This window comes from Streptomyces sp. NPDC096310 (assembly GCF_044763125.1).
Classification (GTDB): Bacteria; Actinomycetota; Actinomycetes; order Streptomycetales; family Streptomycetaceae; genus Streptomyces.
The window spans coordinates 1-56,951 of sequence record NZ_JBIWFO010000026.1; the positions used below are offsets into that span (position 1 = coordinate 1).

52 protein-coding genes and 1 riboswitch (1 of these 53 running past the window's edge) are annotated in these 56,951 nt (G+C 72.8%); of the genes, 35 read left to right on the forward strand and 17 right to left on the reverse strand.

Annotated elements, in window-relative coordinates; all coding sequences use genetic code 11:
• Positions 1–516: 516 nt before the first annotated feature.
• From ACIQ7D_RS31870 to ACIQ7D_RS31880, 3 genes are all read left to right on the forward strand, one after another.
• Positions 517–1,566: an NlpC/P60 family protein gene (locus ACIQ7D_RS31870; protein ID WP_403943619.1), complete on the forward strand. Its 1,050-nt coding sequence runs from the start codon at positions 517–519 to the stop codon at positions 1,564–1,566.
• Between the two features lie 289 nt (positions 1,567–1,855).
• Positions 1,856–2,908: an NlpC/P60 family protein gene (locus ACIQ7D_RS31875; RefSeq protein WP_403943621.1), complete on the forward strand. Its 1,053-nt coding sequence runs from the start codon at positions 1,856–1,858 to the stop codon at positions 2,906–2,908.
• Positions 2,909–2,939: 31 nt separating this feature from the next.
• Positions 2,940–4,202 carry a hypothetical protein gene (locus ACIQ7D_RS31880; RefSeq protein ID WP_403943623.1) on the forward strand — a complete coding sequence of 421 codons (1,263 nt, stop codon included), beginning with the start codon at positions 2,940–2,942 and terminating at the stop codon, positions 4,200–4,202.
• On the opposite strand, the gene ACIQ7D_RS31885 is transcribed toward ACIQ7D_RS31880, so the two are convergent.
• Entirely contained in the window at positions 4,159–5,406 is a 1,248-nt protein-coding gene (locus tag ACIQ7D_RS31885; protein WP_403943625.1) for a glycosyltransferase 87 family protein, read from the reverse strand. The two genes, ACIQ7D_RS31880 and ACIQ7D_RS31885, sit on opposite strands and share 44 nt — an antisense overlap.
• Before the next feature lie 145 nt (positions 5,407–5,551).
• Between ACIQ7D_RS31885 and ACIQ7D_RS31890 the strand changes: the two genes are divergently transcribed.
• Positions 5,552–6,706: a glycosyltransferase family 4 protein gene (locus ACIQ7D_RS31890; protein WP_403943627.1), complete on the forward strand. Its 1,155-nt coding sequence runs from the start codon at positions 5,552–5,554 to the stop codon at positions 6,704–6,706.
• A 124-nt stretch (positions 6,707–6,830) separates the two neighbouring features.
• Here ACIQ7D_RS31890 and ACIQ7D_RS31895 read toward each other — a convergent pair whose 3' ends face one another.
• A complete protein-coding gene (locus ACIQ7D_RS31895; RefSeq protein WP_403943630.1) occupies positions 6,831–8,642 on the reverse strand; it encodes an AMP-dependent synthetase/ligase in 1,812 nt (603 codons plus the stop codon).
• Between the two features lie 307 nt (positions 8,643–8,949).
• Here ACIQ7D_RS31895 and ACIQ7D_RS31900 point away from each other — a divergent pair, with 307 nt between their 5' ends.
• From ACIQ7D_RS31900 to ACIQ7D_RS31925, 6 genes are all read left to right on the forward strand, one after another.
• Positions 8,950–9,732: a metallophosphoesterase gene (locus ACIQ7D_RS31900; RefSeq protein ID WP_403943792.1), complete on the forward strand. Its 783-nt coding sequence runs from the start codon at positions 8,950–8,952 to the stop codon at positions 9,730–9,732.
• A gap of 73 nt (positions 9,733–9,805) precedes the next feature.
• On the forward strand, positions 9,806–10,252 hold the full coding sequence (locus ACIQ7D_RS31905; RefSeq protein ID WP_385005360.1) for an SRPBCC family protein: 447 nt from the start codon (positions 9,806–9,808) through the stop codon (positions 10,250–10,252).
• A gap of 6 nt (positions 10,253–10,258) precedes the next feature.
• Positions 10,259–11,470 carry an ArsA-related P-loop ATPase gene (locus tag ACIQ7D_RS31910; RefSeq protein ID WP_403943633.1) on the forward strand — a complete coding sequence of 404 codons (1,212 nt, stop codon included), beginning with the start codon at positions 10,259–10,261 and terminating at the stop codon, positions 11,468–11,470.
• Positions 11,471–11,559: 89 nt separating this feature from the next.
• Positions 11,560–12,057 (forward strand): DUF5304 domain-containing protein, encoded by a 498-nt coding sequence (locus tag ACIQ7D_RS31915; protein ID WP_403943635.1) that lies wholly within the window; start codon positions 11,560–11,562, stop codon positions 12,055–12,057.
• A 66-nt stretch (positions 12,058–12,123) separates the two neighbouring features.
• Positions 12,124–13,065, forward strand: a complete 942-nt coding sequence (locus tag ACIQ7D_RS31920; protein WP_385005367.1) for an ROK family glucokinase — start codon at positions 12,124–12,126, stop codon at positions 13,063–13,065.
• A 176-nt stretch (positions 13,066–13,241) separates the two neighbouring features.
• Positions 13,242–14,000: an endonuclease/exonuclease/phosphatase family protein gene (locus ACIQ7D_RS31925; RefSeq protein WP_403943637.1), complete on the forward strand. Its 759-nt coding sequence runs from the start codon at positions 13,242–13,244 to the stop codon at positions 13,998–14,000.
• Between the two features lie 67 nt (positions 14,001–14,067).
• On the opposite strand, the gene ACIQ7D_RS31930 is transcribed toward ACIQ7D_RS31925, so the two are convergent.
• Both ACIQ7D_RS31930 and ACIQ7D_RS31935 read right to left on the reverse strand, forming a co-directional pair.
• The gene (locus tag ACIQ7D_RS31930; protein WP_403943639.1) at positions 14,068–14,847 is read right to left on the reverse strand and encodes a hypothetical protein; all 780 of its coding nucleotides are present in this window, start codon (positions 14,845–14,847) and stop codon (positions 14,068–14,070) included.
• Positions 14,840–15,619, reverse strand: coding sequence for an alpha/beta hydrolase (locus tag ACIQ7D_RS31935; protein WP_403943641.1), 780 nt, complete (start codon positions 15,617–15,619; stop codon positions 14,840–14,842). The genes ACIQ7D_RS31930 and ACIQ7D_RS31935 overlap by 8 nt, the downstream gene beginning before the upstream one ends.
• Positions 15,620–15,816: 197 nt before the next feature.
• Between ACIQ7D_RS31935 and ACIQ7D_RS31940 the strand changes: the two genes are divergently transcribed.
• The 4 genes from ACIQ7D_RS31940 (at position 15,817) to ACIQ7D_RS31955 (ending at position 19,711) form a co-directional block, all read left to right on the forward strand.
• On the forward strand, positions 15,817–16,530 hold the full coding sequence (locus ACIQ7D_RS31940; protein ID WP_403943643.1) for a lysophospholipid acyltransferase family protein: 714 nt from the start codon (positions 15,817–15,819) through the stop codon (positions 16,528–16,530).
• A 55-nt stretch (positions 16,531–16,585) separates the two neighbouring features.
• Positions 16,586–17,833 carry a MacS family sensor histidine kinase gene (gene macS / locus ACIQ7D_RS31945; protein ID WP_403943645.1) on the forward strand — a complete coding sequence of 416 codons (1,248 nt, stop codon included), beginning with the start codon at positions 16,586–16,588 and terminating at the stop codon, positions 17,831–17,833.
• 101 nt (positions 17,834–17,934) lie between these two features.
• The gene (locus tag ACIQ7D_RS31950; RefSeq protein WP_403943794.1) at positions 17,935–18,579 is read left to right on the forward strand and encodes a response regulator; all 645 of its coding nucleotides are present in this window, start codon (positions 17,935–17,937) and stop codon (positions 18,577–18,579) included.
• A 103-nt stretch (positions 18,580–18,682) separates the two neighbouring features.
• Positions 18,683–19,711 (forward strand): 6-phosphofructokinase, encoded by a 1,029-nt coding sequence (locus tag ACIQ7D_RS31955; RefSeq protein WP_403943648.1) that lies wholly within the window; start codon positions 18,683–18,685, stop codon positions 19,709–19,711.
• Positions 19,712–19,790: 79 nt separating this feature from the next.
• On the opposite strand, the gene ACIQ7D_RS31960 is transcribed toward ACIQ7D_RS31955, so the two are convergent.
• Positions 19,791–21,743 (reverse strand): anthranilate synthase family protein, encoded by a 1,953-nt coding sequence (locus tag ACIQ7D_RS31960; protein WP_403943650.1) that lies wholly within the window; start codon positions 21,741–21,743, stop codon positions 19,791–19,793.
• Between the two features lie 277 nt (positions 21,744–22,020).
• Here ACIQ7D_RS31960 and ACIQ7D_RS31965 point away from each other — a divergent pair, with 277 nt between their 5' ends.
• Complete coding sequence (locus ACIQ7D_RS31965) at positions 22,021–23,373, forward strand: class II 3-deoxy-7-phosphoheptulonate synthase (protein WP_403943652.1); 1,353 nt, start codon at positions 22,021–22,023, stop codon at positions 23,371–23,373.
• Positions 23,374–23,540: 167 nt separating this feature from the next.
• The gene (locus ACIQ7D_RS31970) at positions 23,541–23,822 is read left to right on the forward strand and encodes a bacterioferritin-associated ferredoxin (protein ID WP_403943655.1); all 282 of its coding nucleotides are present in this window, start codon (positions 23,541–23,543) and stop codon (positions 23,820–23,822) included.
• Positions 23,823–23,895: 73 nt separating this feature from the next.
• On the opposite strand, the gene bfr is transcribed toward ACIQ7D_RS31970, so the two are convergent.
• Positions 23,896–24,375 carry a bacterioferritin gene (gene bfr / locus ACIQ7D_RS31975; RefSeq protein WP_382888602.1) on the reverse strand — a complete coding sequence of 160 codons (480 nt, stop codon included), beginning with the start codon at positions 24,373–24,375 and terminating at the stop codon, positions 23,896–23,898.
• Between the two features lie 156 nt (positions 24,376–24,531).
• On the opposite strand from bfr, the gene ACIQ7D_RS31980 reads away from it, so the two are divergent.
• Positions 24,532–25,164: a sulfite oxidase-like oxidoreductase gene (locus tag ACIQ7D_RS31980; RefSeq protein WP_403943657.1), complete on the forward strand. Its 633-nt coding sequence runs from the start codon at positions 24,532–24,534 to the stop codon at positions 25,162–25,164.
• Positions 25,165–25,278: 114 nt separating this feature from the next.
• Here the strand turns inward: ACIQ7D_RS31980 and ACIQ7D_RS31985 are convergent, their stop codons facing one another.
• From ACIQ7D_RS31985 to thiO, 5 genes are all read right to left on the reverse strand, one after another.
• Positions 25,279–26,133: a deoxyribonuclease IV gene (locus tag ACIQ7D_RS31985; RefSeq protein ID WP_403943659.1), complete on the reverse strand. Its 855-nt coding sequence runs from the start codon at positions 26,131–26,133 to the stop codon at positions 25,279–25,281.
• A gap of 6 nt (positions 26,134–26,139) precedes the next feature.
• Positions 26,140–28,080, reverse strand: a complete 1,941-nt coding sequence (gene pknB, locus ACIQ7D_RS31990) for a Stk1 family PASTA domain-containing Ser/Thr kinase (protein WP_403943661.1) — start codon at positions 28,078–28,080, stop codon at positions 26,140–26,142.
• Positions 28,081–28,227: 147 nt separating this feature from the next.
• Entirely contained in the window at positions 28,228–29,022 is a 795-nt protein-coding gene (locus ACIQ7D_RS31995) for a thiazole synthase (RefSeq protein ID WP_403943663.1), read from the reverse strand.
• 4 nt (positions 29,023–29,026) lie between these two features.
• Positions 29,027–29,227, reverse strand: coding sequence for a sulfur carrier protein ThiS (gene thiS / locus ACIQ7D_RS32000; RefSeq protein WP_384920952.1), 201 nt, complete (start codon positions 29,225–29,227; stop codon positions 29,027–29,029).
• A gap of 11 nt (positions 29,228–29,238) precedes the next feature.
• Positions 29,239–30,564 (reverse strand): glycine oxidase ThiO, encoded by a 1,326-nt coding sequence (thiO, locus tag ACIQ7D_RS32005; RefSeq protein ID WP_403943665.1) that lies wholly within the window; start codon positions 30,562–30,564, stop codon positions 29,239–29,241.
• A riboswitch (TPP riboswitch) is annotated at positions 30,562–30,675 on the reverse strand. It overlaps the preceding gene by 3 nt.
• Before the next feature lie 164 nt (positions 30,676–30,839).
• Here thiO and ACIQ7D_RS32010 point away from each other — a divergent pair.
• The 7 genes from ACIQ7D_RS32010 (at position 30,840) to ACIQ7D_RS32040 (ending at position 36,361) form a co-directional block, all read left to right on the forward strand.
• A complete protein-coding gene (locus ACIQ7D_RS32010) occupies positions 30,840–32,078 on the forward strand; it encodes an NAD(P)/FAD-dependent oxidoreductase (protein WP_403943667.1) in 1,239 nt (412 codons plus the stop codon).
• A gap of 108 nt (positions 32,079–32,186) precedes the next feature.
• Positions 32,187–32,552 carry an Rv2175c family DNA-binding protein gene (locus ACIQ7D_RS32015; protein ID WP_403943669.1) on the forward strand — a complete coding sequence of 122 codons (366 nt, stop codon included), beginning with the start codon at positions 32,187–32,189 and terminating at the stop codon, positions 32,550–32,552.
• A 174-nt stretch (positions 32,553–32,726) separates the two neighbouring features.
• The gene (thiE, locus tag ACIQ7D_RS32020) at positions 32,727–33,377 is read left to right on the forward strand and encodes a thiamine phosphate synthase (protein ID WP_403943672.1); all 651 of its coding nucleotides are present in this window, start codon (positions 32,727–32,729) and stop codon (positions 33,375–33,377) included.
• Positions 33,378–33,568: 191 nt separating this feature from the next.
• Positions 33,569–34,135: a hypothetical protein gene (locus ACIQ7D_RS32025; RefSeq protein WP_403943674.1), complete on the forward strand. Its 567-nt coding sequence runs from the start codon at positions 33,569–33,571 to the stop codon at positions 34,133–34,135.
• A gap of 14 nt (positions 34,136–34,149) precedes the next feature.
• On the forward strand, positions 34,150–34,317 hold the full coding sequence (locus ACIQ7D_RS32030; RefSeq protein ID WP_403943675.1) for a hypothetical protein: 168 nt from the start codon (positions 34,150–34,152) through the stop codon (positions 34,315–34,317).
• Positions 34,318–34,450: 133 nt separating this feature from the next.
• A complete protein-coding gene (metF, locus tag ACIQ7D_RS32035) occupies positions 34,451–35,368 on the forward strand; it encodes a methylenetetrahydrofolate reductase [NAD(P)H] (RefSeq protein ID WP_403943677.1) in 918 nt (305 codons plus the stop codon).
• A gap of 12 nt (positions 35,369–35,380) precedes the next feature.
• Positions 35,381–36,361, forward strand: coding sequence for a hypothetical protein (locus ACIQ7D_RS32040; protein ID WP_403943679.1), 981 nt, complete (start codon positions 35,381–35,383; stop codon positions 36,359–36,361).
• Between the two features lie 98 nt (positions 36,362–36,459).
• Here the strand turns inward: ACIQ7D_RS32040 and ACIQ7D_RS32045 are convergent, their stop codons facing one another.
• Positions 36,460–37,953: a phytoene desaturase family protein gene (locus ACIQ7D_RS32045; RefSeq protein ID WP_403943797.1), complete on the reverse strand. Its 1,494-nt coding sequence runs from the start codon at positions 37,951–37,953 to the stop codon at positions 36,460–36,462.
• A gap of 25 nt (positions 37,954–37,978) precedes the next feature.
• Positions 37,979–38,569, reverse strand: a complete 591-nt coding sequence (locus ACIQ7D_RS32050; RefSeq protein WP_403943681.1) for a DUF4126 domain-containing protein — start codon at positions 38,567–38,569, stop codon at positions 37,979–37,981.
• A gap of 679 nt (positions 38,570–39,248) precedes the next feature.
• On the opposite strand from ACIQ7D_RS32050, the gene ACIQ7D_RS32055 reads away from it, so the two are divergent.
• From ACIQ7D_RS32055 to ACIQ7D_RS32065, 3 genes are all read left to right on the forward strand, one after another.
• Complete coding sequence (locus ACIQ7D_RS32055; protein WP_403943682.1) at positions 39,249–39,788, forward strand: SAV_6107 family HEPN domain-containing protein; 540 nt, start codon at positions 39,249–39,251, stop codon at positions 39,786–39,788.
• A 94-nt stretch (positions 39,789–39,882) separates the two neighbouring features.
• Positions 39,883–40,668, forward strand: coding sequence for a methyltransferase (locus ACIQ7D_RS32060; RefSeq protein WP_403943684.1), 786 nt, complete (start codon positions 39,883–39,885; stop codon positions 40,666–40,668).
• 309 nt (positions 40,669–40,977) lie between these two features.
• Positions 40,978–41,373: a DUF3040 domain-containing protein gene (locus tag ACIQ7D_RS32065; RefSeq protein WP_403943686.1), complete on the forward strand. Its 396-nt coding sequence runs from the start codon at positions 40,978–40,980 to the stop codon at positions 41,371–41,373.
• A gap of 186 nt (positions 41,374–41,559) precedes the next feature.
• Here ACIQ7D_RS32065 and ACIQ7D_RS32070 read toward each other — a convergent pair whose 3' ends face one another.
• The 4 genes from ACIQ7D_RS32070 to ACIQ7D_RS32085 form a co-directional block, all read right to left on the reverse strand.
• Positions 41,560–43,986 (reverse strand): DUF3488 and DUF4129 domain-containing transglutaminase family protein, encoded by a 2,427-nt coding sequence (locus ACIQ7D_RS32070; RefSeq protein WP_403943688.1) that lies wholly within the window; start codon positions 43,984–43,986, stop codon positions 41,560–41,562.
• Positions 43,983–45,341 (reverse strand): DUF58 domain-containing protein, encoded by a 1,359-nt coding sequence (locus ACIQ7D_RS32075; RefSeq protein ID WP_403943691.1) that lies wholly within the window; start codon positions 45,339–45,341, stop codon positions 43,983–43,985. Before ACIQ7D_RS32075 ends, ACIQ7D_RS32070 begins: the two co-directional genes overlap by 4 nt.
• Entirely contained in the window at positions 45,341–46,402 is a 1,062-nt protein-coding gene (locus ACIQ7D_RS32080) for an AAA family ATPase (protein WP_403943693.1), read from the reverse strand. The genes ACIQ7D_RS32075 and ACIQ7D_RS32080 overlap by 1 nt, the downstream gene beginning before the upstream one ends.
• Positions 46,403–46,639: 237 nt before the next feature.
• Entirely contained in the window at positions 46,640–47,266 is a 627-nt protein-coding gene (locus ACIQ7D_RS32085; RefSeq protein WP_403943696.1) for a beta-class carbonic anhydrase, read from the reverse strand.
• 281 nt (positions 47,267–47,547) lie between these two features.
• Between ACIQ7D_RS32085 and rsmH the strand changes: the two genes are divergently transcribed.
• From rsmH to ftsW, 8 genes are all read left to right on the forward strand, one after another.
• Positions 47,548–48,504 (forward strand): 16S rRNA (cytosine(1402)-N(4))-methyltransferase RsmH, encoded by a 957-nt coding sequence (rsmH, locus tag ACIQ7D_RS32090; RefSeq protein WP_403943799.1) that lies wholly within the window; start codon positions 47,548–47,550, stop codon positions 48,502–48,504.
• Positions 48,501–48,986 carry a cell division protein FtsL gene (locus ACIQ7D_RS32095; RefSeq protein ID WP_403943698.1) on the forward strand — a complete coding sequence of 162 codons (486 nt, stop codon included), beginning with the start codon at positions 48,501–48,503 and terminating at the stop codon, positions 48,984–48,986. The genes rsmH and ACIQ7D_RS32095 overlap by 4 nt, the downstream gene beginning before the upstream one ends.
• Positions 48,987–48,990: 4 nt before the next feature.
• Positions 48,991–50,961 (forward strand): peptidoglycan D,D-transpeptidase FtsI family protein, encoded by a 1,971-nt coding sequence (locus ACIQ7D_RS32100; RefSeq protein WP_403943700.1) that lies wholly within the window; start codon positions 48,991–48,993, stop codon positions 50,959–50,961.
• Positions 50,962–50,978: 17 nt separating this feature from the next.
• Positions 50,979–52,736 (forward strand): UDP-N-acetylmuramoyl-L-alanyl-D-glutamate--2,6-diaminopimelate ligase, encoded by a 1,758-nt coding sequence (locus ACIQ7D_RS32105; protein ID WP_403943702.1) that lies wholly within the window; start codon positions 50,979–50,981, stop codon positions 52,734–52,736.
• Entirely contained in the window at positions 52,733–54,163 is a 1,431-nt protein-coding gene (gene murF / locus ACIQ7D_RS32110; RefSeq protein WP_403943704.1) for a UDP-N-acetylmuramoyl-tripeptide--D-alanyl-D-alanine ligase, read from the forward strand. The genes ACIQ7D_RS32105 and murF overlap by 4 nt, the downstream gene beginning before the upstream one ends.
• Positions 54,160–55,230, forward strand: coding sequence for a phospho-N-acetylmuramoyl-pentapeptide-transferase (gene mraY, locus ACIQ7D_RS32115; protein WP_403943705.1), 1,071 nt, complete (start codon positions 54,160–54,162; stop codon positions 55,228–55,230). Before murF ends, mraY begins: the two co-directional genes overlap by 4 nt.
• Positions 55,227–56,633, forward strand: coding sequence for a UDP-N-acetylmuramoyl-L-alanine--D-glutamate ligase (murD, locus tag ACIQ7D_RS32120; protein WP_403943708.1), 1,407 nt, complete (start codon positions 55,227–55,229; stop codon positions 56,631–56,633). The genes mraY and murD overlap by 4 nt, the downstream gene beginning before the upstream one ends.
• Positions 56,634–56,778: 145 nt before the next feature.
• On the forward strand, positions 56,779–56,951 hold the 5' portion of the coding sequence (gene ftsW, locus ACIQ7D_RS32125; RefSeq protein ID WP_403943710.1) for a putative lipid II flippase FtsW. Its footprint extends 1,264 nt past the window's final position; the window shows 173 of its 1,437 coding nt (coding positions 1–173); the start codon lies at positions 56,779–56,781; its stop codon lies off the right edge, out of view.

A 56,951-nucleotide genomic window follows, 5' to 3' on the forward strand; every position in this document is an offset into this window, starting at 1 on the left:
GCCGAGACGGAGCGAGCGCAGCGAGTGCAGTGCACCTGACACCTCCCCGCCCGCCCCAAGGGGCGGACGACGCTACTTCGGAATGACTCGTCTAGCCGATGCCCCGCCGGATCCGACCCGGTCCGGTCGGTTCCGTTCGGTTCCAGTCGGTTCTGCTCGACTCTGCTCAGCTCTTGTGAACTAACGGCGGCAATGACCGAATTGGCCACGGCTTATGGCGGCGTGGCGTCAAATGTCCGCTACTGCATGTGTATTGCCGGTCTGCTGTCAGTCGGCGTCTGTAAATAATGTGCTTCGTGACTGAGTTTTTTCTTGCGAGGATTTGAACTGATCACAAGAAGGTCACTAGGGTCAGGCCTCGAACCTTCGCGCGGTTGATCACCCATCCGGGGTGACAGTGAAGGAACCGCCGTTTTCGCGCAGTTCGGCCCAGTTCGCGGGGGAGCCGTCCGTGCGAAGCCGGGACTGACGTCCCCAAGGACCGGCAGGCGGCTGAGGAAGAAGGAGCTCGCCTCCGTGGCGTCCCACCGTCGTCCCAAGCCCCCGAGCCGCACCAGGGTGACCGTGCTCACGGCGACCGCCGCCGCTGCCGTCGCGCTGACCTCCCAGGCCGCCAACGCCGCGCCGACGCCGAGCAAGGCCGACGTCAAGGAGAAGGTCGACAAGCTCTACGAGGACGCCGAGAAGGCCACCGAGAAGGCCAACGGGGCCGAAGAGGCGCAGGACAAGCTGGAGAAGCAGGTCGGCGCCCTTCAGGACAAGGTCGCCCGCGGCCAGGAAGAGCTCAACGAGATGCGGGACGGGCTCGGCCTGATGGCCAGCAGCCAGTACCGCACCGGCGGTATCGACCCCGCGCTCCAGCTCTTCCTCTCCTCCGACCCGGACAGCTACCTGGAGAAGGCGTCCACGCTCGACCAGGTCAGCGGCAAGCAGGCCGAGTCCCTCAAGCGGATCCAGGACAAGCAGCGGACCCTCGCGCAGCAGCGCCAGGAGGCCCAGGGCAAGGTCAAGGACCTCGCGGACACCCGCAAGGTGCTCACCGAGAAGAAGAAGGAAGTCCAGGGCAAGCTCAGCGCCGCCCAGAAGCTCCTCAACTCGCTCACCGAGAAGGAGCGCGCCGACCTCGCCAAGGCCGAGGAGGAGCGCGCCAGCCGGGGCAGCGGCAGCGGCGGCGGCTCGTCCTCCCGCGCCGACCTCGGGGACGCCCCGGCCTCCTCGTCCCGCGCCGGCGCCGCGTTCGCCGCCGCGCAGGGCAAGATCGGCACACCGTACGTCTACGGCGCCTCCGGCCCCAGCTCCTTCGACTGCTCCGGGCTCACCTCCTGGGCGTACGCGCAGGCCGGTGTCTCCATCCCCCGGACCTCCGAGGCCCAGGCCAACGCCGGTTCGCGGCTCTCGCAGGGCCAGCTCCAGAAGGGTGACCTGGTCATCTTCTACGGCGACCTGCACCACGTCGGCTTCTACGCGGGCAACGGCCAGGTGCTGCACGCGCCCAAGCCGGGCGCCAGCGTCCGCTACGAGGCCATCGGGAACATGCCGTTCCAGTTCGGTGTGCGCATCGCCTGACCACCGGGCGGGCAACGACCGGCCCGACGTCCCGGCGAAGACGCCCTGACCGTCATCTCCGGCCCGACACCCGCCCATTCGGGGGAATTCCCACCCCATACGCTGACACCCGCGCCCCGCCGATGACCTTGAGGTCTACGGCGGGGCGCCACTTTGTGTGCGCGGGGCGGTCGTTGGCCGCTCCGTGATCGCCCGGCTACTGTCTGCTCCGCGCAGCACCGGCCAGCGGTCCGCCCACCGGGCGGCAGGGCTGCGCCTGCGCGTACAGCGGAAGGGAGTTCGGCTTCCCGTGGTGTCCCATCGCCGACCCTCACAGTCCGGCCATGCTGCTCTGCGTTCCGGCACCCGTGGCAGCGCCGTCGCCGCCGTGTCCCTCGCGGCGGCCACGACGGCGGTGGCGCTCGGCGCCGCCCCGGCGGGCGCCGACCCGCAGGCGACGCCCGACGCGACCCGGGCCCAGGTCGACCGGCTCTTCGAGCAGGCCGAGCGGGCCACCGAGCGGTACAACAAGGCGGGCGAACGCGTCACAGAGCTGCGGACGCTGCTGGAGAGAGCGCAGGACAGCGCGGCGCGCGGCCAGGAGCGCGTCAACGCCATGCGCGGCGCGCTCGGTTCGCTCGCCGGCGCCCAGTACCGCTCGGGGGGCGTCGACCCCACGCTCGCGCTGCTGCTCTCCTCCGACCCGGACGGCTATCTGGAGAAGGCCGCCGTCCTCGACCGGGTCGGCGCCCGCCAGTCCGGCGCCCTGAAGGAACTCGGCCTGGCCCAGCGCAGCCTCGGGCAGGTACGCGGCGAGGCCGCCCGCGACCTCGCCGAACTGGAGCGCAGCCGGGCCGCCGTCGCCCGCCACAAGCGCACCGTCGAGGGCAGGCTCGCCGAGGCACGCCGCCTGCTCAACACCCTGACCGAGGCCGACCGGGTCTCCTACGACCGGGCCTCCCGCTCCGACCGGGGCGAGCTGCCCGGCGCGCTCTCCGGACCCGGGTCGCCCGCCACCGGGCGGGCCGCCGCGGCCGTCCAGGCCGCCCAGCGCGCCGTCGGGCGGCCCTATGTGTGGGGCGCCAACGGGCCCTCGGGCTTCGACTGTTCGGGGCTCACCCAGTGGGCGTACGGGCAGGCCGGCGTAGGCCTGCCGCGCACCTCCCAGGCGCAGCGGTACGCGGGGGCACGGGTGCCGCTCTCCCAGGCGCGCCCCGGCGACCTGGTGGCGTACCGCGACGACGCCAGCCACATCGGGATGTACGTGGGCAACGGCCAGGTGATCCACGCCCCGTACCCCGGCGCCTCCGTGCGCTACGACCCGGTCGGCATGCTGCCGGTCTCCTCCGTCACACGCGTCTGAGGCGCGGCGCGGGCCCCGTACGATCGGCGGCGTGGCAGGTCGGGAGCGTGACGACAGCGCCGGTACCGGCGGCGGGGTGCGGCGGCGCGCCGTGCTGCCGCTGCTGGCCGGGGCGCTCCTGGCGCCCGGCTGCACCGCGCCCGCCCGCACGCCGGCGCCCGCCCCCGGCGCGACGGCCGCGGACGGGATCCGCCGGGCCCTGGACCGCCGGGCCGCCGCCGCCCTGGACCGGGACGAGGCCGCTTACCTGGCCGCCGTCGACCCCGCCGCGCCCGCCCTGCGCGCCACCGCGCGCGCCGAGTTCAGGAACCTCGCCGAGGTGCCCCTCGACGCGTGGGCGTACCACCTCACCGGGGTACGGCGCTCCGGCGCGCGGGCGACCGTACGCGCCGAGTTGCGCTACCGGCTCGCCGGCCACGACAGCGTGCCCCTCGCCGCGCCCCGCGCACTGGAGCTGACCGAGCGCGCGGGGCGCTGGTACGTGAGCGCCGACCGGGCCGCCGAGGGCGGCGCCGCCCAGCTCTGGGAACAGGGCGCGGTACGGGCCGTGCGCGGCACGCACGCCCTCGTCCTGGGCGTCGGGCAGGACGAGGCGCGGCTGCGCGCGATCGCCGCCACCGCCGACCGCGCCGTACCCGCCGTGGACGCCGCCTGGCCGGGCCGCTGGGCGCGCCGGGTGGTGGTGCTGGTGCCCGAGGACCTGACGGCCTTGGGAGGGCTCCTGGGGGCGCCCGCCGCCGCTTACCGGTCCATCGCCGCGGTCACCACGGGCAAGACCGGCGGCTCCGGCGCCCCGCCGGCCGACCGGGTCGTCGTCAACCCGGAGGCGTACGGGGAACTCGCCGCCCACGGCCGGGAGATCGTACTGACCCACGAGACCACCCATGTGGCGACCCGGACGGCCACCTCGGCCGCCACCCCGTCCTGGCTCTCCGAGGGCTTCGCCGACTGGGTCGCGTACCGGGGGAGCGCGCTGACCGCCGGGCAGATCGCCCCCGAACTCCAAGGCGCCGTACGCCGGGGCGAGGCGCCCGCCGCGCTCCCCTCCGACGAGGACTTCGCGTTCGGCGGCGACCCGGACCGGCTGGCCCGCGCGTACGAGAGCGCCTGGCTGGCGTGCGAGCTGATCGCCGCGGAGTGGGGCGAGGAGATGCTGACCGCCTTCTACCGCGCGGTGGGCGGCCACCCGGGCCGCGCGGGCGCCGTCGAGAAGGCCGCGCGCGACGTCCTGTCGACCACCCCGGAACGGCTCACGGAGCGGTGGCGCGATCGGGTGCGGCGGCGTCTGGGCTGACGTCCGCCGCCGCGGCGGCGCGCCGGGGCCCGGAGACCGTCTCCCGCCACAGCCGCCCGCAGGCCAGCAGCGTGGCGGCGGCCAGCAGTCCGTTGCGTACGAACAGCAGCAGCACACCGAGCGGGTCCCCGGCGACCACATGGGCGAAGCCGAGCGGGAATTCGAGCAGGGTCACCCCCGTCGCGGCCACGACCAGCAGCACGGACGGCACCGTCCGGCTCGCCCGCAGCGTCGCGCAGACCGCGCCGAGCCCGACCAGCCAGAGCAGGTACTGCGGGCTGATCACCCGGCTCGTGGTGGTGAACAGCAGCACCGCCGCGAACGCCGCGTCGCACACGGTGTGGGCCGGATACGTACGGGCCCGCAGCCGCCACACCAGCAGCCAGCCCAAGGCGAGCAGGGAAAGCGCCAGCGCCAGCGAGCTGACCAGCGGGACGTACGGTCCGACGAACTCCACGGAGCCGTAACTCAGCCGCACACCCCCCTCCCAGCCGAAGTGCCGCCACACCTGGAACACCAGCGCGCCGAGCGACTCGACCTCCGTGCCCCGGTCGCGCTGGAAGGTGAGGAAGGCCAGTGCGCCGGGGAGCGCGGCGCAGGCGAACGCGGTCAGCAGGGCCGCCGTCACCGCCGCGCTCGTCCACGCCCGGCGGGTGGCCCGCCCCGGCGGGGTTCCCACCAGCAGCAGCGCCGGCCACACCTTCAGCAGCGCGCCGAACGCCGCGAGCGCCCCAAGGAGCCGCGGCCGCCCCACCCCGGCGAGCAGCGCGGCCACCGCCACCGCCGTCACCATCACGTCGTACCGGGCGTACGCGGTCGGCCCCAGCAGCGGTACGCCCGCCACCCACACCCACGCCCCCCGCGCCGACCGGCCGGCGCCCCGGGCCGCGCGCAGCAGCAGCCCGAGGACCAGCGCGTCGCACAGGAACGCCAGCACGAAGAAGGCCGAGGCGTAGCCGAGGAACGGCAGTACGGCGGGGGAGGCGACCGCCAGCGCCGCCGCGGGCGGATACTGCCAGGTCACGTCCGACAGCGGATAGGTGCCCGACCTCAGCACCTCGTACCAGCCCCGGTAGATCACCGAGACATCGCTGGTGACATCGGGACCCGGCACGGTGACGACCTTGAACACACAGAGCAGCAGGGCCGCCCGGGTGAGGGTCCACACCGCGATCGTGGCCCGTGTGCCGCGCGTACCCGTCATGACCGCCCTTCCCGCCGCTCCACCGGAGCCGACCCCCGGCCCGGTTCGTCCGGATTGCGGGGATCGGTGGACGCCATGATGCCGGTCCTGGCCGTGCGGGAGCCATGAGGCGGGGCCGCGTCGCGGCCCGGTACTGTCGGCGGCGATGCACAAGACATTGATCGTCACCAATGACTTTCCGCCCAGGCCGGGCGGCATCCAGGCGTTCCTGCACAACATGGCGCTGCGCCTGGACCCCGAACGGCTCGTCGTCTACGCGTCCACCTGGAAGCGGGGGCGCGAGGGTGTCGAGGCCACCGACGCCTTCGACGCGGAGCAGCCCTTCACCGTCGTACGCGACCGTACGACGATGCTGCTGCCGACGCCGCGCGTCACCCGCAGGGCGGTCGCGCTGCTGCGCGAGCACGGGTGCGAGTCGGTCTGGTTCGGCGCCGCGGCCCCGCTCGGCCTGATGGCGCCCGCGCTGCGCAGGGCGGGCGCGCGGCGCCTGGTCGCCACCACGCACGGCCACGAGGCGGGCTGGGCGCAACTGCCCGCCTCCCGGCAACTGCTGCGGCGCATCGGCGAGTCCACGGACACGATCACCTATCTGGGCGACTACACCCGGTCGCGGATCGCGCCCGCGCTCACTCCCGAAGCCGCCGCGCGGATGCGGCAACTGCCGCCGGGCGTCGACGAGAAGACCTTCCACCCGGACTCGGGCGGCGCCGCCGTGCGCGCCGCGCTCGGCCTCACGGACCGGCCCGTCGTCGTCTGCGTCTCCCGGCTGGTCCCCCGCAAGGGCCAGGACACCCTGATCCGCGCGATGCCCGCGATCCTGGCGCGGGTGCCCGAGGCGGTCCTGCTGATCGTGGGCGGCGGCCCGTACGAGGCCGACCTGCGGAAGCTGGCCGCGACCACGGGGGTCGCCGCCTCCGTACGCTTCACCGGCGCCGTCCCCTGGCGGGAGCTGCCCGCCCACTTCGGCGCGGGCGACGTCTTCGCGATGCCCTGCCGCACCCGCCGCGGCGGCCTCGACGTGGAGGGCCTGGGCATCGTCTACCTGGAGGCCTCGGCGACCGGCCTCCCGGTGGTCGCGGGCGACTCGGGCGGCGCGCCCGACGCGGTACTGGACGGCGAGACGGGCTGGGTGGTCCATGGCGGCCCGCCGGACATGGCCGCCCGGGAATCGGCCGACCGTATCGTCACCCTCCTCGAAGACCCGGAGCTGCGCCGCGCGATGGGCGAGCGCGGCCGGGCGTGGGTGGAGGAACGCTGGCGCTGGGACCTGCTGGCGGAACGCCTGCGCCTGCTGCTCTGACGGTCGCGCGCCGCTCCGGTCGTGCGCCGCTCCGGCCGTGCGCCGCTCCGGCCGTGCGCCGTTCCGGACGGGCGGTCGGTCAGGCGGGCGCGCGCCGGGGCACGCGCCCCGGCGCGCCCACCCGTCAGCTCTGGTAGATCGCCTCGATCTCGTCGGCGAAGTCCTTCGCCACCACGTTCCGCTTCAGCTTCATCGACGGCGTGATGTGCCCCGCGTCCTCGGTGAACTGCGCCGTCAGGACGCGGAACTTCCGTACCGACTCCGCCTTCGAGACCGCCGCGTTGCCCTCGTCCACCGCGCGCTGCACCTCCGCCAGCAGCTCCGGGTCGAGCCGCAGCGTCGCCGCGGTCGCGTCGGCCGGTTTGCCGTGGTCCTTCGCCCAACGGGCGAGGAACTCCTCGTCCAGGGTGACCAGCGCGCCCACGAACGGCCGGCCGTCGCCGACGACCATGCACTCCGCCACCAGCGCGTGCGCCCTGATGCGGTCCTCGATCACCGCGGGCGCGACGTTCTTGCCGCCCGCCGTGACCAGGATCTCCTTCTTCCGGCCCGTGATCGAGAGATAGCCGTCCTCGTCGAGCGTGCCGATGTCGCCGGTGTGGAACCAGCCGTCGGCCAGCGCCTCCGCCGTCGCCGCCTCGTTGTTCCAGTACCCCGTGAACAGGTGCTCGCCGTGCAGCAGCACCTCGCCGTCGTCGGCGATCCGCACGACCGAGCCCGGCAGGGGCTGGCCGACCGTGCCGATCTTCTGCCGGTCCCAGGGGTTGAAGGAGCTGGCCCCGCAGGACTCCGTCAGGCCGTACCCCTCCAGCACCGTGAAGCCGATGCCGCGGTAGAAGTGGCCCAGCCGCTCACCCAGCGGGGCGCCGCCGGAGATCGCGTACTCGCCGCGCCCGCCGAGCACCGCGCGCAGCTTGCGGTAGACGAGCCGGTCGAAGACCGCGTGGCGGATCCGGAGCCCCAGCGACGGGCCCCCCGGGGTGGGGAGCGCCCGGCTGTACGCGATCGCCGTGTGCGCCGCCTTGTCGAAGATCCGGCCCTTGCCGTCCGCCCGCGCCTTGGCGCGCGCCCCGTTGTAGACCTTCTCGAAGACGCGCGGCACCCCGAGGATCAGCGTCGGCCGGAACGCGGCCAGTTCCTCGGTGAGGTTCTTGATGTCCGGTACGCAGCCGAGCTTGATCGGCGCCATCACGGCCGCCACCTCGACCAGCCGCCCGAAGACATGCGCGGCGGGGAGGAAGAGCAGAACGGAGCACTCACCGGTACGGAAGAGGGGCTTGAGGCGTTCCACCGCGTTGCCGCACTCCGCGAAGAAGCTGCGGTGCGTCAGCACACACCCCTTGGGGCGCCCGGTGGTGCCCGAGGTGTACACGATCGTCGCCGGGTCGTCGGCCTTCGCCGTCGCCGCCCGCTCGTCGACCGTCGCGTCCGTGACCTCCGCGCCCGCGGCCGTCAGCTCCGCCACCGCGCCCCGGCCCGGCGCGCCCGCGTCGAGCTGCCAGACGTCGCGCAGCGCGGGCAGGGCGCCCCGTACGGACTCCACCGTCGCGGCGTGCTCGTCGCTCTCCACGATCGCCGCGACCGCGCCCGAGTCACCGAGGATCCACTGCACCTGCTCGGCCGAACTGGTGTCGTACACCGGGACGGTGACGGCCCCCGCGCTCCAGATCGCGAAGTCGAACTGCACCCACTCGAAGCGGGTCCGCGACATCAGCGCGACTCTGTCGCCCGGCCGGACCCCCGCCGCGATCAGTCCCTTCGCGACGGTCCGCACCTCCGCGAGGAACTGCGTGGCGGTGACATCGGTCCAGGCCCCGGCCACCTTGCGGCCCAGAACCGCGACATCGGGGTGCTGAGCGGCATTGCGGCGGATGAGATCCGTCAGATTGCCGTCCGAGGGGACCTCGTACAGGGCCGGAAGGCCGAACTCGCGCAAGACTGCTGCTCCTCATCGGGCGCCGGCGCCACGGCGTCGTGCGTGCCGGCTGCGGTCCAAGATCGGGCAGGTGCTCGACGGAAACGAGCACAACTGGACTGCCCGGACGTTACCCATCGGTACTTGTCACCGATAGGGGGTTCCGGCCAGATGTTCCTTGCGTCACATCGCCTTTGACGGTACTTCGCGCACAGTAGTCCACTCCTTTCGGGCCGCGAAAGTAACCGCAGGTCCGGCACCGTCCGCGTGCGCTCCCCCGCGCACCGCCGCGGGGGAGCGGCCCTGAGGAGGGCCTAGGGTGATCGGCATGGCGGGTATGGGCAGGCGGGTCAACGTGGTGAGCGACGTGCACGGGAACGCGAGGGATCTCGCGCGGGCGGGGGACGGCGCCGACGCGCTCATTCTCCTCGGCGACCTCGTGCTCTTCCTGGACTACGCGGACCATTCGCGCGGGATCTTCCCCGATCTCTTCGGTGTCGCCAACGCCGACCGGATCGTGGAACTGCGCACCGCCCGCCGCTTCGACGAGGCCAGGGAGTTCGGCCGCGCGCTGTGGGCCGCGCTCGATCTCGACCAGGAGACCGCGATCCAGCAGGCCGTACGGCGCCAGTACGCCGAACTGTTCGCGGTCCTCCCCGATCCGACGTACGCCACCTACGGCAATGTCGATATACCTGCCCTCTGGCCCGAGTACGCACGACCGGGCACCACCGTGCTCGACGGCGACCGCGTCGAACTGGGCGGCCGGGTCTTCGGCTTCGTCGGCGGCGGACTGCGCACCCCCATGCGCACGCCGTACGAGATCTCCGACGAGGAGTACGCCGCCAAGGTCGAGGCGCTCGGCGAGGTCGACGTGCTCTGCTCGCACATCCCGCCCGAGGTCCCCGAGCTGACGTACGACACCGTCGCCCGCCGCTTCGAACGCGGCAGCCGCGCCCTGCTGGACGCCATCCACCGGACCCGGCCCCGGTACGCGCTCTTCGGCCATGTCCACCAGCCGCTGGCCCGCCGGATGCGTGTGGGGGCCACGGAGTGCGTGAACGTCGGGCACTTCGCCTCGGCCGGGCGGCCGTGGACCATGGAATGGTGACCGTCGCACTCGCGATAGCCTGCACACCACAGACCCAGAAGCCGGAACAGCACCGGCACCGGAGGACACGGCGATGGCGGAACACACCAGTTCGAGCATCACGATCGAGGCGGCACCGGCCGACGTCATGGGCGTGATCGCCGACTTCGCCCGCTACCCGGACTGGACCGGCGAGGTGAAGCAGGCCGAGGTGCTCGCCACCGACGACCGGGGCCGCGCCCAGCAGGTCAGGCTGGTGCTGGACGCCGGCGCCATCAAGGACGACCACACCCTCGCCTACACCTGGACCGGCGACAACGAGGTGAGCTGGACCCTCGTGAAGTCCCAGATGCTGCGCGCCCTCGACGGCTCGTACCTGCTCAGGCCCGTCGCCGGCGGTCACACCGAGGTCACCTACCGGCTGACCGTCGACGTCAAGATCCCGATGCTCGGCATGATCAAGCGCAAGGCGGAGAAGGTCATCATCGACCGCGCCCTCGACGGCCTCAAGAAGCGCGTCGAATCCGGCTCGGGGGCCTGACCCCGGATGCGTACGGTCCTCGTCACCGGTCCCGGCGGCGCGGGCCGCACCACGGTCGCCGCCGCCACCGCGCTGGCCACCGCGCACCGCGGCGGACGCGTCCTGCTGCTCTCCGCCGACCCCCTCGACGACCTCCTCGGCCTGGACCGGGGCGCCGTCGGCACCGACCCGGTCCAGGTGGACGGCGGCGGCCTGTGGGCCGCCCGTGTCGACCCCGGCGAACACTTCCGTACGGAAACCCTCGCCCTCCAGGAGCGCCTCGCCGCCGGACTCGACCTGCTCGGTGCCCGCCCGCTCGCCGGCGAGGAACTCACCCCCCTGCCGGGCAGCGAGCAGTCCGCCCTGCTCCAGGCCCTGCGCCGGGCCGCCGCCGGCCACTGGGACACCCTCGTCGTCGACCTCCCGCCGCTGCGCGACGCCCTCGCCCTGCTCGCCCTGCCCGAACAGCTCCGCCGCTATCTGCGCCGGCTGCTGCCACAGGAACGCCAGGCCGCCCGCGCGCTGCGCCCGATGATGGCCCAGCTCGCCGGCATACCCATGCCCGCCCAGTGGCTGTACGAGACCACCGCCCGCTGGGACACCGAACTCGCCGCCGTGCAGCGGCTGATCGAGGACCCGGCGACCACCGTACGGCTGGTCGCGGAGCCCGGACCCGCCGCGGCGCGTGCGCTGCGCACGGCCCGGACCGCGCTCGCCCTGTACGGGCTGCGCGCCGACACCCCCGTACCCAACCGCCTGCTGCCGCACGACACGGCCGGCCCCTGGCTCGCGACGCTCGTCGCCCAGCAGCACAAGTACCTCGCCGAGTGGCCCGCGGACCGGCAGCCGGTCGGACACCTCGGCCGCGATCCGCAGGGGCTCGACGATCTCGCCCTGCTGGACGGCACGGGCACCGCCTTCGGGGAGCCCGGCACCGACGGCGGCGCCGGCTCCCTGGCGGTCCCGCCCCCGCCCGCCGCGACCCCCTGGCCCGTCGAGGACCGGCTCGCGGAGGAGAACCTGCTCGTCTGGTGCGTACCGCTGCCCGGCGCCGTCAAGAGCGAACTCAACCTCGTCCGCAGGGACGACGAACTCCTGCTGACCGTCGGCACGTTCCGGAGAATCGTTCCGCTGCCCTCCGCGCTGCGCCGCTGCACCGTCACCGGCGCCGCCCTCACCGACGGGGTGCTGCGGGTGCGCTTCACCCCCGACCCCGCTCTGTGGCCGCGCGGACACTGAACGACGTACCCCTGTTCGGGTACCGTCGAAGGTACGAACCCTTCCGCTGCCCATGGCGGGAGGCTCTGCCCCTGACGCAGGAGTACGCCATGAGCGACGCCACCGAGCGCCCCGCCGCCGACTCGGACGCCTGGGCCACGGCATGCGCGGAAGACCTGGAAGCGGAGAAGGCACGCCGCCGGGCCGCCTACGGGCCGCCGCCCGGCTCCGCCGCCGACGAACTGCGCAAGCTGTTCGACGCCGTCGCCGACAAGGTCTCCACGTTCCAGAGCCCGCTGCTGGGCATGGCCGCACAGGGCGCCGTCCAGCAGTTCGTCCAGCAGGCCAAGCAGGCCGTCGAACCGGTCATCGAGCGCAACCCCGGCGTCTTCGACCACCTCGCCGCGGCGGGCGGCGAACTCCTCGCCGCGTACCGCTCCGCCGTGGAGGGCCAGGAGGCCCGCTGGACCCAGGGCCCCTCGACCCCCGCGCCCGGCGGACCGGACGGCAAGCCCGGCACCGTACGGCCGGACACGGAGAAGTCCGACGACCCCACCGATCCCCGTGACGGGACGCCCGGTTCCGACGGCCGCATCGACCTGGACTGACCGGTCGGGCACCCACCCTCGGGTACCGTTGCCCGTAGCGGGGCTCGACCGAAAACTGAGGGACACATGGGACTCACCATCGGCGTCGACATCGGCGGCACGAAGATCGCGGCCGGCGTGGTCGACGAAGAGGGCACCATCCTGGAGACGCACAAGGTGCCCACTCCGCGGACCGCCGAAGGCATCGTCGACGCGATCTGCGCCGCGGTCTCCGGCGCCGGCGAGGGGCAGCAGATCGAGGCCGTCGGCATCGGTGCCGCCGGCTACGTCGACGACAAGCGCGCCACCGTCCTCTTCGCGCCGAACATCGACTGGCGCCACGAACCGCTCAAGGACAAGGTCGAGCAGCGGGTCGGGCTCCCGGTCGTCGTGGAGAACGACGCCAACGCCGCCGCCTGGGGCGAGTACCGCTTCGGCGCGGGACAGGGCCACGAGGACGTCATCTGCATCACGCTCGGCACCGGACTCGGCGGCGGCATCATCATCGGCAACAAGCTGCGCCGCGGACGCTTCGGTGTGGCCGCCGAGTTCGGGCACATCAGGGTCGTCCCGGACGGGCTGCTCTGCGGCTGCGGCAGCCAGGGCTGCTGGGAGCAGTACGCGTCGGGGCGCGCCCTCGTCCGCTACGCCCGGCAGCGCGCCAACGCCACACCGGAGAACGCGCGGACCCTGCTCGGTCTCGGTGACGGCACCATCGAGGGCATCGAGGGCCGGCACATCAGCGCCGCGGCCCGGGCCGGCGACCCGGTGGCCGTCGACTCCTTCCGCGAGCTGGCCCGGTGGGCGGGCGCGGGCCTGGCCGACCTGGCCTCGCTCTTCGACCCGTCCGCGTTCATCGTCGGCGGCGGCGTCTCGGACGAGGGCGAACTCGTCCTCGACCCGATCCGCAAGTCGTTCCGGCGCTGGCTCATCGGCGGCGAGTGGCGCCCGCACGCACAGGTCCTCGCGGCCCAACTCGGCGGCGAGGCCGGACTGGTGGGAGCGGCCGACCTGGCCCGCCAGGGCTGACCAGGCCCGCTACGGCCGCCCGGTCCCGGGCCTCCGGCCGATCGGTGCGGTACGTGCCCGTCGCCCCCCCTCGCGGGCAGGGGCGACGGGCACGGTGCCGTACGGACCCGAGTCGCTGTCCGTGCGCGGGTGGTGTCGGCCCGTACGGACCCGTTGGCTCCCGTATCGTCCCCACCATGGCGACGCCTCCGCCCCCGCTCCCCGACTCCCGTACCGAGCCGGACGGTTCGGCCGTGATCCGGGTGCTCAGCTACAACATCCGCTCGATGCGCGACGACCGTGCGGCGCTGGCGCGGGTGATCACCGCCTGCGCGCCCGATCTGGTCTGCGTGCAGGAAGCGCCCCGCTTCTTCCGCTGGCGCAAGCGGGCCGCCTGGCTGGCCGCCCACACCGGGCTCGTGGTGCTCGGCGGCGGCGCGCCCGCGACCGGGCCGCTGCTCCTGTGCTCGCTGCGCGTCGCGGTCGAACGCACCGAGGACGTCCTGCTGCCGCACACCCCCGGCCTGCACCGGCGCGGTTTCGCCACCGCGGTGGTACGGGTCGGGCGCGCCCGACTCGCGGTGCTGAGCTGCCATCTCAGCCTTCAGGCCGCCGAACGGTACGCGCAGGCGGGGATGGTGCTCGACCGGCTGGCGGCGATGGACGTACCGCACGCGGTCGTGGCGGGCGATCTCAACGAACGGCCCGGCGGCCGGGGTTTCCGGCTGCTGGCCGGGCGGCTCCAGGACGGCTGGGCGGTCAGCCCGTGGGGCGACGAGCACACCTCCACACCGGACCGCCCGCACCAGCGCATCGACGCGGTCCTCGCCACCGGGGGGATCGACGTCCTCGGCTGCGGGGTGCCGCGCGGGCTGCCCGGTGTCACCGAGGCCGACCTGCGGGCGGCCACCGACCACCTTCCGGTGCTCGCCGCCCTGCGCGTACCGGCGCCGTAGGGCGGTGCTCCCCGGCGGCTCTGACGACCGCCGGGCGGTCGGACGACCGCGCCCGCCGCCGGGCGGGTCAGACGACCGCGCCGCGGCCCGGGTCGTCGCTCTCGTCGTCGTCCGGGTCCATCCGCGCCACCAGCGTGGCGAAACCGCCCAGGAAGCCGCCGACGCAGAGCGTTGTCAGCCACCACGTCATGTCCCAGCTCAGCAGGACCGCGATCAGCATCAGCACCGGGCCGCCGATCACCGCGAGCCAGGCGAACCTGGAGGTCACGTCGGACTCGGGCAGCGGGGGCGGCTCCGGCGGGACGAAGTGGCCCTCCTCGTCGGCGGTGTCCCCGTCCCCGGGCTCCGCGAGCCGGTAGTCGCGCGGACCGCCGGCCCCGGGGAGGGCGATGCCGGGCCCGCCGACACCGGGCGCGAAGGTGATCGAGGAGCCCAGCGCCGACTTCCCGGCCTCCGGGTCCTCGTCCGCGCCCTGCGCGCCTCCGTCCGGGCTTCCGTGCGCGTCCCTCGCTCCGTCCGCGTTCTCCGCCGCGCCCGCGCCCTGCGCTCTGTCGCCGTCCGAGGTCCGCTCCGTCCCGGCGGCCCCGGCCGGGTCCGCCGACGGCGCGGGCGGCGGGGGCTTCAGCTGCTCCAGTGGCTCCGGCGTCTTCTTCCCGGCGCCCGGGCCGTCCGGCCCGGGTCTCGGCCCGTTCCGGTCGCCCTCCAGCAGTGCCAGGTCCTCGACCGACTTGAACGGCTTGGCGCCCGGCGGATCCGCCGGCTCATCCCCGTACCCGGCGACGATCGCCGCCCAGGCGGCCTCCTCGTCGATCGGCTGCGGTTCGCGGTTCGCGTCATGCTCAGCCACCGGTGGTGCTCCCCTTCTTCCCGACAGTCGGAGCGAGCCGGCCGATGAACGCGTGACTCTCCTCGAAAATCCGCTCCGCGTCATGGTCCAACGTCGCGACGTGGTAGCTCTGTTCCAGCAGGACCTCGCGAACATCCGTCGAGGAGACCCGGCCGAGGATCCTGGCCGAGTCGGCCGGCGGCACCACATGGTCCACCGCGCTGTGCAGCAGCAACAGCGGCTGGTTGACCCGGGGCAGCTCCCCGTCCACCAGCCGGAAGAAATTCCGCAGCGAGTGCGCGCAGTGCAGCGGCACCCGGTCGTAACCGACCTCCGTGTTGCCCTCCTTGGCGATGTCGCTCGTCAGCCCCTTGGTCGTCGCCACGAGATGGCGGAGGACCGGCAGCGCGTGCGCCGCCGCCCCGTGCACCTTGATCCCCGGATTGACCACGACGACCCCGCTGACCGCCCGCCCGTGGAGCGCGGCCAGCCGCAGCGCCAGCGCCCCGCCCATCGACAGCCCCAGCACGAAGACCCGCTCGCACCGCTCCAGCAGCTCCCGCAGGGCCCGGTCCACCTCCGCGTACCAGTCCTGCCACCCCGTGAGCCGCATGTCCTCCCAGCGCGTGCCGTGCCCCGGCAGCAGCGGGAGCGACACCGTCAGCCCCTGCCCGGCCAGATATTCGGCCCAGGGACGCAGCGACTGGGGGGAACCGGTGAATCCGTGACAGAGGAGGACGCCGACCTCGCCGCCCTCGTGGCGGTACGGCTCGGCTCCAGGAAGGACCGGCACCAAAGGTCTCCTGTTCGTGAGGTGTTCGTGAGGCTCGGGAAGGTGTACTTCACCGTACGCGACCGGACCGACACCGACCAGGTCCGTCCGCCCCTTCCGCGGACCTCACGGCACGCCCCGTGACCGCCCCCATGGAGGGGGAGCGCGGGCACCCCACGGGTTAAGGTCGGTCGACAGCACAACAGAAGGAATTCGAGTTGATCTACGGCGCAGTGAAGTTCTCCATCGGAGGGTCGCTGAAGCTTGCCTTCAGGCCCTGGGTGGAGGGACTTGAGAACGTTCCCGCCGAGGGGCCCGCGATCCTCGCGAGCAACCATCTCTCGTTCTCGGACTCGTTCTTCCTCCCGGCGGTGCTCGACCGCAAGGTCACCTTCATCGCGAAGGCGGAGTACTTCACCTCGCCCGGGGTGAAGGGCAGGCTCACCGCCGCCTTCTTCAAGGGCGTCGGACAGCTCCCCGTGGACCGCTCCGGCGGGCGAGGCGCGGGCGAGGCGGCGATCCAGAGCGGCATAAAGGTCCTGGAGAGCGGCGAACTCTTCGGTATCTACCCCGAGGGCACCCGCTCGCCCGACGGCCGTCTCTACCGGGGCAAGCCCGGCGGCCTGGCGCGCGTGGCGCTCGCCACCGGGGCGCCCGTCATCCCCGTGGCCATGATCGACACCGAGAAGATCCAGCCGCCCGGCAAGGTCGTCCCCAAGCTGATGCGCCCGGGGATCAGGATCGGCAAGCCGCTGGACTTCACGCGCTACCAGGGCATGGAGGGGGACCGCTTCATCCTGCGGTCGGTCACCGACGAGGTGATGTACGAGATCATGAAGCTGTCCGGCCAGGAGTACGTGGACATCTACGCGACGGCGGCCAAGCGGCAGATCGCGGACGCGGCGAAGGCCGCGTCGCCCGCCGGGGGCTGAGCACGCGGGGTGGCCCCGAAAGGGCCCGGGGCGGAGCAGGGGGAGGACAGGGGAGATGGCCAAGGGCGAGCGTGTGGTGCGCATGTCGGTCGAGCAGCCGCTGTGGCGCGCGCTGGGCGGCTACCGCGTCCTGACGATGGTCTACGCGGTGCTGCTCTTCGTCCTCGAACGCGGCCGTTTCGAACGCCCGTGGGTCGCCGCGTCCTTCCTCGCCGTCCTGGCCGTCTGGACGCTCGTCACCCTCCCCAAGGTCGCCAACGCGGTGAGCTGCACCAAGCGCTTCCTGGGCGTCGATCTCACCATCGGCCTCACCGGCATCCTGCTCACCCCCTTCGCCGACCTCCAGGCCCGCTCCGTCGACGGGCTGACCCTGCCGTCGATATGGGTCGCCGGATCGGTCCTCGCCTTCGCCGTGAAGGGCGGCTGGCGGTGGGCCGCCTTCGCGTCGACCTTCGTCGGCGCGGCCAATCTGATCGAGCGCGGCCACCCCACCCTGGACACCGTGCACAACGTGCTGCTCGTCTGGGTCGCCTCCATCGCCATCGGTTACGTCGTGGAGGTCGCCCGCGCCTCCGAACGCACCCTCGCCCGCGCCCTGGAGATCGAGGCCGCCACCCGCGAACGGGAGCGGCTCGCCCGCGACATCCACGACAGCGTGCTCCAGGTCCTCGCCATGGTGCAGCGGCGCGGTACGGCGCTGGGCGGCGAGGCGGCCGAGCTGGGCCGGCTGGCCGGGGAGCAGGAGATCGCCCTGCGGACGCTGGTCTCCAGCGGGCTGGTGCCCGTCTCGCGCCTCCCCGAGGACGCCGGGCGGGGCGAGGCCGTACGCGGCGCCGACGACACCACGGGACCGGCCGAGGGCGCGCAGGCCGGGTCCGGGCCGTGCGACCTGCGGACACTGCTCGCGCCGTACGCCGGCTCCCGGGTCACCTTCTCCGAACCGGGCGCCCCCGTCGTACTGGAGCCCGCGGCGGCCCGCGAGCTGGCGGCGGCCGTCGGCGCGGCCCTGGACAATGTGAACAGACACGCGGGCGAGGACGCCCGCGCCTGGATCCTGGTCGAGGACTGGGGACGGGAAGTGATCGTGACCGTACGGGACGACGGCCCCGGCATCCCGGACGGCCGGCTCGCGCAGGCGGAGGGCGAGGGGCGGCTCGGTGTCGCCCTCTCGATCCGTGGCCGGCTGCGGGATCTGGGCGGTACGGCCGAGCTGGTGTCGGTGCCGGGACAGGGCACGGAAGTCGAGTTGAAGGTTCCGCGCGGGCCGGCGGAGCCACGGGGACGGGGAAAGACGGAGCGATGAGCGAGCAGAGCACAGTGGGTACGGCGGACAGCGCGGACACGGCGGCAGGACCGGGAACGGACGGCGTCGGCGGCGGGGACGGCGGCGGGCCGATCCGGGTGATGGTGGTCGACGACCACCCGATGTGGCGCGACGCCGTCGCCCGCGACCTGGAAGCGGCCGGCTTCGACGTCGTCGCCACCGCCGGGGACGGCCCCCAGGCGGTGCGCCGCGCCCGCGCCACCACCCCGCGGGTGCTCGTCCTGGACCTCAACCTGCCGGGCATGCCCGGCGTCCAGGTCTGCAAGGAACTGGTCGGCTCCCTCCCCGGGCTGCGCGTCCTGGTGCTCTCCGCCAGCGGTGAGCACGCCGATGTGCTGGAGGCGGTCAAGTCCGGCGCCACCGGCTATCTGCTCAAGTCGGCCAGTACGCAGGAGCTGACCGACGCCGTACGCCGCACCGCCGGGGGCGACCCGGTCTTCACCCCGGGCCTGGCGGGCCTGGTGCTCGGGGAGTACCGCCGCCTCGCCTCCGAGCCCGCGCCGGCCGCCGCCGACGAACCGAGGGCGCCCGAACTGACCGACCGCGAGACGGAGGTGCTGCGGCTGGTCGCCAAGGGCCTCTCGTACAAGCAGATCGCCGAGCGGCTGGTCATCTCGCACCGCACCGTGCAGAACCACGTCCAGAACACCCTCGGCAAGCTGCAACTCCACAACCGGGTCGAGCTGGTGCGCTACGCGATCGAGCGCGGCCTCGACGACATCTGATCGCCGCGAAACATTGCCGTCCCCCCTCTGGTGCGACGGGACCGCCCCTGTGCACCATGCCGGAGTGACCTGAATCACCCCTCCTGGCGAAGGGACGTGTTTCATGCGGGTCGGAGTGCTGACGGGCGGCGGCGACTGCCCCGGGCTCAACGCGGTCATCCGCGCTCTCGTACGCAAGGGAGTCCAGGAGTACGGCTACGCCTTCACCGGTTTCCGGGACGGCTGGCGCGGTGCGCTGGACGGTGACACCATACGGCTCGACATCCCCGCCGTGCGCGGCATCCTGCCACGCGGGGGCACCATCCTCGGCTCGTCGCGCACCAACCCGTTCAAGGAGGAGGACGGCGTCCGCCGCATCAGACAGACCCTGACGGCGACGGACGTCGACGCGCTCGTCGTGATCGGCGGCGAGGACACCCTCGGGGTGGCCTCACGGCTCTCCGGCGAGTACGCGGTCCCCTGCGTCGGCGTCCCCAAGACCATCGACAACGACCTGTCGGCGACGGACTACACGTTCGGCTTCGACACCGCCGTCGGGATAGCCACCGAGGCCATCGACCGGCTGCACACCACCGCCGAGTCCCATATGCGCGTCCTGGTCTGCGAGGTGATGGGGCGGCACGCGGGCTGGATCGCGCTGCACTCCGGGCTGGCCGGCGGCGCGAACGTCATCCTCATCCCCGAGCAGCGCTTCGACGTCGACCAGGTCTGCGCCTGGGTGACCTCCCGCTTCAAGGCGTCGTACGCGCCGATCGTCGTCGTCGCGGAGGGCGCGATGCCCAAGGACGGCGACCTGGTCCTCAAGGACGGCTCGCTGGACTCGTACGGGCACGTCCGGCTCTCCGGGGTCGGCGAGTGGCTGGCCAAGGAGATCGAACGGCGCACGGGCAAGGAGGCCCGCACCACCGTGCTCGGCCATGTCCAGCGCGGCGGCACCCCGAGCGCCTTCGACCGCTGGCTGGCCACCCGCTTCGGCCTGCACGCGATCGACGCGGTGCGCGAGGGCGACTACGGGAAGATGGTCGCCCTGCGCGGTACGGACATCGTGCGCGTCCCGATGGCGGAGGCGACGGCGCGGCTCAAGACGGTCCGGCCCGAGCTGTACGCGGAGGCGGGCGTCTTCTTCGGATAGCGCCCGGCCCGCGGCCCGGTGGCGGACCGGCCGCCGGGCGGCCGGGCTCCCGCGCACCCGACCGCCCGCCGTACCGCCGTCACCCCCGCCGTACCGCCGCCGCGCCCACCCCCGCCAGCAGCTCCGCCACGATCCCCGGGCCGTCCAGCGTAAGCACCGACTCCGGGTGGAACTGCACCGAGGCGAACCCCGCTCCCCGCAGCGCGTGCACCTCCCCGCTCGCCGCCTCCCGGCTCACCTCGACGCCCCGTGCGGCCAGCCGCGCCGCCGCCGCGTCGTCGCACCGCGCGGTGAAGCTGTTGTAGAAGCCCACCGTCTCCTCCCGGCCGAACAGCTCGATCCGGGTCTGGAGCCCCTGGTACGGCGCCCGCTTGCGTACGGTCCCCAGCCCCAGCTCCGCCGCCAGCAGCTCATGCCCCAGACAGACCCCCAGCACCCCGTGGCGCCGGCCGCCGGGCGCGTCCAGCAGCTCCGCCGCCAGCCCGCGCAGCGACCGCATCCTCGGATCCGCCGTGTCCGCCGGGTCCCCGGGGCCCGGGCCCAGCACCACCGGCCCCACCCCGTCCGCGTGCCGGAGCGCCGTCTCCCGCAGCCCGGCCTCGTCGTGGCGCCGTACGGTCACGGCCAGCCCCGAGGCGCGCAGCAGATGTGCCAGCATCGCGGTGAAGGTGTCCTCGCCGTCGACGATCAGCGCGTGCCCGGACGGGGCCGCCGCGCTCTCCCGCATCCGCAGCCAGAACGGCGCGAGATCCGCGCGCCGCGCGTCCAGCGCCGCCCGTACCCGCGGGTCGTCGGCGAGCCGGGGCCGCGCCGGTTCCGCGTGCGGGCGCCCCGGACGTACCCCCAGCGCCGCCAGCACCCCCGCCGCCTTGGCGTGCGTCTCGGCCACCTCGCTCTCCGGCCGGGAGTGGCGTACGAGCGTGGCCCCGACCGGCACCCGCAGCGCGCCGTCGGCGTCGATGTCGGCGGTACGGATCAGGATCGGGGAGTCGAGGGTCTGGGCCCCGCCGGCGTCCCGGCCGAGGAGCGCGAGCGCGCCCGCGTAGTAGCCGCGCCCGCCCTCCTCGTGGCGCTCGATGACCCGGCAGGCGTTCTGCACCGGCGAGCCGGTGACCGTCGCCGCGAACATCGTCTCCCGCAGCACCTCGCGCACATCGAGCGACGAGCGCCCGCGCAGCTCGTACTCGGTGTGCGCGAGGTGCGCCATCTCCTTGAGCCGGGGCCCGATCACCACCCCGCCCCGGTCCCCGACCGTGCACATCATCTTCAGCTCCTCGTCCACGACCATCGAGAGCTCGTCGGTCTCCTTGCGGTCGCCCAGGAACTCCAGCAGCGCCTCGGGAGCGGGGCTCCCGGCCGGATAGCGGAAGGTCCCGCTGATCGGGTTCATCACGACGGTCCCGCCGCTCATCCGGACATGCGCCTCGGGGCTGGCCCCCACGAGCGTGCGCCCGCCCGTGTGCACCAGGAACGTCCAGTACGCCCCCTGCTCCCCGACGAGCAGCCGCCGGAAGAGCGCGAGGGCGTCGACGCGGCCGAAGCCGGGGATCCGGCCCTCGAAGGTGCGCCGGATGACGAAGTTCGCGCCCTCGCCCCGGCCGATCTCCTCGTCGACGACCCGCCGCACGATCTCCGCGTACCGCTCGTCGTCGAGGTCGAAGGCGCCGTCCTCGACCCGTACCGCGTGCGCGGGCAGCCGGTCGAGCACCTCGCCGAGGGGCAGCTCGTGCGTCTCGTCCGCGACCAGCACGGCCAGCGGCGTCCCGTCGTCCCGTACGTCGAAACCGCGCTCCCTGATCTGCCGGAACGGCACCAGGGCCAGCGCGGTGCGGTCACCCGCCGGGAGATCGGCGAGCCGGTCCGCCTCGTGCACGGAGCCGGTCAGCAGCTCCACGGTGTCGTGGTCCCGGCCGGGGGTGCGGCGGCGCAGCAGGGCGAAGGGCGGGCAGCCGTCGTCCAGCAGCCGGCCGATCAGGTCGGCCGTGGACGGGCGGGTACGGGAGCCGGGGGCGGCGCCTGTGTCGGTGTTCATCTGCGGTGTTCCTTCCGGAGGAGGAGGAACGGCCCGCTTTCCCGGCCGGGAACCTGGCATCCGGACCTGGAGAACACTGAAGGCCGCCCCTCGGGCGGCCTTCGTGATTCGTGGTGCGCGCGTGAATCAGTGGACCGCCGGACGAGCGGGCCACCACCAGTTCTGATGCGATTGCGCGAGCATGAGGCGCACATTATCGCATGCGCCAAGGGAGCGGTCTGTTCCACACTGTGAGCGCCGCGCCGGCCGGCGCGACCGACCACGTAATCTGGAGCGCGTGACAGTGAACGCTGAGAACTCCGCCGACCATGTGCCGTCCTGGCAAGATCTTCCCGCTGCCCAGCAGCCGGAGTATCCGGACCGGGAAGCCCTGCGGGAGGTCGTGGCCGAGCTGGAGAGCTATCCGCCACTGGTCTTCGCGGGCGAGTGCGACCAGTTGCGGGCCCGGCTGGCGGCCGTTGCCAAGGGGGAGGCGTTCCTGCTCCAGGGCGGTGACTGCGCCGAGGCGTTCGACGCCGTCTCCGCGGATCACATCAGGAACAAGCTGAAGACCCTCCTCCAGATGGGCGCGGTCCTCACGTACGCGGCGTCCGTGCCGGTGGTGAAGGTCGGCCGGATCGCCGGGCAGTACTCGAAGCCGCGCTCCAAGGGCACCGAGACCCGCGACGGCGTGACCCTGCCGACGTACCGCGGCGACTCCGTCAACGGCTTCGCCTTCGACGAGAAGTCCCGGATCCCCGACCCCGAGCGCCTCAAGCGGATGTACCACGCGTCCGCCGCGACGCTCAACCTGGTGCGCGCCTTCACCACCGGCGGCTACGCCGACCTGCGCCAGGTGCATGCCTGGAACCAGGACTTCGTGAAGTCGTCCCCGTCCGGCCAGCGTTACGAGCAGCTCGCCCGTGAGATCGACAACGCGCTGAACTTCATGAAGGCGGCGGGCACCGACCCGGCCGAGTTCCGCACCGTCGAGTTCTACGCCTCGCACGAGGCGCTGCTGCTGGACTACGAGTCGGCGCTGACCCGGGTCGACTCCCGGACCGGCGGGCTCTACGACGTGTCGGGCCACATGGTGTGGATCGGTGAGCGCACCCGCCAGCTCGACGGCGCGCACATCGAGTTCGCCTCGAAGATCAAGAACCCGATCGGGATCAAGCTCGGCCCGACGACCGCCGTCGACGAGGCGCTGACCTACATCGACCGCCTCGACCCGGACCGCGAGCCCGGCCGGCTGACCTTCATCGTGCGGATGGGTGCCGACAAGGTCAGGGACAAGCTTCCCGAGCTGGTCGAGAAGGTGACCGCCTCCGGTGCCACGGTGGCCTGGGTGACGGACCCGATGCACGGCAACACCTTCGAGGCGGCCTCGGGCCACAAGACCCGCCGCTTCGACGATGTGCTCGACGAGGTCAAGGGCTTCTTCGAGGTCCACAAGGCGCTCGGCACACACCCGGGCGGCATCCATGTCGAGCTGACCGGTGACGATGTCACGGAGTGCGTGGGCGGCGGCGACGAGATCTTCGTCGACGATCTGCATCAGCGCTACGAGACGGCCTGCGACCCGCGGCTCAACCGCAGCCAGTCGCTGGACCTGGCCTTCCTGGTCGCGGAGATGTACCGGGACCAGTAGCGGGAACACCAGTAGCGGGAACACGACACCGGTGGGGCGCGGACCGCATGTGATCCGCGCCCCATCGGTGTGTTCCGGACTTTTCCGGATCGGGCATGGCGGGTAAGGTTAGGTTAGCCTCACCGACGCGTCGGGGTGGCTCCAGTCAGCAACGACCCCGCCGGGAGGTGAACCGCGTGTACGTCTGCTCATGTTTCGGGATCACCGAGACACAGGTGAGAGAACACGCGGCCGCCGGTGCGTGCACGCCCCGCCAGATCGCCTCGGCCAGCAAGGCCGGCACCGACTGCGGCTCGTGCGTACGGCGGATCCAGTCGCTCCTGGGGCGCGGCGGATGCCCCCGGCGTGAGCTGGGGGAGCAGGGCGCCCCGGTCCTCGGGGAAGCAGGCGCCCCGGCTGTCGACGCCGCCGCCGTCCCGACCGTGGCCGTACTGCCCGAAGCGGCGTGACGCGGGGCTGCCCGTCCGAGGCGGCCGTCCCCGCTGGGTTGTCCGAGGCAGCCGTCCCGCTCAGCCGCCCGGTCTAGCTGTCCGGCTGCTCGATGAGCTGGGCGATGTAGAGCGGCTCACCCAATTTCTCGATCAGCTCCAGTTGGGTGTCGAGATAGTCGATGTGGTGCTCCTCGTCCTCCAGGATCGATTCGAAGATGCCCTTGGACGTGTGGTCGCCCTTGGAGCGCATCACATCGATCCCGCGCTTGAGGCGGTCGATCGCCTCCACCTCGACCTGCCGGTCCGCCTGGAACATCTCGGTGACCGTCTGACCGACCCGGACGTGGAAGAGACGCTGGTAGTTCGGCAGCCCCTCCAGGAACAGCAGCCGGTCCGTGAGGAGTTCGGCGTGCTTCATCTCGTCGAACGACTCTGCCCTGGTGTACTTGGCGAGCTTCGTCCAGCCGAAGTTCTCCTGCATTTTCGAGTGGAGAAAGTACTGGTTGATCGCGGTCAGTTCGGCGGTCAACTGCTCATTGAGGAATTCAATGACCTCGGGGTCGCCCTGCATCGCGCAGACTCCTTCCAAGCCGGTGACGGAGCGGAATGCGCGCATCCTCGCATCGTGATCAGGAGGCCGTCCAGTAAGTGCACGCTTAGTAGGAGTTGCCGGAATCGACGTGTACCTGGTCATCACCACCCCTCCCGGTCTGTCACCATGGAAGGCATGGGTCAGCCGGAGAGCCTGGAGCGCCGGGAGCCGGAAGAGTCCGAGCTGCCGCCCGGACAGCGGCTGCAGCGCGGCTGGCCGGTCACCCATTACGGCCCCGTACCGAAGTTCCGGCAGGAACGCTGGGAGTTCCGGGTCTTCGGCGCCACCGCCGACGGTGACAAACACTGCTGGAACCACGAGGAGTTCTCGGCTCTGCCCTTCTCCACGGTGGTCGCGGATCTGCACTGCGTCACAAAATTCAGCATGGTGGGGGCCGAATGGGGCGGGGTACCCGCCCGTACGATCGTGGAACTCGCCCCGCCGGCGCCGAACGTCACGCATGTGATGGTCTGGGCCGAGTACGGCTTCAGCGCGAATCTCCGGCTCGCGGACTTCGTCTCCGACCGCACGATCTTCGCCACCCACAAGGACGGCGAATTGCTCACCGCCGAACACGGATTTCCGGTGCGGCTCGTCGTCCCCCAGCTCTACGCCTGGAAGGGCCCCAAATGGGTCCGCGGGGTGGAATACATGACCGCCGACCGCCGCGGTTTCTGGGAGGAACGCGGCTACCACAATGTCGGCGACCCCTGGTCCGAGCAGCGCTACTCCTACCAGGAGGTCCCGGGCGACGGCCCGGAGCTGTAGACGGCACGCGGGACTGCTGTGGGGCGCGCTGGACTCCCCGGCCTTCCGGGCGGGGCTCCCGGGCCCTTCCACGCGAGGTTCCCCGGCCTTCCGGGCCCGTGGCCCGGTCGAGGCTCAGGAGTCGCGCAGCTTCTTCAGCCGCGCCACGTCCGCCGCGTGCCCTTCCTTGCCGCCCGGCGTCTCGATCACCAGCGGTACGTTCGCGGTCGCCGGGTGCGAGAACAGTTCGCGGAACGGCTCCTCCCCGATATGGCCCGCGCCAATGTTCTCGTGCCGGTCCTTGTGTGCGCCCGCCACGTCCTTGGAGTCGTTGGCGTGGATCAGTCCGAGCCGGCCCGCACCGACCGTGTCCACCAGCAGATCCAGCGTCTGCCGCATCCCGTGCGGTCCGGCCAGATCGTGGCCCGCCGCGAAGATGTGGCAGGTGTCCAGGCAGACCCCCAGCTTCGGATGGGAGTCCAGTGCCTCGAAGTACGGGCCGAAGTCCCAGGTCCGCGAGCAGAGCGAGAAGCCCTGGCCCGCCGTCGACTCCAGCAGCAGGAACGGGTCGTCGTCATGGGTCAGCTCGTCCAGGAGCGGCAGCATCCGCTCCCGTACCTGCGCGAGCGCCACCTCACGCGGCCGGCCGCCCGTCGCGGACCCGGTGTGCACGACCACGCCCAGCGCGCCGATCTCCCGCCCGCGCCGCAGACTGTGGCGCAGCGACTCCACGGACTTCTCGGCGGTCGCCTCCGTGTGCGAGCCGAAGTTGATCAGATACGGGGCGTGTACGTACGCGGGCATGTCCGCCGCCTCGCACGCGGCGCGGAACCGCTCGTCCTGCGCCGGATTCCCGGCGGGCGTCGCCCAGCCGCGCGGATTGGCCACGAAGACCTGGACGGTCTCCGCGCCCAGCTCGCGCGCGTACGCCAGACCCGTCGTGGCGAGCCCGCCGGCCACCGGGACATGGCCGCCCACAGGGTTGCGCATCTGCTTCTAGAGTCCCTTGGTCTTGATGGTGACGAGGGAGCCCTCGGGGGCCTGCTCGCCGCCGGCGACGGACTGCTCGCCCACCGTGTCGCCCAGGAACGGGAAGCTCCGCTCGACCTTGACCTCGAAACCGGCGCTTTCCAGCGTCTTCTTCGCGTCATCGGTCTTCTGCCCGGTCACATCCGGTACGGAGACCATCCGCGGGCCCTTGGAGACCGTCAGCGTGACCGTGTCGCCCTGGGCGAGACGGGTCCCCTCCGCGGTGGACTGACGGGCGATCGTGCCCTCGTCCTGAGGTGCGTTCACCCGCTCGGGGGCGATCTTCACCGTGAGCCCCGCGTCCTTCAGCTCGGAGGTGGCGTCGTCCACGGACTCGCCGGTCACATCGGGCATGTTGATGGGGGCGCCCTTGCTGACCACCAGCGCGACCCCCGTATCGGGCCGTACGTCCGCGCCCGCCTCGGGCGTGGAGCTGATGACCGCGCCCCGCGCGACGCCCTCGTCGAACTCCCGCTTGACGAGCCCGGAGGCCAGTCCGGCCTTCTTCAGTACGGACCGGGCCTCGGCCAGCGACCTCCCGGCCAGATCGGGGACCTGGACGATCTTCGGGCCCCGCGAGATGACCAGCGTGACGGGACCGCTGCCCCGGACCCGGGAGCGGGGCTCCGGATCCGTCCCCATGACCGTGCCCCGGTCGAAGCTGTCGCTGAAGTCCCGGGTGACCTTCGCGTCGAGACCTTCGTCGCCGAGCCGCTTGCGCGCCTCCTTCTCCGGCTGCCCGAGCAGCGAGGGCACCCGGGTGAACTGGCCGGAGTTGATGTACCAGACGCCCGTCCCCACGCCGAACACCAGCAGCACGGCGACGATCGCCGCGAGCACGCCCCGCGACGGCAGCCCGCGGCCCAGGACCGCGCCGCCACGAGGCCGGCCGGGCGGCGCGGTGTCCGCGGGCGCCATCTCCAGCCTGCTCGTGTGGCGCACAGGCTCGTCGTCCGGCTCCTCGACGGGCCGGATCCGGGGGATCACCGCCGTCCGTCCGTCCGCGCCCGGGCCGTCCCCGGCCTCGGGCCTCGCCTGCGGCGGTACGGCGTCGAGCTGCGCGTCGGTGAGCGCCGCGCGGGCCGCCCGCACCAGCGCCAGCAGCGCCACCGCGTCGAGCGGGCGCTCCTCCGGGTCCCGCGCGGTGGCCACGGCGACCAGCCGGTCCAGCTCGGGGGCGAGCCCGGGGACGGCGGCCGACGGGGCCGGGACGTCCTCGTTCAGATGGCGGTAGAGGACCTGCGCCGGGGTGTCCCCGGAGTGCGGCTTGGCCCCGGTCAGCATCTCGTGCAGGACGACCCCGCACGCGTACACGTCGACCCGGGTGTCGGACGTGCCGTGCTCGATCTGCTCCGGCGCCAGGTACGAGACCGTGCCCAGCACGGTGCCGGTGGTGTTGGTGACCTCGCCCACGCCCCGGACGAGACCGAAGTCGGCGACCTTGACCCGGCCGTCGTCGCCTATCAGCACGTTCTCCGGCTTCATGTCCCGGTGGACGAACCCGGCCCGGTGCGCGGCGCCGAGCGCGGCGAGCACGGGCTCCAGGATGTCCAGCGCGGCCCGCGGGCGCAGCGCCCCGCGCTGCCGTACGACATCGCGCAGGGTGCACCCCGCGACGTACTCCATCGCCAGGTAGACATACGCGCCCTCCGCGCCCTGGTCGAAGACCGCGACCACATTGGGGTGCGCCAGCCGCGCCACCGACTTGGCCTCGCGGATGAAACGCTCCACGAAGGAGACGTCCGCCGCGAGCGCCGGATGCATCACCTTGAGCGCCAGGGCCCGGTCGAGCCGGGTGTCCACGGCCCGGTAGACCGTGGCCATGCCGCCGACCGCGATCCGCGCGTCGACGCGGTAACGGCCGTCGAGCACCTGCCCGACGATGGGGTCCTGAAGGGTCGTATCCACGCCGGTGAGTCTACGAGTCACCGCTGACACCCCCGTAGCCCCGGGTCGGACCGGCACAGGACTGCGGCCGAGCTGTGACAGGCCGCCGGAAACGGCCGTCCCCGCCGGTCGGCGGGGGCGCGGGCCCCCTGCGGCGGCCCGGCCCGGTCAGAACGCGGGCCGTTCGGGGTCGAGCGCCGCCACCCCGTCCAGCGGCGAGGACGCCTCCGCGAAGTGGCGCCGGGGGATCCGCCCCGCACGCCGCGCCATCCGGCCCGCCACCACCGCGTGCCGCATCGCCTCGGCCATCAGCACCGGTTCCCGGGCGCGGGTGACCGCCGACGCCAGCATCACCGCCGCACATCCCAGCTCCATCGCGAGCGCCGCGTCCGACGCGGTGCCCGCGCCCGCGTCCAGGATCACCGGGACCCGGGCGCGCTCCACGATGAGCTGGAAGTTGTGCGGGTTGCGGATGCCGAGACCGGAGCCGATGGGCGAGCCCAGCGGCATGATCGCGGCGCACCCCACGTCCTCCAGCTTCGCCGCGAGGACCGGGTCGTCGTTGGTGTACGGCAGCACTGTGAAACCGTCGTCCACCAGGGTCTCGGCGGCGTCCAGCAGCTCGACCGGGTCGGGCAGCAGAGTGCGCTCGTCCGCGACCACCTCCAGCTTGACCCACTGCGTGCCGAGCGCCTCGCGGGCGAGCCGGGCGGTGAGGACGGCCTCGCCGGCGGTGAAACAGCCCGCCGTGTTGGGCAGCGCACGGATGCCCAGCGTGTTGAGCACGGAGAGCACGGAGCCCCGCACGGTGGGGTCGAGGCGGCGCATCGCGACCGTGGTCAGTTCGGTGCCGGAGGCGATCAGTGAGCGTTCGAGGATGTCGAGGCTGGGCGCCCCGCCCGTGCCCATGATCAGCCGGGAGGCGAAGGTGGTGGAGCCGATGGTGAGAAGGTCGTCGGCCATTCCGTCAGCCTCCCTGGACGGCGGTGAGGACTTCGACCCGGTCGCCGTCGCTGAGCGCGGTGCCGGACCAGCGGGTACGGGGGACCACCGTCTCGTTGACGGCGGCGGCCACCCCGGAGCGCGCCGGAGTGAGGGTCGCGACGACGGTGTCGAGCGTCGTCGCGGCGGCGAACTCGCGTGGCTCGCCGTTGACGGAGACGTACATCACGGCGGTGTTCATACGGACTGCTCCAGGGAGACGGACGGAGAACCGGTCACGGTGGCCGCGGTAGGGGGGCCGTGCGCGGTGGAGGCCTCTGAGGGGAGCGGGAAGCCGGACGGGCGCGGAGAGCGGGACGCGGCGGCGGAGAAGCGCATCGGGGTGAACGGCGCGGCCTCGGGCGGCAGCTCACCGGACGTCAGGACCGTCGCCAGCACATCCCCGGTGACCGGCGTCAGCAGCACCCCGTTGCGGTGGTGACCGGTGGCCAGCGACAGACCCGGCAGCACGGTCGGCCCGAGCAGCGGCGCGTTGTCCGGCGAGCAGGGGCGCAGACCCGCGCGGGTCTCGGTGAGCGGCAGCTCGGTGATGCCGGGCACCAGCGCGTGCGCGTCGCGCAGCAGCTCGTACACCCCGCCCGCCGTCACGGTGGTGTCCCAGCCCAGCTCCTCGCTGGTCGCGCCGACGACGAGCTCGCCGTTCTCGCGCGGCACGAGATAGACCTCGGAGCCGCGCACCACGGCCCGTACCGTCCGGGACAGGAAGGGCGCGTACGGGCCGGGCACCGCCAGGCGCAGGACCTGCCCCTTGACCGGCCGCACCGGCGGCACGGCCTCCGGGGGGATGCCCGCGAGCCTCCCGCTGAGGCTGCCGCCCGCCAGCACCACCCGGTCCGCGCCGAGCACGCCGCCATCGGCCAGCACGGCGCCGGTGGCCCGGTCCCGTACCACGGAGAGCCCCCGCACCCAGGCGCGGTGGAAGACCACCCCGGCCCGTTCGCAGGCCGCGAGGAGCGCGGCGGCGAGCCGGCGCGGATCGATCTGGTGGTCGCCGTCGACGCGCAGCCCGCCGCGTACGCCCGGCGCGAGCATCGGCTCCAGGCGCCGGCATTCGCGCCCCGTGAGCCACTCGGACGTCAGCCCCGAGCGCACCTGGAGGGCGTGCAGCTCCCGGAGCTGGGCCCGGTCGTCGGAGTCCAGCGCCACGGCGAGCGTGCCACACGCGCGGTAGCCGGTGTCCCGGCCGCTCGCCTCCTCCAGCTCCTCGACGAACGCGGGATAGCGCGCGGCGGAGGCGAGATTGAGGCCGAGCAGGGTCTGCTCGCCGTGGTGGAGTTCGGTGACGGCGGCCAGCATGCCCGCCGCGACGCGCGCCGCGCCGCCGCCCGGACCGGGGTCGGCGAGAGCGGTACGCAGCCCGCGCTGCGCCGCCCGCCAGGCCGTGACCAGGCCGATGATGCCGCCCCCGACGACGAGGACGTCGTACCCCGCACAGGAGGCCGCAGCGGCCCCTCGCACTCCATGGGGCGGCTCTTCCCGAGGTGACCCCTGGGATGACTGCATGGGCGTCCAGCCCCTCCCTTCGCCGGCATGACCCGGATCAGGTTCGTACGGTCGGAGGCCGCTCCAGCCTCCCTCTCAGCCCGGTGCGTCCGGACTCCCGCGAGGTAGTGTCGGCGGCCAGCCTAACGCGCGGTATGCCGCGCGGTAAGGGAGCGTCGCCCGTGGCCACCGCGGGTGAAGCGCGACGGCGGCACGTCGTCGGGCCACGGGCTCTCCACCGTCGTGTGACGGAGGAGCTTCCCCCGGGCGCCCCCGCGCCGATCTAAGGTGACCGGGTGAGCGAACAGCGGCAGGAACACGCAGGGAACGCGCGGCCGGAGGGGCCCGGGGTGGTCGTCGTCGGCGCGGGCATGGCGGGCGTACAGACCGCCGTGGCCCTGCGCGAGAAGGGGTACGAGGGCAGGATCACCTTGATCGGTGAGGAACCGCACGCGCCCTACGACCGGCCCCCGCTCTCCAAGGCCGTACTGCTCGGCCAGGCCGACGGATCGGCCTTCGACATCGACTTCGAAGCCCTCTCCGTCGACCTCGTGGTGGGCCGGAAGGCCACCGGACTGCGCCCGTCCGACCGGGAGATCGACACCACCGTCGGTCCCCTCCCGTACGAGGTGCTGGTCATCGCCACCGGCGCCGAGGCCACCGTCCTGCCCGGCACGGAGGGCGTGCCCGGCGTCCATCCGCTGCGCACGCTCGACGACGCCGAGCGGCTGCGCCCCGTGCTGGAGCGACGGCAGCGGGTCGTGGTCGTGGGCGCCGGGTGGATCGGCGCGGAGTTCACCACCGCCGCCCGCGAGGCCGGCTGCGCCGCGACGGTCGTGGAGGCGGCCGACGGGCCGCTGGCCGGCGCCCTGCCGGCCGAGGTGGCCGCCCCCATGACCGGCTGGTACGCGGAGAGCGGCGCCACGCTGCTGACACACGCGCGGGTGGCCGGCGTCGAGCGGGGCACCGTCGTCCTGGCCGACGGCCGCCGGCTCCCCGCCGACGCGGTGGTCGTGGGCATCGGCGCACGGCCCGCGACGGCCTGGCTCGCCGGCTCGGGTATCGCGCTGGGCGCGGACGGATCGGTCACCGCGGACGAGCGGCTGCGCACCTCGCTGCCCGATGTGTACGCGGTCGGTGACTGCGCGTCCTTCCCGTCGGCGCGCTACGGCGAACGGCTGCTCGTCCACCACTGGGACAACGCGCTCCAGGGCCCGCTCACGGTGGCAGCCCAGGCCGTCGGGGAGACCGAGCGGGTCTACGACCCCGTGCCGTACTTCTGGTCGGAGCAGTTCGGCCGGTTCGTCCAGTACGCGGGCCACCACCCGGCGGCCGACACCCTGGTACGGCGCGGCGACCCGGCGGGGGCGGCCTGGTCGGTGGTCTGGCTGCGCGAGGGCGTCCTGGTGGCCCTGCTGGCCGTCGGGCGACCCCGCGACCTGGCCCAGGGCCGCAAGCTGATCGAGACGGGCACCCGTCTCGACCCGGTGCTGTCGGCCGATCCGGCGGTACCGCTGCGCAAGGCGGCGCTCTGAGAATTTCCGGGCGCCAGGACCGGTCCGAGCGCCGTTTCGGCCCGGTTTCGCCCCCGTCCGGGGTGGCTCGGGGTGCCCACTGTCAGTCCGGGATGGCACGCTTGTCCTGTGACCGAGATTGACGCAAAGATCGATGCTCTCGTCCCCGCCTGGCTTCACCTGCCCGATATCGCCGAAATGCTCGATGTCGAGGTGACGCGCGTGCGGCAGTTGGTGAAGGAAGGCCAGCTCATCGCCGTGCGCCGGGGTGAGAACAGGGCGCTCCAGGTGCCCGCGGCCTTCATCGACGGCAACAAGGTCGTCAAGGGCCTCGCCGGGACCCTGACGCTCCTGAGGGACGACCACTTCACCGACGAAGAGATGCTTGAGTGGCTCTTCACCCCCGACCCGAGCCTGCCCGGCACCCCCGCGCAGGCGCTCAGCGAGAACCGCGGTACGGAGGTGAAGCGCCGGGCCCAGGCGCTCGCCGTCTGACGGCCCGGTCCTGCCGCGGGCGGACGGCGTTCCCGCTGTCCGCCCGCTGCGGGACCGTCGCGGATCCGAGGCACAGACGTACGTACGACACACACGCACCACGCGGAACCGACGCGCGAACCGACGCGCGAACAAATGGCGGAACCAACGTGGAACCAACGGGGGGACCTTCCCATGCCCACGCCCCACCAGGCACTGTCCGACGCGCGGCTCTACCTGTGCGTGGACGCCCGCAAGCGGCAGGGTGACCTCCCCGCGTTCCTCGACGCCGTGCTGGCGTCCGGCGTGGACATCGTGCAGCTCCGTGACAAGGGCATGGAGGCGGCCGAGGAGCTGGACCACCTCCGGGTCTTCGCCGACGCCTGCCGCCGCCACGGCACGCTGCTCGCCGTGAACGACCGCGCCGACGTGGCGCACGCCATCGGCTCCGACGTGCTCCACCTCGGCCAGGGCGACCTGCCCGTCCCGGCCGCCCGGGCCATCCTCGGCACCACCCCGCTGATCGGCCGCTCCACCCACGCGCGCGCCGAGGTGGACACGGCGGTCGCCGAGCCCGGGGTGGACTACTTCTGCGCGGGCCCCTGCTGGCCCACCCCCACCAAGCCGGGCCGCCGCGCCCCGGGGCTCGACCTCGTGCGGTACGCGGCGGCGAGCGGCACGGACCGCCCGTGGTTCGCGATCGGCGGGATCGACGCCGGCAACCTGGACGAGGTGCTGGACGCCGGAGCCCGCAGGGTCGTCGTCGTACGGGCCATCACGGAGGCCGACGACCCGGCCGACGCGACGGCGGCCCTGGCCGGGCGGATACGGGCACGCGCCTTCTGACCCGGGGACCTGGCCTGTCCGGCACATAGCGCCTCCTCCGGCGTGGCCATGCGGCCCCACCGCGACGGCCCATTCCTTCTGGCCTGTTCGAGGCGTTCCGCCCCACGCGGCCGCGCTGTACTTTGTCCGGGTATTTCGTCGGGGCGGGGAGACGTACGTGACCGCGGACCGCCTCCTTCGAGGGGGACAGCGTGAGACTTTCCTGGCGCAAGCCCGCGCCACTGAACTGGTGGGCCGCGCGTGAGGCGCAGTACACGACCGCGGCGCCCCTCCTGGGCGGCGCGAGCATCACGCTGCTGGGGCTCGTCATCACGGACCGCGACAAGTTCCGCTGGCCGGACCCCGCGCTGCTCGCGCTTGCCCTGACCGCGCTCTTCATGGTCGTCGCGGTGGTGTGGGGAGTTCGCTCCCGCCAGTATCTGTACTCTCGCGGCGATGTCGAAGCCTGGTGGGGTCCGCTTTCCGAGATGTCCGCCAACCGGCGCGAGGAGCTGATCCGGGATCAACGGAGGCACTACTCGAAGTGGATCAGGCTGGCCGGCAGGGCGGACTTCTGTTATTCGTCGGGCCTCCTGTGCCTGGCGACGGGAAGCAGTCTTGCCCTGGCCCCGCCGGCTCACGCGGCGGCGCCCGCGTGGCGGTGGCTCGCCGCGGGAACCACGGCCGCCCCGGTCGTCGTTGTACTGCTCGTCTGGGCGGTGCCCCGCATGGACAACGTGATTCGAACATGGCAGGCCGACGACCACGACTCGACGTAGGGACAGGGAGCACCATGCCTCCTCGACAGTGCCCCGGGTGCGACGCCGCTCCGAGCGAAAGGGACAGCCACTACGCAGACTGCCCGCTCAAGGATGTCCCGCTGGCGCAGGTCGCCGGGCTGACGCTGGAGGAGGCCGGCGCGGAGGCGGCGCAATGGCGGGCGCGGAAGCGGAACGAGTAGCGGACCAGTGGCGGACCAGGAGCCCTCGGGGGCGATCAGTGCGTCCTGCGAGGACATGGCCACCTTCCGGGCAATACCGTGAAAAGACCCACCTCTGGTTGGGTGGCCGCCATGCCCTCGATAACCTGCACGTATGGCCCTAGGCACAGCTTCGACCCGATCGGATCACGCGCGTACGGTGCGTGATCTGCTCGCGACCGGAAAAACCTCGTACTCGTTCGAGTTCTGGGCGCCCAAGACCGACAAGGGCGAGCGGAACCTCTGGAACGCGCTGCGCAGAGTCGAGGCGGTCGCCCCGAGCTTTGTCTCCGTGACCTATGGAGCCGGCGGTTCCACCCGGGAGGGCACGGTCAGGGCCACGCAGCGGATCGCCTCCGACACGACCCTCACCCCTGTCGCCCACCTCACGGCCGTCGACCAGTCCGTCGCCGAGCTGCGCAACATGGTCGGGCAGTACGCCGACGCCGGGATCCGCAACATCCTCGCCGTACGGGGCGATCCGCCGGGCGACCCGATGGGCGAGTGGATCGAGCATCCCCAGGGCGTGCGGTACGCCGCCGACCTGGTCAGGCTCATCAAGGAGTCCGGGGACTTCTGCGTCGGTGTGGCCGCCTTCCCCGAGATGCATCCGCGCTCGGCCGACTGGGACAGCGACATCCGGCACTTCGTCGCCAAGTGCCGGGCCGGCGCCGACTACGCGATCACCCAGATGTTCTTCGACCCCGAGGGCTATCTGCGGCTCCGCGACCGGGTCGACGCCGCGGGTTGCGCGACGCCGATCATTCCCGAGATCATGCCGGTCACCAGTGTGAAGATGCTGGAGCGATTGCCCCAGCTCTCCACCGCGGTCTTCCCGGCGGAGCTGAAAGAGCGGATCCTCTCCGTCAAGGACGATCCGGCCGCTGTACGCTCCATTGGCATCGAGTTCGCGACGGAGTTCTGCGCCGGACTGCTGTCCGAAGGCGTACCGGGCCTCCACTTCATCACACTCAACAATTCCACGGCGACGCTCGAAATCTACGAGAATCTCGGACTGCACGAGCAGTCGTGACTAGGGGCGGGCATGGGCTGGACGGTCCTCTACATCGCATTCGGCATCGTTGCTCTCTGGCTGCTGGCCGAGGTGCTGCTCCAGTACAAGGCGCGGCTGCGCTGGCGGATGCTCGCCTTCACCGGGTTCATGGGTGTGGTGCTCGGTGTGCTGATCCCGTCCGTCCCGGTCATCGTGCTCGGCACGATCGCCTTCGCGGTCGGCCAGACGTATGTGACGCTCTCCTTCCGCAGCGGCTTCTCGACGGGGTGGGCGATCGGCGGCAGGCCGGGGGCCAGCCGCCGCCGCAAGGCCGGCGGTGAACCGGCCGCCGACCGCGAACCCGCCCTGGAGGTCTCGGACCTGGAGTACGAGCCCGCGGAGCGGGCGGCCGGCCCCGCGGCGGTGTACGCGACGGAGCCCCTGCCCGACGACACCGGGCAGTACGGCGTCTACGACGACGCGGTCCAGGACGCGCACACCGCCGCGCAGTCCGCCTCGCACGCGCACGGGTCCCCGGACACGGCCGACTCGGGCGGGTACGGCGGCGGTTACGACGCCTACCCCGGCTACGGGACGCAGCAGGGGGGCCAGGACGCCTACGCGGCCCACGACCCTTACGCCCCGCAGGACGCGTACGCGCCCCAGGACCTGTACGCGGGCCAGGGCGGCTACGCGGCTCAGGACACCTACGCCGGGAGCCAGCAAGGCTACGGATCCGGCGACCAGCCGTATGCCGGCTACGCCGACCCGTACGGCAGCGGCAGCGGCGGCACGGCCAACGGCGGCCAGCAGTACGACGCGTACGACAGTTTCGGCGGCCGGCAGCAGTACGCGGCGCCGTACGGAGACCACACCGACCAGCAGGGCTACGGCAACGACACCCCGCCCGGCGGCGTGTGGGTCCCGCAGCAGCGCGAGCGCCAGGACGACCCCTTCCCCCCGGCGCCCGGCGAGAAGCCCCAGCAGGGGTACGACGCGGGCTCCGGCTACAACGACCAGTACCGCTACTGACCCACCGGCACCGGCGCGTGTGCGAACCTCACGCCCGGACCGTACCCAGGCATGTGCTGCGTGCTACGTGGTCGCCCCCGGGCCTGCGGACGTCACACTCACTGCGAGCCCCGGAACTCCGCGCCCTCGACGATCAGCCCGGCGACCAGCGCCCCCGACATTCCCGCGTGCGCGAGCCCGCCGCCGGGGTGCGCCCAGCCGCCGGCGCGGTAGAGCCCTGGCAGCCCTGTGGTGTTGGCGGGGTGCAGCAGCGCCCCCGCCGTGCCGGCCAGCGCCGGCGCCGGGACCGCGCCGCCCTCGGCCCCGGTCCGTGCCGCCGTGTCGGCGGGCGTCAGCGTCTCGTGCCACAGCAGCCGTTCCGGCAGCCCGGGGAGGGCCGCCTTGGCCGCTGCCATCAGTACCTCCGCGTACCGCGTGCGCAGCGCCGCGTCGGACCAGTCGACCGGGCCCTGCGGCGCGACGGTCGCGGTGAGCGTCACCGCCTCGTGTCCGTCGTCGGGGCGCGTCGCCGCGTCGTCGGGCCGCAGCACCGTGACCGTCGGCCGCTCGGCGGGGCGCCCGCCGAAGACGGCGGCGGCCTCGGCCGCGCCGTCCGGCGCGTGCACCACCGTGCGGTGCGCCACGTCCTCGTCCCGGCCGCCGCGCAGCGCCAGCAGCACCGTGAACCGCCCGGGCACCGAGCCGTCGCGCCGCTCCCGTACGGATCCGTCCCCGGCGCCGTCGAGATCCCTGGCGACGAGCCGTCCGGCGGCGACCCCCGCCACCACCGCGTCGGCCGCCACGAGCGTGCCGTCCGCCAGCTCCACACCGGCCGCAGCGCCGTCCTTCTCGACGATCCGTGTCACCTCGGCGCCGAAGACGAACTCCACCCTGCGGGCCAGACACCGCTCGTACACCGCACGGGCCAACTCCCGCATGCCGCCCCGCACATACCAACTGCCGAAGGTCTGCTCCAGATACGGCAGCACGGCGGCGGACGCCGGGGCGTGGCGCGGATCCAGCCCGTACGACAGGGCGCAGCCGCCCAGCAGGGCCGCCAGCCGGGGGTCGTCCAGCTCCCAGGCGCCGATCTCCGCGACCGTGGCGGCCTGCCGGGCGCCACGTAGCAGCCGGCGCTGCCGAACCGCCGGATACGGGTCACGGCCGAGCGGGCGCGGGTCGGCCCACAGCGGCTCCTCCAGCAGCGGCCTGCGCGTGCGGTCCCAGGCGTCCCTGGCCCGGCCCAGGAACGCGGCCCACCGCTCGCCGGCGCCCGCGCCCAGGGCCGCGTCCAGCGCGGCGACGGAGCCCGCCCGCGACGCGTTGGGCAGCGTGACGTCCGTACCGTCGGCGAAGAGATGCCGACTCGCCGGGTCCACCTGGTCGAGCGTCACACTCCGCTCCAGGGACTCCTTGCCGGTCTTCACGAACAGATCGCGGTAGACCGCCGGAAGGTGCAGCAGCCCGGGGCCGGTGTCGAAGACGAACCCGTCCCGCTCGAACCGGTCCACCGCCCCGCCGTAGGTCGCCGAACGCTCGTACACCGTCACCCGGTGGCCCGCCACGGCCAGCCGGGCAGCCGTGGCCATGGCACCCATGCCGGCGCCCACCATCACCATCCGTCCCATGGCGAGAAGCCTAGCCAGCGCCACTGACAGCGCGGCGCCGCGCCCTCCGTCGCAGGAAGCGGCGGATCCTCGCGGCCAGGAAGAGCACCGTCGCGACGCCCGCCACCAGCAGGGTCGCCGCGACGAGCGCCGCGGCGACCGGATGGAACAGCGCGAAGACGACGATTCCGGCGACGCCCAAGTCCTCCGCCGTGCTCACCAGAATGTTGCTCAACGGCTCGGGGGAGGTGTTGATCGCCATCCGGGTGCCGGCCTTGACGAGATGGCTCACCAGGGCCGTCGAGCCGCCCACGGCGCCCGCGGCAAGCTCCGGCAGCGAGCCGCTCTGCCCGGCGAGCAGCGCGCCGACCACCGCGCCCGCCACCGGTCGGACAACCGTGTGCACGGAGTCCCACAACGAGTCGACGTACGGGATCTTGTCCGCCACCGCCTCACAGAGGAAGAGCACGGCCGCGACGATCAGCACGTCGGTGCGCTGAAGTGAGGCGGGCACTTCGTCGGTCAGCCCGGTGGCGCCGAAGAGGCCCAACAGCACCACCACCGCATAGGCGTTGATGCCGCTGGCCCAGCCGCTCGTGAAGATCAGGGGGAGTACGGACACGGACGCGATCGTAGCGGTGCGGCCCGCGGTGGGGAGGAGTACGGAGCCCTGAGTACGCGTACCTAGGGGGCGAGATGAGTAGGGACGCGGATGGGCCACGACCTGCGTGAACGGAAGAGTGGAGCCCACGGAAGGGGCGCGGCACCGGTACCGCCGGCACGGGGCGGCGGAACGGGTGCGGCACCCCGGACGTGACGGGGGTGCGGAACGGAGGGCCCGGCGACCACGGGGGATCCACGAAGGATCGGTGGAGGGCGGGCTCTCCGGCACCACGGGGGAACGGGGTGGGGCACCAAGGGGGAGACCGGGAAGGGGAGACCAGGCGGGGAGACGGGGGAAAGCAGGGGATCAGGGGAAACGGGGGGAATACGGGGATACGGGGGAACGGGGGAGTACGGGGAAACGGGGGGAATACGGGGAAACGGGGGAATACGGGGGAACGCGCCGGTCCGGTGCGGCTCATGGGGGATGAGCCGCACCGGACCGGCGTTTTTCGTGGCTCCAGTCCCTCGTGGCCCGTTCCGCCCGTCCCCGGACACAGGCGCCCCCGGCCTCCGTGCCACGTCCGCACATATCCGCCCATCGGTGTGAAGGCGCAGGTCAGGCTGATTGTCAGTGGTGGCCGTCACGATGGACACATACGGCCACGAAGCCGTCACGCGACGACAGGAGGTTCGTCATGGCCAGTTCCTACGCACGTGCCGCACACCGGCGCCGTACCGACGGCCCTGCACCCTCGCTGACCGGACCACCGAGCGATGTCCACCCCGTCCTGCGCCGGGCCACCGCACCGCCCGCCGCCCTCGATCTGCTCGCGCAGGCGCGCGGCGGGCTGGACGAGGCCGCCACCCTGGACACTCCGAACGAGCGCTACGCCACCGCCCACCTCGCCGCCCTGCGCACCGCCGCCGCGGTCCTCGCGGCCCGCGGCCGGCCCGAGACCACCCCGCGGCGCCGGCAGCGGATCAGGAGCGTCTGGGAGGTTCTTCCCGAGATCGCGCCCGAGCTGTCCGAGTGGGGCGGGCTCTTCGCCTCGGGAGCCACCCGCAGGGCGCGCGCCGAGGCCGGGATACAGGGCGCGGCCAGTGGCCGCGACGCCGACGACCTGATCCGGGCCGCCGGAATGTTCCTGCGCCTGGTGGAGCGCCTTCTCGTACTCGAACCGGTGCTGCCCAGGCCCCGCGAGGAACAGCCACGGCCGGGCGGCGCCGCTGGGTGACCGGGCGGAACGGCCGAGGCAATAGGGTGGGCGCAGTCTGTCCTGTTCCACGCCCCGCCGTCAGGGGCGGCACCGCGCCGAGGAGTCAACTGCCGTGTCGGATCCTTCCCCTCTCAACGGTGGGGAGACGCCATCGCGCCCCCGCGGCTCCCTCCGCACCGCCGTGGTCTGGGAAGTCCTCAAGGACGCCCTCGACCGCCGGGCCAGGGCGGCGGGCACCGGCACCCTGGACGTCCTGGACACCGGAGGGGGAACGGGCAACTTCGCGGTGCCCGTCGCCCGTCTGGGGCACCGGGTGACCGTGGTCGACCCGAGCCCGAACGCGCTCTTCGCACTGGAGCGCAGGGCGGCGGAGGCCGGGGTCGCCGAGCGTGTCCAGGGGGTGCAGGGGGACATCCACGGCCTCTTCGACGTGGTCGGACGCGGCGGCTTCGACGCGGTGCTGTGCCACGGCGTCCTGGAGTACGTGGACGATCCCGCCGAGGGCGTACGGAACGCGGTCGATGCCCTGCGTCCCGAGGGTGACCTGAGCCTGCTCGCCGCCGGGCTCGGCGGCGCCGTGCTGGCCAGGGCGCTCGCCGGGCACTTTACGGAGGCCCGGCAGGCGCTCACCGACCCGGCGGGCCGCTGGGGCGAGGCCGACCCGGTGCCCCGGCGCTTCACCGCCGAGCAGCTCACCGAGCTGGTGGCCGGGGCCGGTCTGCGGATCGGCGCCGTTCACGGCGTCCGGGTCTTCGCGGATCTGGTGCCCGGCGGCCTCGTTGACACCCAGCCGGGGGCCGTGGACGCCCTGCTGAAGCTGGAGGCGGCGGCCGCCGAGCTGTCGGCTTTCCACTCCGTGGCCGGCCAGCTCCATGTCCTGGGCGAGAAAAGAAGCTGACCGCCGACGGCCCGGGGAACCCCCGGTGAACCGGCCGGAACGCCCCGTACATGGCTGATCAGCGACGCAGCTCCGCATGGAGTGCGCCACAGGCCCCCCAGCGGGGCTCCGGGCGCCGTATGATCGGAGTACACCATCCGGCATGACGGATCGATGGTTGGGGAATCAACGCCTCAGCGGCCGAGCCGACATGGCGGCCCGGAATGGCGATTTGGCGTTGAGGGCGGGTTTCACGGGGGCGATTCCCTGCCTATCCTTGAAGGAGCCGCATACCGGTCGCCCCCCGCGACCGACGACTAGGAGGACTCCGTGCCGCTCTCGGAGCACGAGCAGCGAATGCTCGAGCAAATGGAGCGAGCGCTGTACGCCGAAGATCCCAAGTTCGCGACAGCGCTTGAGGGAAGCGGGCTGCGTACATACACCCGGCGACGGGTCTACCAGGCAGTCGCAGGCTTCCTGGTGGGTATCGCGCTCCTCATGGCCGGAATGGTCGCCCAGCAGATCTGGATCAGCGTGGTGGGGTTCCTCGTCATGCTGGGCTGTGCGGTCCTGGCGGTCACCGGTTGGCGCAAAGCGCCCAAACCAGGTGAGCAGCAGGCGGCGGGCGGCGCACCCGCCGACCGTCGCCCATCGAGACAGCGCCGTTCCATGATGAACCGGATCGAGCAGCGGTGGCAGCGTCGCCGCGACGAGCAGGGCCAGTAGTACCGGCCCCGCCGCTCGGCTTCACCGAGCGACAGCGGGACCGGGGCAGCAGAGCCGGACAGGACGCGTGACAGTACGGCTGAGGGGCGGACGCTTGAAGCGTCCGCCCCTCAGCCGTCTCCGTCTGCTACACCCGTCTGCTCTGCCCGTCCGTACGGACGGGCAGAGTCCTGTGGGCCCCGCCCCTCAGCCCCGTTGCCGGGACGGCCGTAGACGGGCCGTGGCCAGCGCCATCCGGCGGGTCAGCTCCAGACGGCGGTCCGTCCAGCGCGCGGCGACCGTACGCAGGCGGTCCGACGCATACCAGATCACCCGAACGGACGAGCGAGGCGCGAGGAGTGCGCGCAGCCGCTTCCTCCGGTCGGCCGACGCGCTCAGACCCTGCCGGATCAGCCGGGCGTCCTCGGCGAGCCCCACCCCGGGCCGGGGCACCGGCGCGTACAGCACCTGTTCCACGGACCCGGCCACCCGGTGCACCGCCTCGGCCGCCGCACCGTCGAGACGGCCCAGCCGCACGATCCGGTCGGCCGTCTTCCTGGGGGTACCCGACTCGTCCGGTGGTATGCCGTGGTCCCACGCCGTATCGACGACCTCGCGCCAGGCCGCGAGCGTTTTGGCCGTGGCGTCCTGCGGCGTCCGCCCGCCGGAGGAGAACCGCCGCGCCCTGACCCGGGTCCGCCACAGCAGGGGCAGCAGCGGCAGCAGCAGTACCGCGAGTGCGCCCGCCACCACGGCGAGCACGGTCCCCACCGGGGTGCCCCGGTCGGTCGGCGGCAGTGCGCCCGCATCCGCCGCCGGGTCGCACTCGCCCAGCCGCTGGGCCTGCGCCGGGCAGCTCTCCGAGGCCGACGGCGCCGTGGACGGCGCGGCCGAGGTGTCCGTGCCCGCACTGGCCGTGTCGCTCGGAGTGTCGGTCGGGGCCTCCGGGAGGGTGTAGTCGGGGGTGCTGCCCCGGCTCGGCGTCGGCTCGAAGCGGGTCCAGCCGACCCCCTCGAAGTACAGCTCGGGCCAGGCGTGCGCGTCCCGCAGGCCGACCGACATCGAACCGTCCGACTGCGGGGTGCCCGGGGTGAAGCCCACCGCGACCCGCGCCGGGATGCCCAGCGTGCGGGCCATCGCCGCCATCGCGAAGGAGAAATGGACGCAGAAACCTTCCCTGTTCCGCAGGAAGCGGGTGATCGCCGTGACGCCGGTGCCCGAGTCGACGGCGGTGTTGTACGTGAAGCCGCCGTCCAGCGCGAACCAGTCCTGGAGCTTGACGGCCTTCTCGTAGTCGTTCGCCGCCCCCGCGGTGATCTCCCGCGCCGTCGACCTGACGATCTCCGGCAGCACCGAGGGCACCTGGGTGTACTCACGGCGCAGCGCCGACGGGGCCGCGGGCGCCGAGGCGAGCTGCTGCCTGCTGGGCGTCACCTGGAGACTGGTGACCTCGTAGCGCGCGCCCCGTGTCGACTGGCCCCGGTCGCCCACCAGCGTCCGGCCCGTGGGCTCGAAGCGCCAGCGTCCGTCGATCTTCACCTTGGAGGCCGGGTAGGGCATCGGCAGATAGTTCTGCCGGTACCAGCCCGCGGCGGAGATCGTGGTCGTGATCTCCGTGGTGTCGACCTCGCCGCGCAGCCCGGGGGCGGAGGGCAGCGTGCCCGGTACGTCCTCCACGTTGCGCTGCGAGAACCGCCAGGACGTGCCGTCGAACTTGTCCAGCGCCATGATCCGCAGATACAGGTCCTGCGTCTCCTTCGCGTTCGTCCGGTAGCGCAGCGCCTCGCGGTCCTCCGGCTGGTTCAGATTGTCCTGGAGCGACACCAGCGGGTTGACCGCGGAGATCGTGCCCCCGCCGCCCACCCCCGAGCCGTTCCCGGCGCCCGCCCCGGCCAGCAGCCCGCCGTCCAGCGCGGGCAGGGCCGCCGGGACCGCGAGCGCGACGCCCAGCGCCACCGCACCGATCCTGCGGCCCGTGCGGACCGGGGCCCGCCCGTTCGGGTCGAAGACCGACGAGAACCGGCCCCCGGGGCGTGGCGCGCCCCCGAAGACCCGGCCCCACTGGGAGAGCCGGTCCCGGCCCTCGGCCAGCAGGAGCAGCAGATAGCCGGTGGCGGCCAGCAGGAACCACAGCCACCCCCCGGCCCCGCCGGAGAGCCCCGCCGCGACCGAGTACAGCGCGAGCAGCGGCAGCCCGGCCGGGGCGGCGCTGCGGAAGGTCACCGCGATCGCGTCCACCGCGAGACCGATCACCAGCACGCCGCCGATCAGCATCAGCCGGATGCCCTCGGTCGCCGGGGCCGGTATCGCGTACCGCCCGACGTCGTCGCCGCCCGAGGTCAGCAGCCGGCCGAACTCCCGCACCGCGTCGGGCGTCGGCACGAAGCCGAACAGGGCCTGCTCCTTGGCGAAGACCAGGGTGAGCAGCAGCATGACGGTGACCGCCTGGAGAACGACGGTCAGCGCCCGCGCCAGCGGAATCCGCCGGGCCAGCGCCCCCACCCCGCTCACGACGCCCACCATGAACGCGCACTGCACCAGCCAGGTGGACGACTCGATCAGCGGGGTCAGCGCGCCCGCCGCCATCAGCGTGGCGGCGAAGGCACACAGCGCCAGCCTTCCGTGACCGCTCATGACCATCCTCCGGAGAAGCCTGTCGAACCGCCCGCGACGGCCGATTCCGCGTGCTGGCGGCCGGCCTGCCGCCACAGGTCGGGCAGCGCCGCCCCGGAGGGCACGGCCAGGGCCGTCCACCCCGTCTCACGCAGTTGCCGCAGCCGTGTCCCGACCTCGGCGCCGTCCCTCGGGCCCTGCGCCCAGCCGGAGGAGTCGAGGACGAAGGCGACGGCCGCGCCGCTGCGCTGCCGCATCCGGGCGGCCACCGCCGTCTGCTCCTCGTCCAGATCGCCGAAGAACGCCACCAGCAGCCCCTCGGTGGAGCCACGCAGCACGTCGTACGAGCGCGAGAGGCCCGCCTCGTCGGAGTGGTCGACGACCGCGAGCGTGTCCATCATCAGCCCGGCCGAGTCCGCGGAGTCCTGGGTGGCCCCGGCGAAGCCCTCGGAGCCCTCGCCGGGCACCGAACCGCCGGTGTCCGTCAGCAGCCGTACCGCGAAGCCCCGTTCCAGCATGTGCACCAGCGCGGAGGCCGCCCCGGACACCGCCCACTCGAAGGCCGAGTCGGGCCCCGAACCCTGGTAGGCGGTCCGCCGGGTGTCCAGCAGGACCGTGCAGCGCGCCCGCTGCGGCTGTTCCTCGCGGCGCACCATCAGCTCGCCGTAACGGGCCGTCGAGCGCCAGTGCACCCGGCGCAGATCGTCGCCGTGCCGGTACCCCCGCGGGATCACGTCGTCGTCACCGGCCAGTGCCAGCGAGCGCTGGCGCCCGTCGCCGTGGCCCGCCGCCTCGCCCGCGAGCCGCACCGGCGGCAGCGGTTCGGTGCGCGGGATGACCGTGAGGATGTCGAACGCGCTGAACGAGCGGGTCAGCTCGCACATCCCGAACGGATCGCTCAGCCGGAGCTGGAGCGGCCCGAGCGGATAGCGTCCGCGCAGATCGGAGCGGACGCGGTAGGACACCTCACGGCGGCCCCCCGGCTCCACCCGGTCCAGCACGAACCGGGGGCGCGGCCCCAGCACGTACGGCACATGGTCCTGGAGCATCAGCAGCCCCGTGGGCAGCCGCGTGACGTTGTCCATCCGCAGATGCACCCGGGCCTCGGCCCCCGCCGGGACCCGCGACGGCGCCAGCCGCCTGCTGCCGGCCACCCGGTAGCGCGTGCGGTACAGGACCGCCACGCAGATCAGCGGCAGCACGGCGAGCAGCAGCCCCACCCGCAGCAGATCCGACTGGCCGAGCACGTAGGCGCAGACGGCGGCGGCGATCCCGGCCGCGAGGAACGACCGGCCGCGGGTGGTCAGCCCGGACAGGGCGGCCCGCGCCCCGCCCTTCTCCTCGCCGTCCCCGGCGGCCGGCCCCCCGGACGCCATCACAGCCGCCGGACGCCGGACTGCTGGCCGAAGAGCGTGCCACCGGGCCCGGCGGGCCCGCCGACCACCGGGCGGCCCGTGGTGGTCCGCCCGCCGTCCGCCGTGGGCACCGGGGTCCGCTGGAGGATGTCCTGGACGACCTGCTCCGCCGTACGCCGGTTCAACTGGGCCTGGGCCGTGGGCAGCAGCCGGTGCGCCAGCACCGCCGACGCCAGTGACTGCACGTCGTCGGGGAGCGCGTACTCCCGTCCGGCGAGCGCCGCCGCGGCCTTCGCCGCACGCAGCAGATGGAGCGTGGCGCGCGGCGAGGCGCCGAGTCTGAGATCCGCGTGCGTACGGGTCGCCGCGACCAGCTCGACCGCGTACCGCCGTACGGACTCGGCGACATGGACCGTGCGCACGGCGTCGATCAGCTTGACGATGTCGTGGGCGTGCGCCACCGGCTGGAGGTCGTCCAGCGGCGAGATCCCGCCGTGCACGTCCAGCATCTGCAACTCGGCCTCGGCGCTCGGGTAACCGATCGACACCCGGGCCATGAAGCGGTCGCGCTGCGCCTCCGGGAGAGGGTAGGTGCCCTCCATCTCGACCGGGTTCTGGGTGGCCACCACCATGAACGGGCTGGGCAGTTCGTAGGTCTGCCCGTCGATGGTGACCTGGCGCTCCTCCATGGATTCCAGCAGCGCCGACTGGGTCTTGGGCGAGGCGCGGTTGATCTCGTCGCCGATCACGATCTGCGCGAAGATCGCACCCGGTTTGAACTCGAAGTCCCGCTGCTGCTGGTCGTAGATGGACACCCCGGTGATGTCCGACGGCAGCAGATCGGGGGTGAACTGAATACGCCGCACCGAACAGTCGATGGAGCGCGCGAGCGCTTTGGCCAGCATGGTCTTGCCCACGCCGGGGACATCCTCGATCAGAAGATGGCCCTCGGCGAGGAGCACGGTCAGCGAAAGCCGTACGACCTCAGGCTTGCCCTCGATCACACCCTCCACCGATGCGCGCACACGCTCCGCTGTGGTGGTCAGATCTGTGAGGCTCGCTCGATCGTCATAGGTCGTCACCCGGCCCTCCTCGGCCCTTTCAACGGGCCGAAGCGAATCAGACGGCCCGGCCCTCCCCGAAACACGGACACCGTCTCCGGGAGGTCCCGGAGCGGTGCCCCACACGCATTCTCGTCGCCGTTACCGCTTCGTGTCATCCGCCTGTGGATAAGTCGGTGGGTTATATCCGCTTTGCCGTTTTCGGGGGGCTGGTCGGCGCCCCCGTTCCCTACGTACGGGAGGACGGGGCGGTCCTGCTCAGTCCGCGGTGTCGATTTCCCGCAGCAGTCCGGTCGTCACGTCGAAGACGAAGCCGCGGACGTCGTCGGTGTGCGGGAGGAACGGCGAGGTCCGTACGCGCCGCATCGACTGACGCACGTCCTGGTCGACATCGCGGAACGCCTCGACGGCCCACGCGGGACGCTGGCCGACCTCCATCTCCAGCTCGTGCCGGAACTCCTCGGTGAGGCTCTCCAGACCGCAGCCGGTGTGGTGGATCAGGACCACGCTGCGCGTGCCCAGCGCCCGCTGGCTGATGGTGAGGGAACGGATCACGTCGTCAGTGACGACACCACCCGCGTTACGGATGGTGTGACAGTCGCCGAGCGAGAGGCCCAGCGCGTCGTGGAGGTCGAGCCTGGCGTCCATGCACGCGACCACGGCGACCCGGAGCACAGGGCGGGCGTCCATGCCCGGATCCGTGAATCCGGCCGCGTACGCGCTGTTCGCGTCGACGAGGCGATCGGTGACGGTACCGCCGGAGCGGGCCGCACCGGCGGGGGCCCCTGAGGGCTCTGCGGGGAGATGTGCGGAAGTCGGCATACCTGTGACGTTAGTCGTCACCGGCGCGGGAAGCCCGCTGTGAGAGGGGACAAAGAACGTCATCGCGGCGTGGTGTGAGCTAACCCACAGGGCGGAGCGGCGTGCGGCCGGACGAGTGAGGATCGGCGTTCGCCGACCGCCGGCCCGGCCGCCCCGCGACGCGCTGACCGGCCGGGTGGCCCGGGACCACCGGGAAGCGTGGACTAAAGTGGCGCGAAGTTCACGGACACACCCTGAACACGTGCCAGAACGCATCCCGAATTTTCCCGCATAACGCGGCGTACGTGCGGCTCGGCCCCTTCCCGCTCGGCGGTACGTACGACCGTCCGTACTTGAGAGGGCGCATGAACCAGGTCCGGCATGTACCGGTGATGCTCCAGCGGTGCCTCGACCTGCTGGCCCCCGCCCTCGCCGAGCCCGGGGCCGTCGTCGTCGACTGCACCCTCGGCCTCGGCGGACACAGTGAGGCGCTGCTCGCCACCTTCCCCGCCGCGCGGCTCGTCGCGCTCGACCGCGACCAGGAGGCGCTGCGGCTCTCCGGCGAACGCCTCGCGGCCTACGGGGACCGGGCCACTCTCGTGCACGCCGTCTACGACGAACTGCCCGACGTGCTCGACCGGCTGTCCATCCCCCGCGTCCAGGGCGTCCTCTTCGACCTGGGCGTCTCGTCCATGCAGCTCGACGAGGCCGACCGCGGCTTCGCGTACGCCCAGGACGCGCCGCTCGACATGCGGATGGACCAGACGACCGGCGTCAGCGCCGCCGAGGTCCTCAACACCTACCCGCCCGGCGAACTGGTCCGTATCCTGCGCGCCTACGGCGAGGAGAAGCAGGCCAAACGCATCGTGTCCGCGGTCGTCAGGGAGCGCGACAAGGAGCCCTTCAGCCGCAGCGCCCGGCTCGTCGAGCTGATCCGTGACGCCCTCCCGCAGGCCGCCAAGCGCACCGGCGGCAACCCCGCCAAGCGCACCTTCCAGGCCCTGCGTATCGAGGTCAACGGCGAACTCCCCGTCCTGGAACGGGCGGTCCCCGCCGCCGTACGGAGCCTCGCCGTCGGCGGCCGGATCGCGGTCCTCTCGTACCACTCGCTGGAAGACCGCCTGGTCAAGCAGGTCTTCGCGGCCGGCGCCGCCAACACGGCGCCGCCCGGCCTGCCCGTCGTCCCCGAGCGCTACCAGCCCCGGCTGAAGCTGCTCACCCGCGGCGCCGAACTCCCCACCGAGGAAGAGGTCGCGGAGAACCGCCGCGCGGCCCCCGCCCGGCTGCGGGGGGCGCAGCGGATCCGGGAGGACGTCCTGTGACCAGGGGGCCGGGCAGGCAGCTGAAGGGGCGGGCCGCCCGCCTCGCCCAGGTGCTGCCCGCCGGGAACAGCTCGGCGGCCCGCACCCCCTTCGTCCTGCTGGTCGTGCTGCTCCTCGGCGGCGGCCTGATCGCCCTGCTGCTGCTGAACTCCGCGCTCAGCGAAGGCTCGTTCCGGCTCACCGACCTGAAGAAGCGCACCACCGACCTCACCGACGAGCAGCAGGCGCTGCAACGCGACGTGGACGACCTCTCCGCCCCGTACGCCCTGGAGCGGCGCGCCCGCGAGCTGGGCATGGTGCCCGGTGGCAGCCCGGCCTTCCTCGATCCGGACGGTACGGTGCGCGGCGTGCCCGGCGCCGCGGACCGGCCGTCGGCCCAGCCCTCCGCGCAACTCTCCCCGCGGCCCTCCGCCGTGGAGGAGCCCCCGCCGTCCCCCGCACCGGCGTCCGGTACGCCGGCCCCGACGACCTCCGGCAGGTGACGCAGTGCCCCCCAAGGACCCACCGCGCCGCCGGGTGCCGGGCCCCGCACGCTCCGGCAGCGGCGGACGCCCCCGCACCCCGCCCCGCCCGGCCGCCCGCCCCGCGCCGCGCCGGCCCCGTAACGGCTCCCGCGCCCCACGCAGGATCCAGCTCGGCAGCCCCCGCCCCCGGCTCCGGCTGGTCGGCCTCGGCCTGACGCTCGTCATGCTGGTGTTCGTCGTCCGGCTGCTCCAGGTGCAGGCCGTCGACGCCAGCGCGTACGCCGCCAAGGCGGAGAAGAGCCGCTACCTCAGCCACACCATCGCCGCCGAGCGCGGCCAGATCACCGACCGCTCCGGCGTCGCGCTCGCCACCAGTGACGACGCGTACGACATCACCGCCGACCCGTCGATGTTCACCCCCGAATTCAGCAAGGTCCCCGACGCCCCCGAACAGGCCGCCGCGCTGCTCGCGCCGATCCTCGGCGCCGACACCGGCGACCTCGCCAAGAAGCTCAGGACCCCCAAGTCCCGCTACGCGGTGCTGGCCCGCCGCCAGACCCCGCAGGTCTGGAACCAGATCAAGGACCTCAAGCGGGTGCTCGCCGAGAAGGCGAGCAAGCAGAAGTCCGCCGACGGCGCCGTCAGCGTGCTGGCGGGCGTCTTCCAGGAGACCAGCAGCAAGCGGGTCTACCCCAACGGCGACCTCGCCGCCGGGATACTCGGATACGTCAACGCCGCGGGGCGCGGCGGAGGCGGCATCGAATCCATGCTCGACACGGAACTCGCCGGCAAGGACGGCAAGGTCACCTACGCCCAGTCCGGCGGACGCCGGGTCCCCACCGCCAGCTCCCGTGAGACGCCCGCCGTACCCGGCTCGGACATCGAGCTGACCATCGACCGGGACATCCAGTGGGCGGCCCAGCAGGCCATCGCCGACCAGGTGAAGGAGTCCAAGGCCGACCGCGGCTACGTGGTGGTCCAGAACACCAGGACCGGCGAGGTCCTCGCCATGGCCAACGCCCCCGGCTTCGACCCCAACAACCTCTCCCAGGCCAACTCCGCCTCCATGGGCAACGCGGCGCTCCAGGACGCGTACGAGCCCGGCTCCACCGCCAAGGTCATGTCCATGGCCGCCGTACTGGAGGAGGAGGCCGCCACCCCCGGCACCCATGTCGTCGTCCCCAACCGGCTGCACCGCGGCGACCGGCTCTTCAAGGACGACATCGACCACCCCACCTGGTACCTGACGCTCAACGGCGTCCTCGCCAAGTCCAGCAACATCGGCACCATCCTGGCCACCGGGCAGCTCGGCAAGACCCAGCCCGAGGCCAACAAGGTCCTCCACTCGTACCTCGACAAGTTCGGCATCGGACAGCCCACCGGCCTCGGCTACCCCGGCGAGACCCGCGGCATCCTGGCCCCGCCGCAGGACTGGTCCACCTCCCAGCAGTACACGATCCCCTTCGGCCAGGGCCTCTCCCTCAACGCCATGCAGGCCGCCTCGGTCTACTCGACCATCGCCAACGGCGGCGTACGGATCGAACCCACCCTGATCCGCGGCACCAACGGCCCCGACAACCGCTTCACCGCGGCGCCCGCGCCCAAGAAGACCCGGGTGGTCAGCGAGAAGACCGCCACGACGGTGGCCACCATGCTGGAGTCGGTCGTCGCCGACGTGGAGGGCACCGGAACCAAGGCCCAGGTCCCCGGCTACCGCATCGCGGGCAAGACCGGTACGGCCAACCGGGTCGACCCGAAGCTCGGCGTCTACAAGGGCTACACCGCCTCCTTCGCCGGCTTCGCGCCCGCCGACGACCCGCAGATCACCGTCTACTGCGCCATCCAGAACCCCACGAGCGGCAGTTACTTCGGCGGACAGATCTGCGGCCCCATCTACAAGAAGGTCATGGAGTTCGCTCTCAAGACACTGCGGGTCGAACCGACCGGCAGCAAACCCGCCCGGCTGCCGGTCAGCTTCAAACCCGGCGAGTGACCCCAGGGAAAGTCCCAGTGACAACGATCACCCCCGGTTCCGGGAACCACCCGGAACCGCCCCCGCACCGGCCCGCCTCACGTGGCCCGGCGCCCGCCCACACCGGTACGCTCACCGCCGTGCCACAAGCTGATCAGTACCGAACCCCCTCCAAGGACGCCCCTGTGAACACTCCGGGGACGCCCCGTCCGGACCGGGTCCGCCCGACCTCCCTCGCCGAGCTGGCCGCCCTGCTGGGCACCGAGGCACCGGGCGCCACGGCGGCGGGACCCGGCGAAGCCACCGGGATCACCCACGACTCGCGCGCCGTGCGCCTCGGGGACGTGTACGCCGCGCTCCCCGGCGCCCGCCTCCACGGGGCGGACTTCGCCGGCCAGGCCGCGGACCTCGGAGCCGTCGCGATCCTCACGGACCCCTCCGGCACCGACCGCGCCGCCGCCACCGGGCTGCCCGTCCTCACCGTGCCCGACCCGCGCGGCAGCATGGGCGAACTGGCCGCCGCGATCTACGGGAACCCCGGCACCGATCTGCTCCAGATCGGCATCACCGGCACCTCGGGCAAGACCACCACGGCCTACCTCGTCGAGGGCGGACTGCGCGGCGCCGGCCACCGTACGGGCCTCATCGGCACCGTGGAGACGCGCATCGAGGACGAGCGCCTCAAGTCGGAGCGCACCACCCCCGAGGCCACCGACCTCCAGGCGCTCTTCGCGGTCATGCGCGAACGCGGTGTCCGCTCGGTCGCCATGGAGGTCTCCAGCCACGCCCTCGTGCTCGGCCGGGTCGACGGCTGCGTCTTCGACGTCGCCGTCTTCAACAACCTCAGCCCGGAGCACATGGAGTTCCACTCCGACATGGAGGACTACTTCCAGGCCAAGGCGCGGCTGTTCACCCCCGAGCGCAGCAGGACCGGCGTCGTGAACGTCGACGACGCGTACGGCCGCAGGCTCTCCGAGGAGTCCGGCGTCCCCGTCACGACCTTCTCCGCCGAGGGCCACCCGGACGCCGACTGGCGCGCCGAGGACGTCCATGTCGGCTCGCACGGCTCCACCTTCACCGCCGTCGGCCCGCGCGGCGAGCGCGTCACCGCCGAGGCGCCGCTGCCGGGACCGTTCAACGTCGCCAACACCCTCGCCGCGATCGTCACCCTGGCCGTGGCCGGGATCGACCCGCAGACGGCCGCCGACGGCATCGCCGCCGTCCCCGGCGTACCGGGCCGGCTGGAGCGCGTGGACGCCGGACAGCCGTACCTCGCCGTCGTCGACTACGCGCACAAGACCGACGCCGTCGAATCGGTGCTGCGCTCCCTGCGCAAGGTCACCAAGGGCAAGGTCCACATCGTCCTCGGCTGCGGCGGGGACCGCGACCGGACCAAACGCGGGCCGATGGGCGCCGCCGCCGCCCGCCTCGCCGACACCGCCGTCCTCACCTCCGACAACCCGCGCGGCGAGGACCCGCTGGCGATCCTCGCCGCGATGCTCGCGGGCGCGGCCGAGGTCCCCGTCCACGAGCGCGGCGACGTCCTGGTCGACGCGGACCGGGCCGCCGCCATCGCCGCGGCCGTCGCCCGCGCCGGGGCCGACGACACCGTACTGGTCGCAGGCAAGGGCCATGAGCAGGGCCAGGACGTCGCCGGAGTGGTACGCGCCTTCGACGACCGCCAGGTCCTGCGCGAGGCCATCGAGCGCTCCCTGCGCCACGACGCAGACCCCGGCGAGCAGTGCCCGCCCTACCGCGCCCCGCAACGAGAACAACAGTCAGGGATGACCCAGTGATCGCCCTCTCCCTCGCCGAGATCGCCGCCATCGTCGGCGGGCAGCCGCACGACATACCGGATCCGGCCGTCCGCGTCACAGGACCGGTCGTGTACGACTCCCGCGCCGTCGAGCCGGGCGGCCTCTTCGCCGCCTTCGCGGGCGACCGCGTCGACGGCCACGACTACGCGCGGCGCGCCGTCGAGACGGGCGCGGTGGCCGTACTGGCCACCCGCCCCGTCGGCGTGCCCGCCATCGTCGTCGACGATGTCGTCCAGGCCCTCGGCGCCCTCGCGCGCACCGTGGTCAAGCGCCTCGGCGCCACCACCGTCGCGCTGACCGGTTCGGCCGGAAAGACCAGCACCAAGGACCTGATCGCGCAGCTCCTGCGGCGCGCGGGCCCCACGGTCTGGCCGGACGGCAACCTCAACAACGAGATCGGGCTGCCCATCACGGCACTCCGCGCGGAGGAGGACACCCGCTTCCTCGTCCTCGAAATGGGCGCCCGCTACATCGGGGACATCCGCTACCTCACCGGACTCGTCCCGCCCATCGTCGGACTCGTCCTGAACGTCGGCACCGCGCACATCGGCGAGTTCGGCGGCCGGGAACAGATCGCCCAGGCCAAGGGCGAAATGGTCGAGTCCCTGCCGTCAGCCGCCGACGGCGGAGTGGCCGTGCTCAACGCCGACGACCCACTGGTTCGCGCCATGGCGTCGCGCACAAAGGCGCGCGTCGTGCTCTTCGGGGAGTCGGGCGAAGCAGACGTACAGGCAGAGAACGTCCGCCTCACAGCCACCGGACAGCCCGCGTTCAGCCTTCGAACACCCTCCGGGTGCAGCGAGGTGACCCTGCGGCTGTACGGTGAGCACCACGTGTCGAACGCGCTCGCCGCGGCCGCCGTCGCCCATGAGTTGGGCATGTCCGTCGACGAGATCGCCGTGGCGCTCTCCGAGGCGGGAACCCTCTCCCGCTGGCGTATGGAGGTCACCGAGCGCTCGGACGGCGTGACGATCGTCAACGACGCCTACAACGCGAACCCCGAATCCATGAGAGCGGCGCTCCGCGCGCTGGTCGCCATGGGTGGTGCCTCACGGCCCGAGGGGAGCCGTACGTGGGCGGTGCTCGGGCAGATGGCCGAGCTGGGTGACACGTCGCTCGCCGAGCACGACGCGGTCGGACGGCTCGCCGTCCGGCTCAACGTCAGCAAGCTCGTGGCAGTCGGGGGCAGGGAAGCGTCCTGGCTGCGATTGGGCGCTTACAACGAGGGTTCGTGGGGTGAGGAGTCGGTGCACGTGTCCGACGCGCGGGCGGCGATCGACCTGTTGCGCAGGGAACTGCGTCCGGGAGACGTCGTGCTGGTGAAGGCTTCCAGGTCGGTCGGCCTCGAAAAGGTCGCCCAGGCACTGCTGGAGAACGCCACCGAGGGCGAGGTCGCCGGCCGATGAGGCAGATCCTCTTCGCGGGAGCCATCGGGCTCTTCCTCACCCTGATCGGCACTCCGCTGCTGATCAAGCTGCTGGCGAGGAAGGGGTACGGGCAGTTCATCCGGGACGACGGCCCCCGTACCCACGGCAGCAAGAAGGGCACGCCCACGATGGGCGGCATCGCCTTCATCCTGGCCACGCTCATCGCGTACGCCCTGGCGAAGGTGCTCACCAGCGAGACCCCGTCCTTCTCCGGTCTCCTCGTCCTGTTCCTGATGGGGGGGATGGGGCTCGTCGGGTTCCTCGACGACTACATCAAGATCGTGAAGCAGCGGTCGCTGGGACTGCGCGCCAAGGCCAAGATGGCGGGCCAGCTCATCGTCGGCATCGCCTTCGCGGTGCTCTCGCTCCAGTTCGCCGACTACCGCGGCAACACCCCGGCCTCCACCAAGCTGTCGTTCGTCGCGGACTTCGGCTGGTCCATCGGCCCGGTGCTCTTCGTGGTCTGGGCGCTGTTCATGATCCTCGCCATGTCCAACGGCGTGAACCTGACGGACGGTCTGGACGGCCTTGCCACCGGCGCCTCGGTGATGGTCTTCGGCGCGTACACGTTCATCGGGCTGTGGCAGTTCCAGGAGTCCTGCGCCAACGCGCTGACCCTGACCAACCCCAACGCCTGTTTCGAGGTACGAGATCCACTCGACCTCGCGGTCGTCGCCTCCGCCCTGATGGGCTCCTGCTTCGGCTTCCTGTGGTGGAACACCTCGCCCGCCAAGATCTTCATGGGGGACACCGGATCGCTCGCGCTCGGCGGCGCGATCGCCGGTCTCGCGATCCTCTCCCGTACGGAAATCCTGATGGCCGTTCTCGGCGGCCTCTTCGTGATGATCACCATGTCGGTGGTCATCCAGGTCGGCTCCTTCAAGATGACCGGCAAGCGCGTATTCCGTATGGCACCGCTCCAGCACCACTTCGAACTCAAGGGGTGGTCGGAAGTCCTTGTGGTGGTCCGCTTCTGGATCATCCAGGGCATGTGCGTCATCGTCGGTCTCGGACTCTTCTACGCGGGCTGGGCGGCAGAGAAGTGAACTGGCAGGGCAAGCGGGTCACCGTCGCGGGTCTCGGGGTCTCCGGGATCCCGGCGGCCCGGGTGCTGCACGGTCTCGGCGCCGTCGTCACCGTGGTCAACGACTCGGACGACGAGCGGGCCCGCGCCCAGGCCGCCGAACTGGAGAAGCTCGGCGTGACGGTGCGCCTCGGCGACGGGGCGACCCTGCCCGAGGCCACCGAGCTGATCGTCACGGCCCCCGGCTGGCAGCCCGGCAAACCCCTCTTCACGGCCGCCGCGGCGGCCGGCGTGGAGATCTGGGGCGATGTCGAACTGGCCTGGCGGCTGCGGGGGCCAGGGGCGGCCCCCTGGCTCGCCGTCACCGGCACCAACGGCAAGACCACGACGGTCAGGATGCTCGCCTCGATCCTGACCGCCGCGGGGCTGCGCACGGCCGCCGTCGGCAACATCGGCGTCTCGCTGCTGGACGCCGTCACCGGCGAGGAGACGTACGACGTCCTCGCCGTCGAGCTGTCCAGCTACCAGCTCCACTGGGCGCCGAGCCTGCGCGCCCACTCCGCGGCCGTGCTCAACCTCGCGCCCGACCATCTCGACTGGCACGGCTCCATGGAGGCGTACGCCGCCGACAAGGGCCGTGTCTACGAGGGCAACACGGTCGCCTGCGTCTACAACGCGGCCGACCCGGCCACCGAGGACCTGGTCCGCGCCGCCGACGTCGAGGAGGGCTGCCGGGCGATCGGCTTCACGCTGGGGACGCCGGGCCCCTCCCAACTGGGCGTCGTGGACGGCATCCTGGTCGACCGGGCCTTCGTGGAGAACCGCCGCGAGCAGGCCCAGGAGCTGGCCCAGGTCTCCGACGTGAACCCGCCGGCCCCGCACAACATCGCCAACGCGCTTGCCGCCGCCGCCCTCGCCCGCGCGTACGGGGTCGAACCCGCCGCCGTACGCGACGGACTGCGCGCGTTCCGCCCGGACCCGCACCGCATCGAGCGCGTCGCCGAGATCGGCGGCGTCACCTACGTCGACGACTCCAAGGCCACCAACACGCACGCCGCGGAGGCCTCCCTCGCGGCGTACGACCCGATCGTCTGGATCGCGGGCGGCCTCGCCAAGGGCGCCTCCTTCGACGAACTGGTCGGCGCGTCCGCGCGACGGCTGCGCGGTGTGGTCCTGATCGGCGCCGACCGGGCCCTGATCCGCGAAGCACTCGCGCGACACGCCCCCGAAGTCCCGGTCGTGGACCTCGACCGGACGGACACTGGGGCGATGTCGGCGGCGGTTCGCGAAGCGGCACGGCTCGCGCGGCCGGGGGACACGGTCCTGATGGCCCCCGCCTGTGCCTCGATGGACATGTTCGTCAACTACAACAAGCGGGGCGAGGCGTTCGCCGACGCCGTACACGCCCTGGATGAGCCCGCCTGACCGGTCCGGCCCCCGCGCCGTGCTGAACTGTTCCCGGGGCCGCGACAGCGGCGGCCCCGCCGAACACGCCCCGGCCCGCCGAACGCCGCGACCTCCGCGACAGCCGTGACGGCCGCGCCGGGCACGACTGGAGGGGACAGCGACGATGCCGGCCGACGACACCGCGGACCGGGAACGCGGACCCGCGGTGACCCACTGGGGCTTCGCGGCGGTGCCCGCGCCCGGGGGAGTGCCCGCACTCCGCGGCAGGGCGCCCGGCGCCGCCGTACGCAGGCCCCCCGCAGCCCGGCGCGGTGCCGCGGGCCGCGCCCCCCGCCC

Excerpts from the sequence above, each read along its gene's own strand:
- ACIQ7D_RS31950 (WP_403943794.1), top strand. The coding sequence starts at position 17,935 with ATGGTGGTCGACGACCACCCGATGTGGCGCGACGCCGTCGCCCGCGAC.
- mraY (WP_403943705.1), top strand. The coding sequence starts at position 54,160 with ATGAGGCAGATCCTCTTCGCGGGAGCCATCGGGCTCTTCCTCACCCTG.
- ACIQ7D_RS31885 (WP_403943625.1), bottom strand. The coding sequence starts at position 5,406 with ATGACGGGTACGCGCGGCACACGGGCCACGATCGCGGTGTGGACCCTC.
- ACIQ7D_RS31960 (WP_403943650.1), bottom strand. The coding sequence starts at position 21,743 with ATGAACACCGACACAGGCGCCGCCCCCGGCTCCCGTACCCGCCCGTCC.
- ACIQ7D_RS32040 (WP_403943679.1), top strand. The coding sequence starts at position 35,381 with ATGGGCTGGACGGTCCTCTACATCGCATTCGGCATCGTTGCTCTCTGG.
- ACIQ7D_RS31890 (WP_403943627.1), top strand. The coding sequence starts at position 5,552 with ATGCACAAGACATTGATCGTCACCAATGACTTTCCGCCCAGGCCGGGC.
- ACIQ7D_RS31905 (WP_385005360.1), top strand. The coding sequence starts at position 9,806 with ATGGCGGAACACACCAGTTCGAGCATCACGATCGAGGCGGCACCGGCC.
- ACIQ7D_RS32070 (WP_403943688.1), bottom strand. The coding sequence starts at position 43,986 with ATGAGCGGTCACGGAAGGCTGGCGCTGTGTGCCTTCGCCGCCACGCTG.
- metF (WP_403943677.1), top strand. The coding sequence starts at position 34,451 with ATGGCCCTAGGCACAGCTTCGACCCGATCGGATCACGCGCGTACGGTG.
- ACIQ7D_RS31900 (WP_403943792.1), top strand. The coding sequence starts at position 8,950 with ATGGCGGGTATGGGCAGGCGGGTCAACGTGGTGAGCGACGTGCACGGG.
- ACIQ7D_RS31955 (WP_403943648.1), top strand. The coding sequence starts at position 18,683 with ATGCGGGTCGGAGTGCTGACGGGCGGCGGCGACTGCCCCGGGCTCAAC.
- ACIQ7D_RS31980 (WP_403943657.1), top strand. The coding sequence starts at position 24,532 with ATGGGTCAGCCGGAGAGCCTGGAGCGCCGGGAGCCGGAAGAGTCCGAG.
- thiS (WP_384920952.1), bottom strand. The coding sequence starts at position 29,227 with ATGTACGTCTCCGTCAACGGCGAGCCACGCGAGTTCGCCGCCGCGACG.
- rsmH (WP_403943799.1), top strand. The coding sequence starts at position 47,548 with ATGAACCAGGTCCGGCATGTACCGGTGATGCTCCAGCGGTGCCTCGAC.
- bfr (WP_382888602.1), bottom strand. The coding sequence starts at position 24,375 with ATGCAGGGCGACCCCGAGGTCATTGAATTCCTCAATGAGCAGTTGACC.
- ACIQ7D_RS32055 (WP_403943682.1), top strand. The coding sequence starts at position 39,249 with ATGGCCAGTTCCTACGCACGTGCCGCACACCGGCGCCGTACCGACGGC.
- ACIQ7D_RS31915 (WP_403943635.1), top strand. The coding sequence starts at position 11,560 with ATGAGCGACGCCACCGAGCGCCCCGCCGCCGACTCGGACGCCTGGGCC.
- ACIQ7D_RS32045 (WP_403943797.1), bottom strand. The coding sequence starts at position 37,953 with ATGGTGGGCGCCGGCATGGGTGCCATGGCCACGGCTGCCCGGCTGGCC.
- ACIQ7D_RS32075 (WP_403943691.1), bottom strand. The coding sequence starts at position 45,341 with ATGGCGTCCGGGGGGCCGGCCGCCGGGGACGGCGAGGAGAAGGGCGGG.
- ACIQ7D_RS32030 (WP_403943675.1), top strand. The coding sequence starts at position 34,150 with ATGCCTCCTCGACAGTGCCCCGGGTGCGACGCCGCTCCGAGCGAAAGG.
- ACIQ7D_RS31925 (WP_403943637.1), top strand. The coding sequence starts at position 13,242 with ATGGCGACGCCTCCGCCCCCGCTCCCCGACTCCCGTACCGAGCCGGAC.
- ACIQ7D_RS31995 (WP_403943663.1), bottom strand. The coding sequence starts at position 29,022 with ATGGCCGACGACCTTCTCACCATCGGCTCCACCACCTTCGCCTCCCGG.
- ACIQ7D_RS31920 (WP_385005367.1), top strand. The coding sequence starts at position 12,124 with ATGGGACTCACCATCGGCGTCGACATCGGCGGCACGAAGATCGCGGCC.
- macS (WP_403943645.1), top strand. The coding sequence starts at position 16,586 with ATGGCCAAGGGCGAGCGTGTGGTGCGCATGTCGGTCGAGCAGCCGCTG.
- ACIQ7D_RS31910 (WP_403943633.1), top strand. The coding sequence starts at position 10,259 with ATGCGTACGGTCCTCGTCACCGGTCCCGGCGGCGCGGGCCGCACCACG.
- thiO (WP_403943665.1), bottom strand. The coding sequence starts at position 30,564 with ATGCAGTCATCCCAGGGGTCACCTCGGGAAGAGCCGCCCCATGGAGTG.
- ACIQ7D_RS32085 (WP_403943696.1), bottom strand. The coding sequence starts at position 47,266 with ATGACGTTCTTTGTCCCCTCTCACAGCGGGCTTCCCGCGCCGGTGACG.
- thiE (WP_403943672.1), top strand. The coding sequence starts at position 32,727 with ATGCCCACGCCCCACCAGGCACTGTCCGACGCGCGGCTCTACCTGTGC.
- ACIQ7D_RS31985 (WP_403943659.1), bottom strand. The coding sequence starts at position 26,133 with ATGCGCAACCCTGTGGGCGGCCATGTCCCGGTGGCCGGCGGGCTCGCC.